The sequence below is a fragment of the Roseobacter sp. MH60115 genome, assembly GCF_015644665.1.
Classification (GTDB): domain Bacteria; phylum Pseudomonadota; class Alphaproteobacteria; order Rhodobacterales; family Rhodobacteraceae; genus Roseobacter.
This window is the reverse complement of the sequence record NZ_JADOBQ010000001.1, coordinates 1,139,483-1,197,153: the sequence shown is the minus strand read 5'-3', so window position 1 is coordinate 1,197,153 and position 57,671 is coordinate 1,139,483. Positions and strand designations below refer to the sequence as shown.

Genomic DNA, 57,671 nt, shown 5'->3' with positions numbered 1-57,671 from the left:
GTTACCGGTCTCGCCCCGAGCCTCGAGCGGACGGCACCCAGTTCTGCACCTCTTGAGTTAGCAGAACCGAACGCTTTCTTGTCCACCAGTTCATGCTGATAGAAGGCATCGACGATCGCCGTCGTGGCCGGAAGGCTGGATGCCGCGCAAGGACCACGACCCGGACACAGGTGTAATGGAGTTGCTGTTTGGTGGTGAGGCGGCAGCCCCACGGGCACATCTATATCCAGCAAGCGGCTTTTTTGGGCATTATCAGGCGGCCGATTTCAACCTCTATGCCCATTCGATGCTTTCTGGCGCCCGATCGCAGCCTGAACACAGGGAGGTGCTCACACTCGTGTACCCTGAAACGGTCGATATGTTTCTGTCGGCAAGCCAGTCGCAGCGCTGGTAGGACGGTATCTTGTTGACAGATCGAGAAACTCGTGTGTCGAGCTCGAAGCTCGGACCGCCAATCACGATGGATCTAGCTGGCGCCCGACGGGCGCTGCAAAAAGTCTCGTTGCCGGCTTGTTAATCCCAATCGCGACTGCAAGCCGCGACGCCCTGCCCCTCAGTTACAACTGAGAGACACTGCCACATCCGCACACACCACCGCGTACTGCGGCTTGTTCGCCGGGACGGTTCCGCCCGGGACGTTCGGCGCCTGCTTCGTCGCCGAACCACCGTTGGAGTTCACATAACTCTCCAGATTGGTCTGAAGGCTCTTCCAAAGCTTGTCCGCCCCTTCGAACGCCGTTTCTTCCGCTGCACTGACAAGACTCGGGTACACGCGGTCAAAGGCGCGCGTGTAGAACTCCATATGACCACCAACTTCACGAAGCCCAAACTCCCGGTTTCCGGCTACCGGGTGATCTCCAAAACCCAATACCAGCGCCTCATCAGTCACAGGGGAAAACACCCAAGAGAATTCACTGGTTCTCGACACAACGACAGCGGCCTCGTCGTTGCCCACGCCGCCGAGCGTGCTGATTTGAAACACCATAATCGTGCCGAGGAGCGCTGTGCTCTGCGAGCCCCAGTCACCGGTGTCATCGCCATTGTACCCATCAAAGCTGGCGACGGACTGGTCAAAGAAGCTGTTGAGGTTCTTGCGAACGTGCCAGAAGAACTGCTTCTTGTTCATCCCCGATGGAAGCGTATCGATCCGCACGACATATTCGTCGACGTTGACCGCACTGCCGGTCCCCTCGTCAATCCGCTGGACCTTGTAGTCCTTGGCAGAATGCCCCCGGTTGGCCCGCGCCTGCTGTAGAGGCGCCGCATCCGGCTTGAAATTCGCAAGATCGACCCACGGCGACCAAACTTCAGCTTGACTGGGGCTAGCAGCGAGCCACAGGGCCGCCACCGTGAAGAGCAGATTGGTTCTCATTGCATCATTCTCCGTTTCTTTCGGTAACCGAGGTGACTAGTCCAGTTTTGACAAGTCAAAGACAGCCCGCATTCTGGCGCCGCTGTGATGGTAACCCAGCTCGCGCGCATTCGGACCACCTGTACTGGCGGGCGCTCTGACTAACGTGGCGGTTGTCGTGCTTGCCTCACCGTCGCCCGCCGCGGCGTCGCCAGTTTGATTGCCCGGCATTTCCATGACAAAACTCGGCTCCTGAACCCGGGCCCGCTCTTCCACCGTCTGCGGATCGGCCGGTTCGAAGGCTTCGACTTCTTCAACCTGCACATGTAAATCGTCCAGGTCCTCCAAAACTTCCTTCGGGATCTGCAATAACCACGTTCCGTCACCCCTTGCTGTCTGCGCCGCCTTGACCGCGACGCTACCGGCCTTGATCGGGTGACGCTTGTTCAATCTGAGAAATGCGCGCCTGCTTTCCGGATCATTCCGTCTGATCGGGTTGAAGTCCTTGGGATCAATCACGCCAGTGTCGAAATCCAGCGGCAACAACAGATGGCTGCCTCGACCCGCGGCGCTCACGGGCAGCGGCACTGTCTCGCGATAGGTCCGTCCATGTGCATCCTTGCCTTCCCGAAAGACCGTTACCTTCATCCGAGGTGCTGCATCCGCACCTTGAACAATGTCTGCGAGGTCTTCGAGCCGACACCCCCGCTCAAGCGCCAACTCCGCCGGCGTTTTCATTTCTTCTTCCATTCCATCCGCGATAGATGCGCCTGCTCCGGGAGGGATGGTGGCAGCCGCACCATCTGCCGCCTTCGAAAGCGAACTCAAATGCCCCTGAAGCGCATGGCTGATCCGACGGCGATAGAATGTAGGTCCGCACATCCTGATCCGAATGCCATCTCCCTCGCTTTCGGGAATGCGCGTGACGTCGACGATGCGCTCGGGAAGCGGCTGGACGAACTGTCTAACGGGCCGCGAACACCTTAGAGCAGGGCGCGTGTGCGGCTGATAGCGCACCAGACCAAAACGCACGAAGGTTTCGGCGGCCTCGCTGTCTTCCAGCGTAACATCAACGTACCAAGTCTCCTTTTCCGGATCAAAGCGCGGCACATAGGTCAAAAGCGACACCATCATCGGCGGCACTTGGTCTTCTGCGGCAGCGTTTTCGGGGGCCTCGTCGTCCGACAGCGGCATCTCCACCATAGGCACGAGCTCTGCTCTCTGCGGGTGACCTTCTTCCAGATCGAGATCCGGGAAATCACCCGGCGAGAAGAGGATTTGGCGGTGGTAGTTGCCTTCACGCACCGGGTCGGCTCCGCGTCGCGAGACAAATCGCCCGCCTGGCCCGAGATGACCGTCTTCAAAGGGCATCGGATCGTCTACCGCATCCCCGCTCAGCGGTGCGCAGATGATATCGACAAGCTTGCGCTTCGTGAGACGAAATTCCTTGAGATCGTTCAGATCGATCTCGCGTGTGGTTTCGTCATCTTCCGACTTCCGCAACTTCACTTTGTTCTTGCCGATCATCCAGTTGTCCGCGGGCGAGATATGCGGCGGCCAAAGGACAATCCCGAGGCGCTCGTCCTCACCTGAAGAGAACCATTCGCGCCCTAGCGGAATGCGGATGATCGAGCGTCGGTGATGAGTGAGCATCCTGCTCTTCTTGGCGTCTTCATCTGGCGCGTCATGCCGAAAGGCTGGAAGCGGTGCACGGGCGTCTGGTTTCGCCGGACGCTTGGTAGCTGGGAGAACGACCTCGACCTCGTCGCTCAGCCTGCATTGCGCCTCCGCTCGCAGGTCTTCGCCAGCGACAAGTTCGCCCACATCATGATGCAACCCTTCGGACGCAACCCAGGGGTCTCCCTTTCGAAGCCGCCGGTCCGCGGTGCGCATGAACTGCGCGGTGCGCGGAAGTCCGTTGACCCAAATCCACATCCGCCGTGCCTTGCCATCGGGGAATAGATGCCTTTCCGTGATGCGGATGTTTCCGAGATCGCCCTCCTCAAAGAGCCGCCGCAAGCTGAGCTTGCGTTGGCAAGCCGCGCCGCTCGGACGTGGCAGGTTCTCCGCCCTGAGAAGCGTCACCTCAGCACGATCAAAGGCGGTTTGGCCACTCGGGTAAACATGGAAACCAAAGAGGCTTTGAGCATCGCGAAAGACCTTGTCGTTGCCGCCGGGTTCGGCGCCCGACGGATCATCCACCAGCGGCCACCAGCCAGCGCGGCGAAGCGCCAACGACCGACCGCGAAGCCGATCGTCAAAGGCCGTCGACCCAGGGAACGCCATCCGGGCGCGCACTTCGACCGCGTCGATCTGGTTCAGATCAAGCTGAACCTCGCCGTCCAAAATCAGGTTCGTCGATCCCTTTGCAGCGACGGTGATTGGCGTGGCGTCGTCAGTACAGACGTTTAAACTCTCATCTATCTCAAGGGGGCGCACCGCCTTGCCAAGACCCGGCTTCTTTCCCGCCTTCTTCCGAGCTGCAACTACCGCGTCGTACGTCTTGGGACCAGCAGCATTCTCTCCTGGTCGGAACGCGCGCAACGGCTTGGGCGCCTCGCCCCCAGTTGGCGCCCGAGCTGCGAACTCAGTTCCGTTGAAGTGCTCATTCGACCCGGCTTCAGCGATGACCGGCTGGATTGTGGCACGGTTCGATGCATGAACTGCACGCAGCCGCGACACGGCCGAGATTTCAGGCATCGGGTGTCGGATCATGCACTTCCGCACAGCGTTCGCCAATGCAAGAAGCGTCTGCATCGACGGCGCACTGACACCACCTGGCCCAAAGAACGCCTTGCCCTCCACACCGCTTTGCAGCTCGGAGATGAGACCTTCGAGCATCTCCTGCGGCAGGCAAAGGTTCGCGCCCTTGCACACTGCCTGAAGACTCGATGCAACAGACTGCTCACCCACCTGGGAAAGCTGCACGCCCAGAGCCTGAATGACCGAGAAATCCCTCGCGAGACGCTTGGCGCTCGGCAGGAGCCACAATTCGATGTCGACCCATTCGTGCGGGGCCAGTTTGAGGATCAACTCACGGGCCAGAAACTTCCCTGACGACCCGCCGCTTCCTTCATGCGCCGGGTTGAAAAACATGCGTGGGCGATACTCCATGATTTCGTCCAGCATGCTAGGGACTTTCTCGCGGGTCTTGCTGCGATTTAGCGTCAGAAGAACACGGCGGCGATCCGGATAAGTATGGCCCCCAACAAGGTCAATCGGTGCAATCCCACCCGATTCCGACGTGTTGTCCTGTACCATCGTCATCCATTCACCCGTGCCCCCTTGCATCCGCGCGCGCACGACCAAAGCCTCCGCAGCGGGATCGGGGTAGTAGGCGCTGTCGGGCGAAAATCCGGCAGCAAAGACCGAACCGTCAAAGTCTTCACCTTCCGAAAGCGACTGATCCGAAGGCGCGTCTTCAATACTGCGCGTTAAAAAATGCTGTCCGCCATTCAGGCCCTTGAGATATGTGGTTTTCACCGAAGGGAACCCGCAACCGCCCTTCTGTTGCCGCACGAAAGTCAGACCACCAGTGGAGGTCGGCGTCCTTTCCAGATCGTCAAAGACTCCCCGAGTTGGGTCTTCAGGCCGCGAGGAAGGCCCCGCCTTTTCATCCGGCGTACCCATATGCGTCGCCGCGCGCGCAAACGGGATCGACGGGATCAGGATGACGCGACGCGCAGAGGCAGGTTGCCCGCGTGATGTGAACCGCTTGTCTCTTGGGTTCTTCTCGTTCTCATCAGTACTCCGCACAAGCATCAGACCAGCCTGATCGGGGCCCATGGGGCCATTGGTCCTTGCGGCATGCCCCTCCGGCATCAACACTTGAGGCGCACCTATTTTCGCCTGTCGCAGAGCTCGGACATAAGGCCGGACATTTGGCCCTACACAGGTATTGTCCCCGTCTACACACTTCTGCGACGCCGCCTGCATACGCGTCGACGGGTAATAAAGGTCCGCACGTGTATCGGTCTTGCTGGTATCATCAGGGAAATCGGCACCGTCCAACGACCGTCCGCCAGAAAATACAGCAGCGAGCGCAAACCGATACGGGCGTCCGTAGCGCAATCGCGGGATCTGGTAGTCGTCGCCGTCAGGAATGCTCAACTCACGTCCGAAAATCAGCACGTCAGCCGTCGTCTTCTCTGCACCCGGCTGCGTGGAGCACTCGACGCCCATCGGGCCGCCGTCCCAGACCGATACCGCCTGCTCGAAAACAGCTTCGGTTTCGAGCTCGTCATCGGCATTGGGTGTGGCAGCCTTGGGCAGCATCCGTCCGGGCACGTTCATCGCCGCGCTTTCAAGGGCGACCCGCTCCGATGAGCCGGCCCGACCAATCAACCGCGTGAGCACGCGCTCGATCCGTCCGGAGTTTCGCCACTTCGGGCCGGTTGTGCCAAATTCAATCGCCCGCGACATCATCGGATGCCACTTGGTGCACACGCTTCCCGGTGTGCCAATGAAGAAACGGTAACCGGTCGTCAGATCTTCCCCGTCGAGCACGATGGAAGTGCGCCCATCGACAACACAGGTGGCAATCTGTCCCTTATCCGCCAGCTTCGCATCGCGGGCCGCCATCTTGCGAATAGCCTGAGCACAAAGGCCCCGGTCAAGCAGCGTGAGACCGACGTCCTGTCGGTCACCTTCGTCATCAAGCCCTGCCCCGTCACCTGGCTCATTGACACCGGGCGGAAGAGCATTGGATGCCGTGGCCGCCGCACCCGGCGTCTTCTCACGCGCGTTTGTCTCTTCTTGCGTTTTGACCTCTTCTTCGGCCTCGGAATTCGCCTGTTCGATGCTGCGCCGCTGGATTTCCAGCTCCATCGCGGTGCGGATATCGAGGCTCGTGATGTCAAAACGCGGTGTCTTGCTCGTCAGTTCGTTGCCCGAACCAAACCCCATGACCATCAGACCGCCATAGTGGCGCGTCCGGCCTTCCGCCGGTGCGCTTGATGCGTCCCCCCGACAGTCGGCTTCCTCGCGGGAAACGGGCCAGAAGTGATAACAAGTCGCGTTGCGCTCAGGCTCGGTGACCCGCAGAAGCGTCCAGGGACGCGGCAAATCGGCTTCTATCGACCGATCAGCAGTTTCGTTCAGATCAACACAAAGATGCGCGTAGTTGCCCGCTTCCTTCAGCGCCTCCGCATTACCGTTGACGGTCAGGTCCAGTTCGACATCCACCGCCAGCATGGCAGCGCGCGCGAGCGTCGGCGTCGATTGCAGCGTGAAGAAACTCCGCTGCGCCGCATCGAGGCTGTCGGACGTCTCGGACTTTACGTCCTTCTGCGCCTCTTCGTCCTCTTTGGTCCGATATTGCTGCCAATTGGCATACCGTGCTGCGGCGGTCAGATCGTCAAACCGGTCCTCGCCATTGGCCGCGTCGCCTGGGGTCACGCCGTTTTGCCATTCAGGAGCGGAAGGTTCGACGCAATCTTGCTGCGCCTCTTCCTCCAAGATGCCCTTCGCTTTTGTATAGAGCGAGACCGAAGTATTGCGCTCGTCCGTCAAATCACTGAACAACGCGGTCCGCTCCGCGATCCTGCGACGTCGACGCAGTTCAGCAATCAGGTCTTCATTGCTCAAAAGCGCCGCCTTGACCTCTTCAACCTCGTATTTCCGCTTTCCCATCGGATACTTCGTCGTGTCTTCGTGCGGCATCCTCGGAAACAACTCCGACAACCGTAGTGCGTAGTCGTCGAAGGATTCATTCGCTCCACGCGGCTTCTCTTCGATGACCTTATCGGCCAGATCGCGCAGCGGGCTTTGGCCGTCCACGTGCCGGAGCTTGTCGCCCTCAAGCACCTGATCGCTCACAGCGGACGTCCGACGACGCAATGGCTTCGGAAGCCGCGCGACCTCTTCCTTGCACGCCGCTTTCAGCGAATCTGAAAGCGCCAACGCCCGCTGGTTTTCCAGTGTGACCGCGAGGTCCGCGTGGCGGATGTCGAGCGCCGCCACGACCTTCATCTTGGCCCGCCCGGCCTCCTCCGTTGGAGCGACCTGACCGTCCGGGCCGTAAAGCGATGCGTCGGGAGGCGTGTTCGTGCCATCACCAGAGCCCATACCCGACGACGAAACCGCGCCTCCATCGAGCGACCGGCTGATCCGCGTTCCGAGTCCCTCCCAATCACTCTTTGCGATCTTTGCGCCCTTAATGATCCCGTCCTTGTCCGCCAGATCGTACTTCCAGATCGAACCGGCCCAAGTATCGCACAGTGTTTCAAGGTCCTCCAAGGTAAGGCGCGCCAGCCCGGGCGCGGTGAATTCCACCTCCTGCTGCAATCCGTCACAAACCCGGCCCGAACCTGTTTTGTGTGGCACAGTCGCGATCATTCCCTTGATCGGACCTGTCAAAAGCCTGTGGATTTCTTCCGGCCACCGGTCGAGCGCAACTCCGTCAGAGCTATTGGCCTTGTCGAAATAGGGCGTCAGAAGCAGTGTGGCGCGGAGCTTAGTATCGCCGCAATCGTCAACCGGGCAACTGTCGTCACTCGACGGCCTTTTCACCGCGCCGTTCGGAACGATCCGCGCATGAATGCGCACTCGCGGCATGTCCAGTTCTTCGAGTTCCTCGGGAGTCAGGTCGGTTCTCATTCAAACAGGTCCTCGGCAACGTCGTCGGTGAAATAATCTGCATACCTGCGCCAGTTCCGCGCCTGACATGCGGTGCGGGTATCAATGCGCGGCACATTGTCGTCGAGCTGCTCCAGCCCCTCGGCACTCAGACCGAGTTCGGCAAAGCGAATGCCGCTCTGACCGAATGGCATGTTACGAAGGCTGGCTTGCTGCTGACCGCTGAAACCTTTCGCCTCCTTCTTGAACAACACGACCGAGTACTCGAAATCCGCGAGTCCCATCGAGAACGAGAACGAGAAAATGGCCTCGCCACTCATGTCGCCGTTGACCATTCCAAGCCGAACGGAGAGAGACGCCGCAAACGAGAACACCCAAATCTGAGCCGTTCCCCCAACGAAGAACGTGGCACTGAGTTCGGTGAGCTTCTGTCCGTTGTCGGTAATCGATTGGCGAATATAGAACCCCGCCATCAACCGCCCTTGCCCCGTCAGTGGCCCAAACGCGAAGACGGCGGAGCCACCGAACTCGAAGCTCGCCTCGAAGCCCAAAATGCCGTTGGCATTGGCCTCTATGCCGAAGAATCCGCTGCCCCCATATGGCGTGTAAGTTATTGTAAATGGGCTTAATCTCGTCGAAAGTGACGCTTTGAACCGCGCATCCTTGTCTTCGAACGGCAGGATCGCGGCCGTCGCAAGTCCGACGTTCGAAATCGCCATCGCCCCGACCGAGAAATCGCCCAGGTTGAGAATATAGCCCGCCTCGACGCCGAGCGGTGAAAACTGCGGCTCCAGATAGAAACCCGAGTTGCCTTTCGGGGTGAGGAAGCTCTGGAACTGTTGGACAAACTCCAGCATCGGCCCGATCTCGTAATCCGAATACGAAATCTCGAACTGCATCTTCTTGCCGGTTTCGGCGGTGAAGGTCGCGCCGTTGAACTTAAGCGTCAGCGCGTCAAAGGCGTCGCCCACCAGCTTCACGTCAAAGGCGTCGAGCCGACCGACCGTCTTCGCATGAACCGCCGCCTTGTCGAACCCGAGATCAATCTTGATCCCCGCCTCGATGGTCAGTTTCGACCCGGACCCCGGCGCAAAAATGCCCGCCGTCGCCTGCCGCACCTTGTCGCCCAACTCGACACCGTAGCCGTAGCTCATGTCGATCTGCGTCGGCACAAGGCTCAGGATGTAATCCTCCACCTGATCCCGCAGATCGGTAAAATCAATCGCCGCAAACAGATCGCCCTTGAGGAACTCAGTGACGATGTCCTCGATGTTGCTGCCGATCTCGACCGGCGTCGGACGAAGAACACGCCACTCGTTGAGAAACGCCTGAAGGAAGGTGTAGACGTCGTCGGATTTGTTGGTGGTGAGTTTGATCCCGCCTTCTGTCGCCAACTGTTCCAGCCAGGCGACGTCGCCTGCCAGGCGGTCGTTGGTACCTTCCAGATTTCCGCCCCTGGCAGGCATGTATCTGCCAGGCACTTCTGGACGTCCATCGGGTTCGACAAATAGTACGTCGCTCACGCCAAAAGCCTGAACCGCTTCGAGACCGGCAATTCCGTTTCTGAAGTCGCAGAACTGTTGGTAGACCTCTAACAGGCTTTCTGGGCCGTTCTTCCCAGCGAACTTTGGCTGTACTTCCTCGCCGTTGGCCGGAGGCGGGAAGTCGAAATCGAGGGAAGGGAACTGGATTCCAAGCTTCGCATTCAGAACCTTGGCAATCGCATCGTTGGCAAAATCAACCACCTGACTGCTGACCTCGGTAAACAGAACTGCGCCCTGATCGGCAAGTCCCTCAAGCGCCTCGACCAGACGTCTTTCGATCTCGTTGACCACGTCGAACTTGGCGATGCCTGGATCGGGTGGGCTTTGCAGAAACCTCAGCAGGTTGATATTTGGTTTGTCCGGAGGCGCGAATTCCGCTTTTGCAAGCGCCTCTGCCCTAGCGTTAGGCGCCGCAGATTGCACCTTCTCCAGTTCGACACGCACCTTGGCAAGCCAGTCGGTATACTCGTCGAGCACCTCAAGGATGTCTTCGGTTACTTCCTTGATGCTTGTGCCAAGGAGAGCTTCCAGTTGCGTCACAAGAGCGGGCTTCGCCTGCCCCGCCGCGCGGCGAAGCATCGTCTTGGCGCTCTCGAGAAGTTTCCTTAGTTCCTCAGTGTGAGTCAGCAACAGCGCAACGGCCTGATCCACATAGGCATTGGCACGCTCCTGCAATGCCGCTTGCCGGTTGTTCAGGTTTGTCACCAGGGCCTGTGCTGAAGTTTCGAGTTCTTCAGTGAAGTCGCCAAGGCTCATGACCCTCGCGAGTTCACTCGCAGCCAATGCCGCTACGCCCCCACCCGCGGCCAACTGCACGGCCGGATTGTTCACCAGCTTCTCAACAGACGTGGCGATAGCAGCAGCCCGCTCAACGACCCGCTGCATGAGCGCGCGCCGCTCAACGATCATCTGGCGGAAATCACGGTGAATACCGTCGAGATCGCCAAGCTTGCCGAAGCTGTCCAGATTGCATTCGAAGTTTGCAAGCAGTTCAAACTTCTCGGCAAACCGCACCATCCGTGCCCTGTCAGCCGCAACATCGGCAACAGTGGCTTCTATCGCGCCGGCAACAGCGGCGAGTTCGCCTTGTGCGGCTGTAACATGCTGCAACTGCACATTAATCACTCTTCTCGCCTGTTGCAGCAGTTGCTGGGCTTCCGCACCCAGTGCTTCGACTTCCGGCGCTACCGCATCAAGCTGGCTTCGAGCCGAAGCAATCTCGGAGCGAGCGCCGTCGACCTGCGCTTTGAGCCCCGTGACAGCGCTGTTGAAGCCGCCAAGCTTCTCGGCGATCTGCGCGTGGATACCATTTCTCCCCGGGTAGATCGCAGTCGCGACCTCCTGGAACGGCTCAAGCGTCTGCTTGCAAAGCGTCTCGAACCCGGTCATCGGTCCGAAGTGCAACTCCGCCAGCCGGACGATTGCGTTGAACGCCAGTTCGAAGTCTCCGGCCTGAATCCCGGCAACCGCTTCGCGCACATGGCGCTCTGTGTCCCTGAAGAGGTTCCATTCGTCGCTGAAGCCGGTCTTGATCCACCTCTTGAGCGCCGCCTTTACGTCCGCTTGCGAGACATTTTCGAAGCTTTCCAGCAGCGTTCGATACTCGGCCAAAGCTGCTTGCGCGGCTTTCTTGGCATCCGAGTCCGCCAAAGCGGCGACTTCACCCTCAACCTCCTCAAGGCGCTCAAGCGCAATGGTCTTGATCTGCTCGGCGAGCGTGATGCTGTCAGTTCGCCAGTTGAGAATACCCTCAAGAATGCGTTGCGCACGACCTTCTAAACGGCTTGTAAACTCTGACCGCGTCTGTTCCAGCAGGTCCTCAAGCGACAAACCACCGCGCGTTGTGATCTGAAGAATGATCATCAGGCGCAGTAGGTCACGGACCTCATCTGCTGTGGGTTGAAGCCTGTTCCACGTCTGCGAAAGACTCGCATTCGGCACTGGTGGAACCGCAAAAATTGGAAGAAACGCCGGACCGCCATCTTCGGGAATGAGCGCTGTGACGATCTTGTCGGCGAACCCTTTGACTTCAAAGGGCAGCGTGTCGGATTGACCTGAAAAATAGAGCGCGATGTCGGCAAAGGTCTTGATCAGTTTCGCATCTTCTTCGAGGTACTGGCTTGCAAGCTCCAGGACCAATTCCGCGCGCCGCTCCTCCAGAACGTTGATAAGTTCCAGGATCCCTTCGATCCCGCCGCGCAAGCCCGCCTCTATTCGGCGACCCGGGTCCGAGGCCGCGCGGAACAGGGCGTCGAGAAAACGGCGGCCTGCCGCGAAGACTTCGCTGACGGCAAGCGTGAACGCGATGGCATCTGCCGCGCCGATAGCGCGGGCCAATGCCGCGTCGAAGGCCACGAGCGTGCAGTGCAGATCGGGGAAAATCTTGGCAAACGAAATGTTTCCGAGCAGCCTTGCCGGGACTTTTTTGGCAAACCGCTCGATATCACGGTCCAGTTCGTCCCAGCCCTCGCGGATGTCGTGAATAGCCTCCGCAAGTGGCACAATGACCGTCGTACGCACCAGATCGACGGTCTCATCGAGCGCCGACAACGCGTCACCGACCGCGTTGTCCACCTGACCAATGGCCGATTGAACTTCTTTCGCACCATACTTCGCCTGCTCCGCCAACTCGGGCATTCCCGTCGACGGCGGATCAAGCTTCTGAATGAACTCAAACAACTGCTTGATGCTGACAAGGCCAAGGATTTTGGCGTTGCCATCCACAATATCGCTATAGAGTTTCTTTGCCTTTTCAATGGTTTGCTGAATGTTCGGATCAATCACAACTGGCGGCGCTTCCGAACAGAGCGACGGCAGGTTCTCCACTTCGCTGCCCGCACCGTTGCTCGCAACGGCCTTTGGAGCCTCGCCAATCTCGAACGCTCCGGCGACCGACAACAGCCGGTCGCAAGCCAACGCTCCGTTCGCATTCAACCGGTCGCTCCACGTCAGCACACCGCGACTGCGCGACAACCCGACAACGCGGCCCGACGGCCGATAGACACCGCCGGCGTTGTCGCCTTTGTCGCCCATCGTCAACTGAAGCTGATCGATCATCGCGAGGTACGTCTCGGCTACGTTGCCCTCGATGGCATACTCCACCGAACCATCGCCACCCGTCGTCGCCGGAAGGCCGTACTCGACGTAATGTGCATCCGGCATCGCTCGCAGGAAACGCGCATCGATCACCTGCCCACCCCGCGCGCCCGACAGCGGTCGACCGATCAACCGTTCCGCTTGCCGAACCCGGATGCGGCAACACTCGACGGCCGGATAAAACGGCGGCTGATCCGCTCCCTGCAACACCGGGTCGCTCCGGAAAACCGTTTCCTGCCGCTTCCAGGTGAGCTTTCTCGCGGTATCTTCAGGTTGCGATCTCGTGCTCGACAACCCGGTCGCACACAGCGTCCAAAGCTGGGTTTCGGCGCTCGCGCTCCCCGCTTCCTTCTCAGCTGCATACCGCCGTTTGCCGCCGCCCATGTCGAGGGTTCGCACGTGCAATACCGGATCGAACTCTCTCTGCCCTTGCGTCACGGTCAAAGGATCCGGCGTCGGCAAAGCATTGTAATACGCCGCGAGGTCGCTCAACGTCCCCGGATCGTTCGCTGCAACGTTGTCGACAAACAGCAGCGGCATGTCCGAAACCGTGCCATCGAGGTCCAACTCGAAGCGCACGTTGGCGTCGGGCAACTTTGCCGTTCGCGGCCAGAAGACCAACCCCTTTGCGGCCTGCCCCAACTGAACGCGCCCGCCCGGAAGAGCCAAGGCCTCCTGAGTCTGCCTGAGTTCGTCATCAGACGGATCAACGATGTCCGGTGTTTGCGTCGTGAGGTTTTTCAGCCGTTCAACCGGGAACCGCCGCCCTTGCGCGGGCTGCTTCAGCGCCGGGAACAGCTTTTCCGCCTTGCCGACGCGAATGAACAATCGCTGACGCAGCGCCGCCCGGATAGCACCCGTCGCCGGGTCGATGAAGAACTCGCGCTCCGTGACCTGAACCAGCGACGCCCGCTGACCAATCGGCCAGAGGAACCCCTTGTAGACAATCTCGCAATGCACATCTCGCCCGAGGTTCGTCCATTGCTGCCAGCTTTCCACTGACACAGCGTCGAAAAGCGCATCGCCATGGCTGTCGAAAGCGGCCGCAAAGGGTTCGAAGCTGCTGGCATGGCGGAGCGTTCCGCCAATGGGAGTCAGAGACAGTTCAATCGTCTGAAGTGTCCGAGGCTCATAGAGTGCGCTACCCTCTTCGACGTCCGCCAGACGGTAGCGGAGTTCCGGCTCGGATTGACCGGAGTCGGCGACAAGCTGACCGTTAGGCTTGCGTCGCCCGAGAACTGGAAGACCCCAGCCCGAACTCAACAGAACCAACTCATGCCGCGCATAGGCATCGATGGCGGCACGAAACTTCATGTCGCGTGCATCAATTCCATCGCGGCGCTCCTTCTCTCCGGCAAGATAGGCAAAGAGCCGCGACAACGCGGGTTGTGTCGGAAGCGGATCTTTGACGTCCTGCACACCCATTGCACGGGTTTGGGTTTGGTGCTCGCCGATGTGCCAAGGCGCAATCGGCCCACGTGGCGGCGCGCTTGCGCCGGGGAACCGTTTTCGGGCGGCCTCTGCCGGATACGGCGGGTTCTTCGCCGTCGCATCGAATGCCGGAAACAGCTTCCTTTGGGCACGCGCCGTGAAAACGTCCGGACGCAGGTCGGGAGAATGAATGGCCCGAAGGTTGGGGTCGACGTCGCCCGTCAGAAACTCGGCTGACCAGAGCGGCACATAGGGCTTCTTTTCGAACAACGGTATCCCGTGACAACCGTTGTTCTTGTCGTCCTCGTCGTGCTTCTCCGGCTTGCAATAGATACCATCGGGAACTTCACCGGAGTTGACCACGACAACAGCGTTCTGATCGGGCGAAAGCGTGAGGCGTGCGGGGATCTCGATGGCCGTTTCCCGCAGATGTGGAGCATCGGTCAGCGATCTGGCGATCTCGCCAAGACGTGTGCCCGACGTCACGAAGGGACCCGAAGTGAAGTTGAGGAGATCGAGCCGAGCGCCCTGCGAGAGATCGAGGCGGCGGCGCGAGGCAACGTCGATCCGCCCTGTCTCGCTGGGGCGATAGACGGCCTGAGCCCGGCGAACAACCGAAAGGTCGAAGTCGGAAAACCGCGTCAGGCTCGACAGCGAAAATGGTAACCGGTCCCGCACTTCCTCGGCACGCGCATCCGACGGAATATCGAGCGTCGCAACCCTGTTGCGCGCCACCGAGATGCCGTCACGGCACCGTACGCGAAACGCCAACCGCGACGGATTTGCGATCCGCCCGCGCGCCGGCATGTCAAGAGGCTCCTTGCCCTTCAGAGCTTCGACGAATTCTGCCTTGGCCCGTTCGCGCACAGCCTGGATCATCGCGTCGGTGAGGCCAATCTGTCCCATCCACGCAGGTGTCCCATCAAAAACATCGGCATGGGTGGCTTCGATGAACTCCGGCGCGACGTCGGCAATTCCAGCAAACGTATCGAAGGGTGTCTTGTCCCTGGCAGCAGGCTGCTGAGCGTTGCTCAGCCCCTCCAATGCAACGTCCAAAACCAGGTCCCGATAAACGGACCGGAAAAGTTGGTAGGACGGGAATTGCGTTTCCAGCCGTTGTTCCAGCGCAAGCGCACCCTCAAAGGAAGCATCGGCCCGAGCAATACGCCTCATTTCCTCGGTCAGAGAAGCTGCTCCGAGATTTCCTGCATCGCGATGCAGGTCCTTTGCCGCCTGCGCGACTCTGGCGAGGAGGCGCTCGGCCGACTTGGTGAGCTTTGCCTCGAACGTCTGCCGCCAAACCTTCATCGCGACGCGCATCACGTCGGGGTCAAGCGCGTAAGGTCCGATGTAAACCCTCTGATCCGCCGGCACATCGTTCAATTTCGACAAGCCCGCGACAAAGCTTGTGGAGAGTTCCGCAAATGGGCGCGGAACTGGCTCCGGATCGGGCGCACCCGCTGCTTTTGCCGCTTTGGCCCTGCCATCAGTCGCCTGCGCTTCCGCTTCTTCGAACGCCACCTTCGCGGCATTCAACGCGGTGCGGAACGCCACCTTCGCGTCGTCGCTGTCCAGAAGTCGGAGAAGATCGACAACCTGTTGTCGATCGTTTGGATCAAGCCGCCAGCCGGCGCCCGCCGGAAGTGCAGTGAGAAACACGCGATCACCGACATAGGTCACGGGCTCCGACGCACCCTCCGGCGTCACGATCATCTGAGGATGCTTCGCTTCGACCGTCGATCCTTCAAAGATCACATCCGGCAGTTCCTGAAGACCCGGTCGGAAGAACGCCTCTTCAAACAGGTGCTGCCCAGGAAACTCCACCACAAGCACAGGGCGACCGTCGCGTATGTCGTGGCTTCCGTCCAGTTCCCGATCCGTCGTGATCCGGCACGACGCATTTCGCCGAACAAGCTCCGCCCGGTCCCGTTGCATCGACAACGCCATGTCACCAAACCGGAACGTCAATCCGAGAAGATTGTCCGTCCGTGACGCCACAAGTGCTGCGTCGGACAGATCCAACTGTCCGATCTCTTCAGCCCCCTTCGGAGCGGCCAGCCGGATGTAACTCGTCTGCGGCGCTGGCAAGTCGTTCGGCGTGTAGAGCAGCGTCAGCGATGTCGGCGCAAATGTCAGACGGTTGAAGTCCGCCTCCTCCAGTTCAACAGCGGCCTCGCGCAGCACACCGTTGACCTCGATCCAGTCCGTTCGCGGACGACGACGTGGGACAAACGGCCCTTTCTTCTGCCGTCCCCAAAAGAACACCGCCTGAACCTGATCGCCATGGCGTTGCCGAAACGGATCTTCCACCGTTCCGTCTTCGGCGTCATCTTCCGGCGCGGGCCCGCGAAATCCGAGCGGACCGATCGGGCTGTCAATGCGCCAGTGACGGTTGGCCGCCGCCTTGAAATCGCCACCAAAACTGACACTCCCCTCGCATTGCGCATAGTCGAAATCGTTCATGCGCGCAGGCGCATCGACGCGCTCAAGCAATCGCCCGCGCAGGGTTTCGAACGGTCCGGCGGCCGCCTTCGCATTCCCGGTGATATCGATCTGGGCCCAATCGGTCAGAAGCGACGCCTCAGAGCGCAACTGCCCCGGCGCAACCTTTCCCGGGCTGATCTCGGTCGGCTCCAAAATGCGGAAGAGCACCTGGCTGTCCCCTCTCGCGTCCGGGTCCATTTGCAATGTCAGCCCCGGTGCCAGCCCTCTGGCCTTGAAGACCAATGGCGCATCGCCCGGCGCAACACGCGACTGCGCCACCAACTCAAATGCCCCGGTTGCCACCGTCGGGCCGGAGCGCTCATCGATATCCGGAACAGGCTTCGGTTCGTCGTCATCGTCTTCTGGAGGATTGCCGTTCGCGGATTCCGGCGGCAGTTCCGGCGCCTCCTCCAGCGGCTCTCCACCAACCGGCTGCCACCGCATCATGAAATCCGAAAGCTCAAGCTCTGGCGCCAATGCGTTCAGAAAGACACCGTTCTGCGCAACGCGCCACGTACCGGACTGATCGAACGACAACAAGACATTGCGCCCCGCATCCCTGTCGGCGTAGCCAACCTGACCGTTGAAGACGAGCTGCAACGTCGAAGTGATCCGGCCCGCATCGACCAGAAGCGAGAACCCGAAGGGCGTCTGCGTGCCATTTCTGCGCTTGGGTGCCTGCGCAACCCAGGCGTCGAGCCTCAACGCGCCGTCGATCTGCGCCTCGGCATCATACTCCTCGGCTGGCTCCAGTTCGAACCAGCGTTTCGATGTCGGCGCATTCCTGAGCGACCAGACATCGGTTGCCGCACGGATCGTGTAGACCCGCCGCATTGGCACAGCATCAACCGTCAGCTTCTCCAGCCGCTCCTTGATCACCCTGCCCACGGCATCTGGGTTCCGTTTCATGTCTTCGAAGAGCTCTCGACCCTCGGTATCGACCTCAAGGTGCTCGTCGAAGATGAAACGTACTGTCCGCCCGGATACGCGTCCGTAAGACACGTCGTGCAGCGTCACCGTATAGCGTCGCCGCCCCTCCGGTGTCCGTTGATTGCGAAATCGAACCTTTGTTTCCGGCCCGAACCGAGCCGTCTCAATGCTCCAAACAGGGCCAGTCCGCTGCTCAACCTCAGCGCTTTCATTCGCATCGTCTTCTTCAGGAGCCGCACGTCGCACCGTGTTGACCCCAAGTCGCGACCAGAAAGCCTGCCGCTCGCGCGATTGACCTTCCTCTATCGCGACCTTTAACAGCCCGTCCGTGGTGGAAAAGCTAAGATCTACGTGCTCGGGTTCCAACACGCTATTCTCGAAGATGAATTCAGCATGCGCCGCAAAAGGAACCGCAGCGGTGGCGCCAATAAATCCGCGCCGGGTAAGTTTAATTGACGCTACTCGGGAGGTAATAGAACCCGAGCCGCCTTCCTCATCCGACGACAATTTCCCCCCCTGAAAATTTTTTATTCAATTTGGAAAGCGTACTTAGGCGAATCTCAATTTGTCAAATTGTGATATCGATTTCTTTTATCACTCGGCGAGGTACATCCTCTTTGGCCAGGGTATCTGGTTCCGTGCACAAGCGGTCAGTCTCAAGCTAGGCCAGCGTCCGCACCAACCCCGCATCCTGAAGCTGCTCGCGGTCCGGCAGGTCCTGGAGCGACTCCAGATCGAAGGCGACCAGGAACTGCTCGGTCGTCACGTATGTGTAGGGTGCCCCGCGCCGCGGAGATCGCGGACCGGTCACGATGAGCCCCTTGGCATGCAGCCGCCCGATCAGATCACGACTGATCTCCTTGCCGAATATACCCCATGGCTTGCGCCACGCGCCCCTCGCGGGCCTCTCAGCGGCTGATCTGACCGGGACCGGCGGAGGTCTCGACCGCCTTGGACGCAATGGCGCGTTCGGACTTTTTTTCCCTTGGCGGGTGCCCGCAATTCCTTGCGGAACAAGAAAGACCGGCCCAGTCGTCCTCCGCTGGTGCTCCGTGCCACAAGGGCTGCGTCGGCGGATCGTCCCGGTCCTGAAGACAACCATCGAGGCCGCGATGGGCGCGAGCTCGAACAAGCTAAAAGGAAACATAACATGGCCACCATCGGAACCTTCAAGAAGACCGGTAGCGAATATGTCGGAGAAATCGTCACCCTGAGCGTGCAGGCGAAAGCCGTACGCATTGTCGCCGAGGATAGCCTGCCAAACGAGAACGCCCCCTCCCACCGCGTCTTCGTCGGTCGCGCCGAGATTGGCGCCGCCTGGCCCAAGCGCTCCGCCGAAGGTCGCGACTACCTGAGCCTCAAGCCCGAAGACCGAAGCTTCACCCAACCGATCTATGCCAACCTTTTCGACGACACGTTCATCGAAGGCGGCGAAGAGACCTTCAGCCTCATCTGGTCGCACCTAACACTCGCCGCAACGGCGACTGCTCCGCACTACAGTAGTGGCAAGCTAAATCTGCTTGGCATAAACGAGGTAGCTGCGATCAGCCCTAGAGGATTGCCACAAATTCTCCGCCGCTGTCCGGTCAACCGAATTGCGCCGCGGTGTGTGTTCCAACGGCCCAAAAGACCAGTAGTGCCAAAGCGCCGATCAAGCGGGATGCGGCGAGGGTTTCAAAGGTTGGGGCAATGACAGTGAGGGCGCTGGAAACTGCGACCATGGTCAACAGAGATGCAAACAGCTTCTCGCGTTCGATTTTCGCGACCAGTGCTCTCAGGAACGGGGCAGCGATTGCCATGGTGAATGCGAAGAGTGTAGCGAGAGTGTGAATTGGGATTTTCATTTTGCATCCTATGGGCGTCAACTGGAAATCCCGCGCACGAAAGCGTGCCGCCTGACAGTGCTTCTAAGTGATTATTGAGTTGGGCTTGGGCATTCGCGTGACGCATTTTTCGATGGTTGTTTGAGAAGTGATCGAGCAGCCGCTTCAATGCTGGAACGATCAAGAGGGTCATCGCGGGGACCATCAAACCAGTCAGAAGGAGCGTTCGGAGGGCCAGGGGCCAATGCCCAACTGCTCCCTCAAGCACGAACAGCAGGGCCGTGATTGTTGGCCATGCTGCCGCCCAGGTGATCAGGACCCCCCGCATATCAGGCTGCCAACGCTGCGGCGTTGTCTTCCAGATGCGCGATTGTCGTTGTGCCGGGAATGGCAAGAATGTTTGGTGACCGCGCCAGAAGCGTGCGCAGCGCATCGCCCGGATCAACTATCGCCCCCTGTCTCATGGGGTTAGCGCCCAAAGGTCCATGCGGCACGAAGGCGATGCCCTGTTCATTCAGCCAGTCGATCATCTCTTCCAGCGCCTCATCACGTTCATCGGCGGGCGAATAGCGGTTTTGCACCGCCGCAATCGGCGCGACCTTCAGAGCTTCCTCAACTTGCACCCGGGATACGTTCGACAAGCCGATCATGTCGATTTTCCCGGCTTGCCGCATCTCTTCCAGCGCCGCCACACTCTCGGAAATCGGTGTGACGCCGTCTGGCGCATGCACATAGTAGAGGTCGATCTTGTCGGTGCGCAGGCTGGCAAGGCTGTCTTCCAGATGCCGTTTCATCGTTTCCCGAGACGTGTCTCGTGTCAGACTGGTTGCGCTCTTTTCGACACCGCCCTTGGAGGCAATGAACATCTCGCCATAGCTGCCGTCCTCATTCACCAGCGCATCTGCAATCAGTTTTTCGTTCTCATGTGGGCCGTAAGCGCGGGCCGTGTCGATGTGGTTGACCCCGAGATCGCGAGCGCGTTGCAGCAGCTCAATGCCGCCCCGCCAATCGGCGTAGGGTCCAAAGTTGCGAGGCTGACCGGTCAGGCGCATGGCACCGTAGCCGATGCGGTTCACCGTGCGCCCGTTGAGGAAGGTGAAGGTCGTCGTCAGATCGTTGGTCATGTCTTGGTTCCTTTCGTTTCCGTTGAAAGAAACATACTCACCAGCGAGAGTGACGGTAGTAGCATGACAAGAAAAACTGCTATACGTTGAACGTATGAGCACCCGCTTTGACCGCCTTGCCCTTCTTGAAACCTTCGTCCGGATCGCTGAGCGGCAATCACTCTCCGGGGCCGCGCGTGATCTGGGCACATCGCAGCCTTCGGTTTCCAGGCAGCTTGCCGCATTGGAGAGCCGCCTGGGGGTCGTGCTGGTCCGCCGCACCACGCATGACGTGACGCTCACACCAGATGGCTCAGCGCTGTTGGTAGATGCCCGACGCATGCTCGGGGAGTGGGAAGCAATTGAGGACCGTCATAGCAAGGATGACGCGCCGAAAGGCACGATCCGGGTGATCGCGCCGGTGGCCCTCGGCCAGGGCCTGTTTGTCAAGGCCGCCGCAAAGTTCATGAAGGATAACCCGAATATCACCATCGACTGGCGGCTGCGCGATGACGCGATCCGTTTTGCCGAGGAAGGCTGCGACTGCTGGCTCAAGATCGGTCCTGTCCTGGATGATACGCTCGTCGTCCGTGAGTTGGCGCGGGTGGAGCGCCTTGTCGTCGGGACGCCGGAATGCCTGGCGCGGCATGCTGGAATTGATCTGGAGGCAATGCCCTGGCTGACGCTTGGTCCGTTCGAGGGGAACCGGATCGAACTGTTTGATCGGAATGAAACGCCGCTGCTGTTTTCCGTGACGCCGAAAATGGCGAGCGATAATATTTTTGCTATCTATGAGGCCGCAATGCAGGGCGTCGGCATCGCCATCATGCCGCGCTGGTTCGTCGCGTCAGACCTCGAAGATGGAATGCTGATTGATGCGGCACCAGACCTGCGTGCAGCGCGTTTGCCGGTAAATCTCGCTCTCGCATCGGGAACGAAGCGCCCTGCCCGCGTCGAGCAGTTCTGCAATGCTGTGCACGACTGGTGTGATGTCCACCTCCGCGTCAGTGCTTAAGCGGTCGTTCGTGCACATCGCAGCATCGGTTGCAATTGCTCATTTAAGACATAGAATACAGCGCAGTATCTGGAGCTGAGGCGCAAGGTCCTGCATCAAGCACAGCTCAAAGCGGCCACTTAACATGCAGATGATGTGCTGCGGATGTGACCAACTCTGCCAACCTTCACCGCAGCCGCGAGACCGAAGATTTGGCGAGTGGATGGAGCCGGACAAGTTCGCTGTGAGATCCGCCGAGTTGAATGTCCACGCGGCTATGTGGTTCTGTCGTAAACGTGTGTCACAACATGTCACCAACGATGAAATCTGCGCCGTCCGGCCCGTCAAAAAATGCAGTGCAGACTTCTATGAAGCGTTGCGTCGAAAGTCGGTTTGGCCCCGGCGCGAAGCCGAGTGAAAGTTGCGCCCCATTGGATACGCCTGCAAGCGGCACGCATTGCACACGCTTGCCGGCATAGGCCGGGATCTCGCGTGGGCGCATGTTCAGGAGGGAAACGCCCAAGCCTTCGGCAACCAGCGACCGCACCATTTCGGTTGAGTTGGTGGTTGCGGCAATTCGAAATGGCGCGCCGCTTTGGGTCAGAAGCTCCATGTAATAACTGCGCGCCGCGGGACGATCGAGAAGAATGAGGGGTTCACGCGCAACATCCACGATGGATGCTGAGCTTTGCCGGGCCAGTCTATGGTGTGCAGGGCATAGGCAATAGGTGGGTGCAAAGATCAGTGGTAGAGTGGCGACCTGCGGGTTCGGCACTTCCTCGACAAACAGGATCACATCAAAAAGCCCGTCAATCAAACCCGCCCGCACGGACGTGTTGTCGCCTTCGAAAAAAGAGAGGGTCACGTCGGGATGCGCTTCGAGAAGCCGGCTGGTTATGGCCGGCAGGAAGGCCGGTGCAATCGGCGCATTGTACCCAATGGCCAAGGTGCCTGAAACACCCGCACGCAGGTCGGAAATGTCAGTCAGCAAGTTGTCATAACGTTCCAAAAGGTCTTCGATCCGGCGCTGGACCTCGCGGCCAGCGGTCGTCGGGAAGACACCCTTGGCCCTTGCACGCGTCACCAGGACCATACCAAAGGTCTCCTCCGCCTGTGTTAGGGCCGTTGCGATGGCCGATGGCGCGACATTCATCACCTCAGCCGCAGCCGAGATGCTGCCCTGCTGGAGAGCCGCCTGAATATAGCGCATTGCACGAAGGGACAGTCTCATCTGTAATACCTCTGATTTTCGGATGAAGTTTAACTTATATCTCTGTTTTTCAAAGCATGTAACTCCTGCCAATATGTCTGCAGTCGCGGCAAGGGAAAGAATGTCATGAAGTCCAGAACCAAGGCCGTTGTCATCGGTGGCGGCATCGCAGGCTGCTCGACGCTCTACCACCTCTGCGAGGAAGGCTGGACCGACGTTGTATTGATCGAGCGGGACGAGTTGACCAGCGGCACGACTTGGCATTCGGCGGCGCAGGTCACGAACTTCGGGATGACCCAGACCATGGTTGGTCTCAAATCCCACTCCATCGCGCTTTACAAGAAACTGCGCGACGACCCGGACTATCCCGTGGGCTACCACCACGGCGACGGTGGTATCCGGCTGGCCAATACAGAAGGGCAAATGCAGGGGTATCGGCATTTTGCGTCAATGGCGCGGGGGATGGGCGTTGACTATGAGGTGATAGACGCCGCCGAATGCGCCCGCCGCCATCCGCTTATCTCGACGGAGAACCTCCTTGGCGGGCTGTGGGACGGCGAAGACGGAGACATCGACCCTGCCCAGCTGTGCCAAGCATTGGCCTTTCATGCCCGCAAGGCCGGGGCGGACGTCTATCGTCATACTTCAGTGACAGGTCTGACCCAGCACGAGGATGACACCTGGACCGTTCATACCGACAAAGGTGATATCGACTGCGACGTGGTCGTGAATGCCTGTGGATACCGGGTGAATGAGGTGGGAGCGATGATGGGCGTGCAGCATCCCGTCGCCGCGTTGGAACACCAGTATTTCGTCACCGAGGACATCGCGGCCATCTCCGAGGCAGGTCACCGGATGCCCCTGCTGCGCTGTCCGATCAGCGATTACTACTCCCGGCAGGAAAAGAACGGCCTGCTGGTCGGCTTCTACGAACAGGACTGCAAGACATGGGGGCTGGACGGGATCAGCCCGGACTTCTCCAACGATCTTTGTCCGGACGACCTCGACCGGGTCATGGAGGTGCTCGAAGGCGCGTTCCAACGCATGCCAGTGCTGGCGGAGGTTGGTATCAAGCGCGTCGTCAACGGACCGATCACCTATACCATTGACGGCGCGCCTCTGGTCGGACCGATCCCGGGAAAGCGCAATGCCTATTGCATCATCGGGTTGCGTGCGGGGCTTGGCGAAGGCGGTGGGCACGGTTGGCTGCTGGCGCAGCAGATCGTCCATGGCGAGGCTTGCTACGATACCTGGGTGATCGATCCGCGCCGTTTTACCGCGCATGCGACTGTCGAATTGACGGCTCTCAAGGCGATCGAGGACTATCAGAACGAGTTCCGGTTTCACTTTCCCCACGAGCACAGACCTGCCGGACGCCCGGCAAAGACGACACCGCTGACCCCGGTGCTGGCCGCCGAGCGCGCGGATTTCACGGTGGTGAACGGCTGGGAACGGGTGGACTATCTCAAGCCAAATCCCGACTTTCATTTCACGCCCAGCTTTGGGTTCGACGAAACCTTCGATCTGGTCGCCGCAGAAGTGCGCAATCTGGCCGAACATGTGGGGCTGACCGAGGTCAACGGCTTCAACCGGATCGAAATCACGGGCCGGGACGCCCATTGGTTCCTCGACCGGATGATCTGCGGCACGGTGCAAAAACGAGAAGGCCGCGTGGGGCTCGGCTACCTCCTGAACCATCACGGCACCATCAAGTGCGAGGCGACCATCGCCAACCTTCCGGCGTCGCATCGAGGCCCGGGGCGCATCTGGTATGGTTCGGCCGCAGCCTCGGAATATCACGACATGGACTGGCTGACAGCCAACATCGGACCGGATGAGGATGTGCACCTGCGCAGTCTGACCAACGACCAGACCATCCTCGTCCTTGCGGGGCCAAAGGCGCGGGCCGTGTTGTCGGACTGCGCCCGCGGAGACTGGTCCCGCGAGGCGTTCCCATGGCTGTCGGTACGGGAATGCCACATCGGGTTTGCGCCAGCGACGGTCATGGGTGTCAGCTTCTCGGGTGAATTGGCCTACGAAATCCACGTCCCCAACGCCTCGCTCTATGCAGCCTACCTGGCTCTGCGCGCGGCGGGTGAGGCGCACGGGCTCAAGCTCTTTGGCGCCCGAGCGGTCGAGTCCATGCGCATGGAAAAAGGCTTCCTGCACTGGAAAGCGGATCTGCTGACCGAATTTGACCCGTTCGAGACCGCGCTGGATCGTTTCGTGAAACTCGACAAGGGTGAATTTGTGGGTCGCAGAGCGCTACTTGGGCGCCAAAAAGATGAACCGAACAAACGGCTCGTGACCCTCGCAATCGACACGCAACGCTTCCCGGCGCACCCCGGCGCATCCCTGATGCAAGGGAACCGAGTCATAGGCACGGTCACCTCTGGCCACTGGGGACACCGAGTTGGCATGAACCTCGCCTACGCGTTTGTGGAGCCTGAATATGCCGAAACCGGTCAGCAAATGGTCCTGGACTTATGTGGAGAGCACACAGCCGCCGAAGTCATTGAAAAATCGCCTTATGATCCCAATTTCAGTCGGATGCGAGCCTGAGCGGAAAACCTGCGTTTTCTGCCTGCCCAAACCGATAGCAATGGATCAGTGCTACGCAGAGGCGAGCAGCACTGCCGATACAGTTTGCCGACATCGGTCTGAACTGCATCATCTGAATCTGTCCCGAAGCGGCCTTAGGTGGTGGCACGGCGTCCCGTGATGTCTTGCCCATCACTTGATCTTATTCGTCTGGCTCGGAGCATCCGCAAGCGCATTCAATGTCACGCAGACCTCTCCGGCACCTGTTGCCGCCAAGGGCCCATTCTCGGACTTTAGCCAGGAGAAATGAGGTGATGCGGGACTGCTACAACCGTCAATCAGGCAACATGGGTACGCTCTCTGAAGCGGACACTTTGCCGAACCGCGCTCATGACACTGCGGTCAAAATGAAAATTATGATTATATATTCAACAAAAATGAAATTTGAGGTTGATTATTTCATTTCAAAAGTAATATTGATGCGCGTGCAATGTGGCGACGGTTCGATTCTTTCGTTGCCATAGGAAAATGCGAAGGATGTATGCCAGATGACGAGAGATGATTTTGACACGCTGTTTCGGGCGTTCAACCGCCATGACATCGACGACGTCATGTCCTATTTTCATGATGATGTGATCTTTGAGACAGTCTCCGGCGACAACGCGCACGGCACGCGGATTGAAGGCAAAGACGCAGTGCGTACGCAGTTTGAAGCCACCTGGGGCACAATGCCCGATGTGCAGTGGCGCAATGAAAGCTACTTCCTTTTCACGCCTGAACGGGTTGTGTCCGAATGCACGTTCATCGCCACGAACCCCGATGGCACGCGGCAACACGCGGACAGCGTCGATCTGTTCACACTCAAGGATGGAAAGATCGCAAGCAAGCGGGCCTTCCGCAAGAACAGACCGGCTCTAAAGGCCGCCTGACCGCCCCCTAAACCGACCCCCTATCCGCCCCCCAGCCCGGATTGCCGGTGGCGCAAGCCACCGCGCTCTCAAGTCATGGGGATGCGTCAGCGGGTGCCTTCCTTTCTTCAATCCATAGGCAAAGCCATGTCCAATCTTCAGCCTTACAATCCGAAATACGACCCTCTCAAATTCAAAACGCCCGGCATGGGTGTGGATTATGCGCCCAGCTACTGGGTCAAGACCGCCGGAAAGCCGCCCGAGGATGACGGGCGGGTCAGCGGCGACATTGATGCGGATGTTGTCCTGATCGGTGGCGGCTTTACCGGGACAGCCACGGCACTTTTTCTGGCACGCGAGCATGGCATCAAGGCCGTTGTTCTGGAGGCCAATCAGATCGGCTGGGGATGCACCAGCCGCAATGGGGGCCAGGGCCACCTGGCCTGGGGGCGCCTCAGCCGGAGCGAGTGGATCAAGAAATGGGGCGTCGACATGGCGCGCCGTCTGCATCGCAACAGTCTTGAAGGCTACGAGGTCTTTCGGGCCATGACCGAAGACCCCGAGATTGACTGCGACCCGCATGGGGAAGGCAACTTGCTGGTGGCCCATAGCCACGATGCCTACCGCTATCTGGAGGGAGAGGCGCAGATCTGCCGGGAAGTCTTCGGCTATGACGCGCAGATGATCAGCCGGGAACGTGTCCATGACGAATTCGTCGGCGATCAGGAAGCCTGGGGCGCTATGCTGGAACCGGTCGGCATCGCGGTGCAACCTTTGAAGCTTTGCTATGGCTATGCGCGTCTGGCCCGGAAACTCGGCGCAAAGATTTACACCAGCAGCCCCGTGACCGGCTGGACCACCAAAGACGGTGTCCACGCGTTGCAAACGCCCGGCGGCACCGTGCGCACCCGTGCCGTGGGGGTGTGCACCGCGGGCTACACCAGCCCGAACCTGCACAAGCTGACGCGCTACAAGAACATGCCCATCATGGCCAATTCGGTGGTCACACGGAAGCTCACCGAGGAAGAGATCGAGGTCTGCAAGTTCAACTCGCACATCATCTTCACGGATTCGCGCAAGCTGCGGTACTACTACCGCTACCTGCCCGAGGGCCGCCTGCAAATCGGCTCGCGCAGTGCGATAACCGGGACGGACGCGCAGAACCCCAAGCACCTGCAGATCGTGCAAGAGGCCATTGCCCGAAAATTCCCGATCCTCAAAGGGATCGAGACGCCGTATTTTTGGCACGGCTGGATGGACATCGCACACGACATGATGCCCCGGGTGCTGCAGCCTGACCCGAAGCAACAGATCTTCTATTCGCAAGGCTACAGCGGGAATGGGGTGTCCTTCTCGGCCTATGCCTCGCAGCAATTGGCCAATCTGATCTCGGGCAAAGGCGTCAGCGAGCCCGATATCCCGATCTTCAACTCTCCACTCCCCAGCCACCCGTTGCGACCGGTGCGCCGCTTGGGCCAGCATGCCCTCTACCGATATTTTGAAATCCTCGATCGGGTGGAGTGAGGCCAGGATGCACACTGCTGAAATCAGTGGTCTCCGAGGCGCTGGAAATTGAAATCTGATTGCGTTACTTCATTGTCTACTGGCAGCGCGGCAGTTGTCTGCAGTGGCTCGATGCGCCTTGCGCGTCAGGTGCCCCGTATAGGTCGCCGCGGAAATCGCCGATGGATCGGAGGCAGGATCAGACAGTTTATCGGTGCAGATGTGCGCGCCATGCGCAAAGCCAGGGACGTCACGCTCAAGCAATTGGCCAGCGCGATTGATCGCTCGACCGGATGGCTGAGCCAGCTGGAGCGCGGGCAAATCGACCCGTCTGTTCATGTGCTCTCGGACATCGCCGACTTCTTTGATCTCGATGTCCGGTTCTTCTTTCGGGCGTCCAAGCCGAGCGATGAAGAGCGTAAACTGGTGCGCCGCGTTGCTGATCGCGTGCAAGTCGGTTCGTCGGAAAATGGGCTCCGGGAAGAGATCTTGTCACCCGGCCTCGGCGGCAGTTTTGAGATCCTCACCTCGATCTTCGAACCAATGTCCACCGGGCAGCGGGAAGTGCCCGCACGCTCCACCGAGGAAGGGGGCGTTGTGATCCGCGGTCAATTGATCCTGACAGTCGACGGCACGGAACTGACCCTTGAGGCAGGCGATAGCTTTCAGTTCGCTGATACTGAGTATGCCTGGAGAAACGACGGCAATATACAGACAGAGGTGATCTGGGTCATCTCGCCCCCCATGCTGAGATAATTCCAGCCGTCCTTTTCCGATTGCAGAGAGACCCACATGACCCATGACATCATCGAATTTCCGCAGGATGCCCCGGTGACCGGCGCGCGTCGGCTTGCGGATTTGCCCAACCGTGTCGTCGCGGGCGACCCCCATCACGTCACCCGGATGCGCCATCAAAGCCCGGATGGCACGCTGATGGCCGGGACGTGGACCAGCACACCGGGCCGCTGGCACGCGTTCTCTGACCGCGACGAATTCTGCTTCATCGTATCCGGACATGTGGAACTGATCTCCGAAGACGGGCGCGTGCGGAGCTTCAGAGCGGGTGAGTCTTTCCTGATCCCCAACGGGTTTCGCGGCGATTGGCACGTGATCGAGGAAACGACAAAGCACTTCGTGATCCGCGACTATACGGCGGGCGCATGAGGCGCCTACCCCGCCCATAAAAAGTCAAATCCGGACCAGTCAGCCATGTTTCGTGATATCTCTCTTTCGGCCATCTACATGGGCTTGCTTGCCGCATTCGTTGGATATGCGGCGTCCTTTGCGATTGTCTTGTCCGGGTTGATTGCGATGGGTGCGGATGATCAACAGGCTGCGACAGGGTTGTTTTTCGCGACGATTTCGATGGGGATTTGCAGCATCTGGTTGCCCGCCGTCACCCGCATCCCCGCCGCGGTGGCGTGGTCGACACCGGGGGCCGCCTTTCTGGCCAGCACGGCGATGTTGCCCGGTGGGTTTGGCGAGGCCGTCGGCGCATTGATCTGCTGTGCGATCATGATCCTGCTGACCGGCCTGATACCCGCCCTGGGAAAGGTCGTGGCGTCGATCCCCAAACCCATTGCCAACGGCTTGCTGGCAGGGGTTTTGCTGAAGCTCTGCTTCGCCCCTGCCCTCGCGCTTGGAGACATCCCGTTGCTGGTCCTTCCTGTTCTGATCGCGTGGTTGGCCGGACTGGTCTGGCACAGGCTGGCCGCGATGCCGCTTGCGGTTGCAGCTTTTGCCGTGGTGCTGGCCTTCGTCGTGGATATTCCCGCTGGCAGCGCCCTGAGTGCGCCCGCGTTACTTCCCGAAATGACCCCGGTTGCACCGGTCTTCACGCTGCAAGCCATCTTCTCGGTGGCGCTTCCTCTCTATCTCGTGACCATGGCCGGGCAGAACATCCCCGGTTTTGCCGTTCTGGAACTGAATGGCTACAAGGTCGAGCGGTCGCCGCTTATCCGGCGCACCGGCGGGGTTAGCCTGCTGGCCGCGCCCTTTGGGGCGATCCCCGTCAACATGTCGGCGATCACGGCGGCGATGATGGCGGGGGAGGATGCGGGCCGCGACCCCGACACAAGGTACACATCCGCGATTGTGTCGGGACTGGCCTATATCGGGCTGGCCTGCGTCGCCGGGATCGTGACGTCAATCGCGGCCCTTGCCCCTGCGGCGCTGATCACCGCTGTCGCGGGTCTCGCGCTGATCCCCGCCCTTGTTGGCGCGCTCACCGCCGCTTTTGGAGAGCCAAAAAACCTGGAAGCGCCTGCACTGACCTTTCTCATCGCGGCAAGCGGTATGAGCCTCTTCGGCATCAGCGGGGCATTCTGGGCAGTCATTACCGGCGCCGTCATCTGGGCTGCTAAGCGGCCACGCTGAGATCGATGAAGGCCGACTTGGTCATGTTTATCCTTTGCCGCATCATCTCTTGGACGCCCCTGAAAGGGGGCCAATCAACCTCATGCCGCAAATTGGTGTGGACCCATGTCCCAACATGGGTCCGGTCGCTTAGGCGTTTGAGTATCTATTTTACCCTTCGGCTTAGGCAGTCTTTTTCACAAGCCCGACTGCTTCGCGCAGGGCGGCGGTTCTGTCGCCTTCGGGATCGGGCGTCAGGAGCGACGGCTGGAAGCGGACGTTGCTGATCTCCTTGATGCCGACGAAATCGAGCCACCAGGACAGATATTCCGAATGGAAATCACTGCCGTATTTCTTCGCAGCACCAGGCGCCCAGACACCTGCGGTATAGAACACAACGGCTTTCCTGCCCTCAAGCAACCCGGAGTAGCCATTCTCCGGATCGAACCCGAACAACAACCCCGGCTGGGTGATGATGTCGATGTAGTGCTTCAGCTTGTAGGGAATGCCGCAATTCCACATCGGAACGGAGATCACATAGACATCCGCGTCGGTGAACCGGGAGGTGATGCTGACGATCTGATCCCAGGCAGATTGCTGGGTCGCGCCCATTTCTCCGACCCCGAAGAAGGTCATCTTGGCTGCGGCTTTGTCGCCATCGAACTCTGGCAGGTCTTCTTTCCAAAGCTCCAGCGTATCGACGGTGACCGACGGATCAGCTTGCGTTGCGGCCTCTATATAGGCTTCGGCCAGCTTCGTGGATTGCGACGCGTCTCCCCGGGGGGAGGCGACGATATGAAGAATTTTGGTCATTGGCGTAGGTTCCTGTTTGGTCAAAAGGGAAAAAGGGGGCGAGCTAGCGGGCCATGAAGCGACGCACGGCATCGCCGATCTCGGCTGCGTGTGTCTCCAGCGCGAAGTGCCCGGCATCGAAGAGATGAACGTCGGCAGCAGGCAAAAGCGCCTGAAAGGCCTCGACGCCTTCGATCAGGAAGAACGGATCATTCTGCCCCCAGACGATCAGCATGTCCGGCTGATGTTCGGCCAGATAGGCCTGCCAGGCCGGGTATTGGGCGATGTTGTCCTGATAGTTCCACAAGTATTCCAGTTGGATCTCGTGGTTACCCGGACGATCCAACCCGAACTGATCGCTCACCCAGGCATCCGGGTTGATCCGATGCGCCAGGCTGGCACCTTGCGTGTATTGCCACTTGGTCGTCTCAGGCGCGAAGAACCCGCGGATCGGCGTTTCCGTCTCGGCGGTTCGGTTTTCCCAAAAAGGCGCAAACTGGCCAACGATATCCGGGTTCCACCCCTCAGCATGAATGGTGGCGTTCTGGATGATGATGCCCTCGACCTTCTCCGGGTTGGCCTGTGCGAGGCGAAAGCCAACCGGCCCGCCAAAGTCTTGCATGAACAAAGTGTAGCTGGGCACCTCAAGCGCCTCTGTGAAACCCGCGATTGTCGTGGCCAGGGTCGCGAAATCGTAGTCATAGGCATCAGCACTTGGCGACGAGGACTGACCAAAACCAGGGTAGTCGGGGGCAATGACACGGTAGGTTTCGGCCAATTCCGGGATCAGGTCTCGAAACATGTGCGAGGAGGAGGGAAATCCGTGCAGGAGCAAGAGCGTCGGAGCGGATTTCGGCCCTGCCGCGCGATAGAACACGGAAGCGTCTCCAACCTGGACCGTATTGTAAGAGACTTGGCTGTCCGGCTCACCTGCCCAGCCAGGCAGGCTAGACGACATGATCAGCAATGTGCTTGCGATCGGAAGGGTACTCTTCATGGGGTATATCCTTGTAACTGTCTTTAAAATATTTTGACAGTTACTTCCGACCACAAAGATATGGCCGTTTGCAAGTCACGTTTATTTGTCTAGACGATCAGCGATAGTAACTTGTGAAATATGTTTTAGAAGGTTATGAGTCTTGCCGCTGAACCGAGATGAACGGCAAGACAGGAGCTCCATCGAAATGACCGCCGTGCGGCCCGATCCATTCTTTGTTGGAGACAGCCCTGCCCTGGACTTCCTCAATTCCATTGCTGCCCCAAGATCCGTTGAGATTGAGTGGCTCGGGACCGGTGCGGATGTGCTTGATTGGCTTGTGCAATCCGGGCTGCTGACCGATGAAGAGATTTCTGTGCTCAGAGACCACAGGCACGGTGCCGCGCTTGATCGGGCGGCCAAGGATATCAGAGCGTTCCGAGAGGAGTTTCGATCATTCGTCGGCGGTATGAGCATGGCGAACCAAGTGCAGGACGATCACCCGATGATCGAGAAGCTCAATCGCTTAATGTCTCGCGGAGCGCTGACATTGCAGCTTGCGCAGAGTGAAACCGAAGGCTTCGATTGCCAACTAAAGCACAGGATACAAACCGCCGATGATCTTTTGCCGCGCATTGCTGCGGCTTGTGCTGAGTTAATCTCGGAGGCTGATTTCACCCATGTAAAACGATGCGAAGGGTCCGGCTGCACCCTGTTTTTCCGGGACCTGAGTAAAAACCACAGGCGACGGTGGTGCAGCATGGAGGTATGTGGCAACCGCGCCAAAGTTGCCGCGCACAGAAAACGGTCCTAGCTCAGAAATAGCGCCGTTCAGCCCATGTTGAGGCCCGAAATTTTTCAACTCGCACTGGTGCAGGCTATTGCATGGGAGTGTGACACTTAGCCTTCCCGAAGCGGCCATTCGACAAGACCGCAGCATCCGACATCTTGGGCTCTCTCAAGACCTGTGCTGCTCGTTGGATGACCGTCCACTTACTGACCGATACTCGACATTTGGTCCCATTATCTGAATGAAACGATGACGTGGAGAAAAGAAACAGGATTTCAATCACCGTGATGAGAAGTGTAAGCGCGAGCGAGTCCCGCTCGAGGCTCCGCAGCACAGCTATGCCATTGATGGAGTGGGTTTCGTGGCTCGATACAACGGCGGCCAGATCGCTAGAGGACCGCCCGCTCAATGGCAACCAGACCCGCGAGAGCCGCATCATCGGCTGGGTTTCATAATCAGGCGGGCCAATCGCGCATGGCGTTCGAAGCGTCAATCGCACGCTAAAGACGGCCTACGCTCTCCACATCCCCGTCAAGCCGGAGATGGTCGCAGTCAGAACCGTGACGTTTCCCCCTGAAGTCAGACCACCGTGGTGTTCGTGATCCGAGCGGGAATGCCGCATGCTCTCACCTGACGTGTCGCGATGCCCGGAAATCACTTGGCGATTGGCCAGTCTTAGCTTCAAACGCGCGGGTAAAGGCGCTGCGTGATGCAAAGCCAACGAGGTCCGCGACGCGTTTTATCGGTAAATCTGTCATTCCCAGCAGGTCGCCTGCCCGCCTCATCCGCAAATCGCGAAGAAGCTCCATTGGTCCCGATCCATACGCGTCAGCAAAGCGTTTGGCGAATGCAGCCCGGCTCATGCTTACGTTTCTGGCCAGGCTTTCGACGGTGTGAGGATCGCCCGGCTCGTCCAGCATCACCTTCAAGGCATTCCATATGGATGGATCAGCCAGCGCGGCCATCCATCTCATCGCGCCGCCCTCTCCGGTCAAACGCTTGCGCAACATCTCGATCACGCACTGCATCAAAAGAGCGCGGATCATCGCGCGACTGCCCAAAGACGGGTTCGACACCTCGGTGAGCAATGCCTGCAATGCCGGACGCATATGACTGGGAGACGATACGTCTTCGATCATAGGTTCTCGGATGACATCGATGATATCCCTGATGCCGCGCAGACCGACAGTAACATGGGCGCAAAGGGCGGTGAGTTGCCCGCTTTCAACGTGTTCTGACCCGGCCATAAGGCTGGCCAGTTTCAGCGCTGCGGGCTTGCACTCTGGTATCGGGTGATGGTTGCCACCAAAACTGTGCAATGCATGGCTTTGCAATGCGGGTATGAACACAAGAATGCCGCGCGACACTTTTATGGGCGCACGGCCGCGCAGACTGATCTCGCCTTCACCCGACAAAATGTAGTGCAACGTAGCCGATGCATCCCGTCCAAGCCCAAGATCACTGGCGCCGCGCAGCTCACACAAAGCGAACGGATCGGTGACAATGTCCAGCTCATCAAAGATGTGATCGTATTTCATGCTACAGAAGTAACCGAAAATTAGACGGAAAGGCACGCCAGACTTTGCCTGGGCACCAAATCAAGACGAAAAGACACCTCGCCATTCCTAGCTTTGGGTCATCGAAACACAACAGAAGGAACCACCCAATGTGCAACTGCGATGATCACGATCACCACCACAATCGCCAAACCCTCACGCGTCGCGCCGCGCTACGCGGCGGTGTCGCGGCCACAGCGGCGGCGGCCTCCGTCGCGGTCGGCACAACAGCCGCCACTGCGCAGCAGGCCAACCCTTACGCGGCACCGGCAGAGCCTGCGTTGCCACCGTCCGACATGGAGCTTGATCTGTCGCGCGCCGCTCTGGTTGTGACGGACCCGCAGGTGGATTTCCTGCACCCCGAGGGCGTGACCTGGGGTGTCATCGGGGCCAGCGTGATGGAGCACAATACTGTCGACAACATCGAAGCTCTGTTCAAAGCAGCCAAGGGTGCCGATATCACGACAGCCGTCTCCCCGCACTACTACTACCCAACCGATCACGGTTGGAAGTTCGAGGGCGCACTGGAAAAACTGATGCACAAGATCGGCATGTTCGACCGCAAGGGCCCGTTGAACCTCGACGGCTTTGACGGATCTGGCGCGGATTGGATGCCGCAATACAAGAAATACATCGAAGACGGCAAAACCATCGTGACATCGCCGCACAAGGTCTATGGCAACGACACCAACGACCTGTCCCTGCAGCTCCGTAAACAAGGTGTCGATCAGGTCATCCTGGCGGGTATGTCGGCCAACCTCTGCACTGAGAGCCATATGCGTGAACTGCTCGAAGACGGGTTCGAAGTTGCCGTCGTGCGGGACGCCACCGCTGCGGCCATGCTGCCCGAGGGCGACGGATATCTCGCCGCTCTGATCAACTTCCGCTATATGGCAAACGCCGTGTGGAGCACGGAAGAGGCCGTCGCAAAGATCAAGGCAGCGTCTTAAATTCTACCCAGCATGGGAAACCTATCCCGCATCGGCGGGGTAGGTATTTCAATCTTTCCAACGGGCGCCGCTGCGCCGATCACCCGATCAAAAAGCAACGCGACGCGAAAACGATTGCTGTGGACGCTGATCTGAACCCTCAACTGTCTTGATCAAGGCAAAATCACGTAAGTCATTGGGGTCTTTGTAAATATGTTTCTCTACACGGCCCATTCACAGGTTTGGTGTGAGCCACTGTCCGAAAAGCCGGTGCTGACATTCATGCCGTGCGCCGCATCAGCCTTCCATGCGGCGTTCGGCAAGCCGCTCACAGCCTCAAAGCCGAAGCTAACAGGATCGCAACTTGTTTGATGCATAGTCGCTGTTAATCATGATTTTTTGGAACGCGGATGACTTTTAGACTTTATATGGCTGTGTTGATGACGTCAGCGGTTGTCGCGCAAGCCGAGCCAACCCCGGGAAGCTTGTTTCTGGCGACGAACAGCACCGACAACGCCAGTATCTCCGGCCTCTTCGTAGGCAGAGAGCGAGGCTTATTTGCTGATAGACCTGCTGTAGCGCCAATTTTTTCAAACGAACCCGTATTGGGATTGCACGGGCGTGATGTGGAAATGATCCGTGATCTTATCCAAGAGGCAGAATCGCGTGCTGACGGCTATGATGCCATTCAAAATGGCGCGCTGATCAGGCCAAAAAACAAGCCATCGCACATGACGTTGGAAGAGATATTCGCCTGGATAGACCGGACACCGGGACAACCCCATGCGATTGGACGCTATCAGTTCATACCCGACACCCTGCGCCGTTTGGTGATCAAAGCAGGTCTGAAGCCCAGCCAACGCTTCAGCCCATCCGTGCAGGATAGGCTTGCCAATATTCTGCTTGCCGAAGCTGGACTCCACCATTTTCGCGCAGGCACCTTGGATCGCCAGTCCTTCATGAACAACCTTGCAAAGATCTGGGCAGGACTGCCCAACTCTTCAGGCAAATCCCATTATCATGACTATGCGGGAAACAGAGCCTCCATCAGCTTGGCCCGATTCGACAGTGTGATGGAGCGTATCTCGCCCGATCACGGCTGAAACTGGGCTGAGCTTCCGCCTCGGCGAAGATTGGCTCTTGGCGGACATTGGCCCTTTGATCTCGACGCTGCGGTGCGGTCCGCAACGGGAGACATTCGCCGCGAGGGCGAGAGCGGACAGTTTCAACCGACCCAATTCGGAACAAGCCGGACCTCCTACTCATCAAATCCTGGACCCGCTCATCCGACGCTCCACCGCGATCACGGTATCGATGACCACGGCCACCTGCCCATCTGGTCCGTTTGCAGTCCGCTCCAGGGGGCCGACAAAGACCCGATCCCATTCAGACGGATTCAAATCGAGATCGGTCAACTCGTCCTCGGCGGTTGGATAGATCGTATCCGGACCCGCCCATGACCAGGGGGCACGGGACCCATGCGCGCCAATCAGCAGCAAACCACCCGCCGCCACTGAATTTGCGGCGCGTTGCAGTACCGACACCCGGTCAAACCGGCCTGGTGAGTGCAGGAACATGGCCGTCACCAGATCGAATTTACCGTCCGGGATTGATACGCCGAGATCGCGCTGCTCAAATCGGGTTTTACCTGCGACGCCGGCGTTTTCTGCCGCGCGCCGCGCTGCGTCCAGCGCCGACCCCGCGACATCAACACCTGTGCTGGTCCAACCCTGTTTCGCAAGCCAGATCGCATCGTCACCCCGCGCGCAGCCAAGATCGAGCGCACGACCGGGTGTGCGGCCCTCCGTGAAGCGCACGAGGATGGCAGATGGACGCCCGCCGGAGGGATTGGTCATCCGCGCATAGTGGCCTTCCCAGAAGGCGGTGGGGTTTTCATGGGCTTCGGGGATTGTCACTTTGTATCCTTTCCTGCGCTCAATGCTGAAACGCCGACCAATACTGCGAGCGTTGCAAATACGGCGATCGAATAATGCGTTGCGGTCGCCGCGGCGTGCACGAAACGCGGTGCGATGTCCGCCTCTATCTCCATTCCGCCTTCACCGAGCGACCCGAAGAAGATGGTGCCGGCAATGGCAATACCAAGCGCCGCACCGATCTGTTGAAAGGCTTGCATGGCCCCGGAGCCTGCACCGGCATCCTGTGTCTCAACGCTCGACATGGTCACCTGGAAGAGAGACATGATTGCCGTGCCAATGCCAAAGCCACAGATCAGCAGCGGCGGTGTGAACGCATAAGGATTCAGCTCTGCGCCCGTGGATAGAATGACGCTCCGCAGCCAGATCATGCCGATCACAAGCAGCGCCGCCCCTGTTGCGATGCGCAGCGACAGATAGTGATTTCCAAACCGCTCTGTTGTCATCGAGGCCAGCATGACCCCCACCGGGAAGGGAGTGGTCACGAGGCCGCTTTGCAGCGCCGTCAGACCAAAGCCCGATTGCAGAAAGACCGCGAGGACGAGGAAGAGACCGGGGATGCCGCTGAAGAACAGCGCCACCAGCCCGAGCCGTCGCAGGTAAGGCCCGTTTGCCAGAAGACCGGGTGGCATCAGCGCCGGCTGGCCCGCCGCGCTGCGTCTCCGCTCATACACAATGAAGCCAAACGCCACCGGACCCGACGCGGCAATCGCGGCAAAGCACCACCACGGCCATCCAAGGGCGCGACCTTCGATCAGCGGCAGAACAAGCAAGACGGCGGCGATGCTGAACAATGCCGTCCCGATCCAGTCGGGGCGCGTACGGGTGTCCGTATCCAGTTCCGGGACAAACAAGCGCGTGCCGATCAGCGCGGCGAGACCAAGTGGGATGTTGACCAGGAAGGCCAGGCGCCAGCCTAGACCGCCAATATCCGCAGAGATCAGCGCACCGCCGATGATGGGACCAGCCACGACCGCCAGACTGGACACCGTTCCGAACATGCCAAAAACGCGGGATCTTTCCTCAGGCGGAAAGATCACATGCGCGATGGCGAGAACCTGAGGGACCATCATCGCCGCTGCGATGCCTTTCAGCGCGCGGGCCACGATCAGGCTGAAGACATCCGGCGCGAGACCGCAGATGGCGGAGGACAGGGTGAACCCCATCAACCCCCAGACGAACATCCGCCGCCGTCCGAAGACATCGCCGAAGCGCCCGCACGGCAGGAGGCCGACCGCGAGGGCCAACACATAGATTGCAGCGATCCATTCGAGTTGCGTCGGAGTTGCGCGCGTGTCCGCCTGTATCTGCGGCAAGGCCACGTTCACGATGCTGACGTCGATCAGGTTCATGAAGTTGGCGATGAACAGAACGGAGAGCGCTGCCCACCGGTTTGCGGCGGCACGGTCGGGGTTGTGATCAGATTTGGATGCAACATTCATGTAACTTCGTATGTATCATGAGAGAGTGAGAGTCAATCTCTTGTGCTTTCAAATGTTGCGAGAGGCTGATAGAAAACCTCATGCGACAGGACAATCGACTTTCCCGTGTGCTTCATGCCCTGCTCCATCTGGACGGGATGGACGCGCCTGCCACCTCCGCGCAGATCGCGCAGATGCTGCAGACAAACGCCGCGGTGGTACGGCGAACCATGTCGGGTTTGCGGGATGCGGGGATCGTTGCGTCGACCAAGGGCCATGGCGGGGGGTGGTCCCTGGCAAAGCCGCTGGACCAGATCACGCTTCTGGTGATCTACGAGGCTTTGGGCTCCCCGCAGCTTTTTGCCATTGGCAACGATGCGGACGACCCAACCTGTCTGCTCGCGAAATCAGCCTATGCCGCGACCAATGCGGCTTTGGCCGCCGCAAGACGGCAGTTCGAGATGTCGTTACACGGGATCACCGTCGCGCAGCTCGCGGAGGGGTGGAGAAATGACATGGCGAATTGCGACACGGCCTCACGTGGTGCGCCCCAAGGCGGCTCCTGACGGTATCGCGATCACTCTGCGCGAGACCCCTGGGCGTTTTACGCCATTTGGCGGTTGTAGGCGGCGGCGAAGCCATAACGCGGATGCCGATCATGGTTCCTCTGCCTCTATGATGGGAAGGGCGCAATCTCGCATAAGGCGCGCGAGGCCAGAGACCGAAAGTGCGTTCAATCGGTCCTTTCATCTACAGCACTTGCCGGATCGCGCGCGAGGAGCGCTGCAAAGGCTGCCATATCGAGGAACGCGGTCACCTCTGTGACGGCACCCTCCTGCATCGTGAATATCCAAAGATAGTGGTTTCTGTAGATGTCACCGGCTGCCGTTCTGCCTTGGCCATCGAAACGCACCAGAACATCGTCGCCATCCGCCCAGACCTCGTGCACCGTCGGACTGAGCCCTTCGCTCATGCGTGCGTTGAATGGCGCCACCGTCCGCGACAGGAGATCTTCCTTGCCGCGATACGTGCCAGAGACGACCGGATCAAAGCCCATGATGGTCCAGACGACATCCGCATCAAGTAAGTCGAAGATATTGAATGTCCCTGCTTCCCAGCCCTCGAAGGCGTCACGGACGATCTGGCGATTGGTCTCTTCGACCAACCGGTCTGCGGCGTTGGCCGGACGATTGCTCAGCGCTGGCAGGCAGACAGAAAGACCTAAGATCAGCGCGATAGATCGGAAATTCTTCAAAGACATGGTCGGCTCCTTAGGTGGCTTCAAGACATGTCTTGGCTGGGACGCCCCATCACTCCCGGCGGTAGAAGATGTAGCCACCGTGATAGAGGGCCCCGTCGCGGAATTGCCCATCCGCGTAGAACCCGGTGTCATCCCAGTATTGGATGATATCGCCGGTGACATGATACCGGCCCTGATAGGCACTTTCCCGGCTGCCGCGCGCTTCGTCGTAGCGTCCGTTCGGCAAAAGACTGTGGCAGATATGTCCGTCTTCCGTCACCCACATGCCGACAAACCCGTGGGTCTGCGGCTCCGTCGCGGCCTCCGGTCGGGGAGATTGCGGGAAATCGGTGGTGACGAATTGTCCCTGCGCGACGGATCCGGTCATGGCGACAGCCAGGGTTGCGAGAATGCGTGTTTGCAGCCCACGCTCCGACCTCCTCACTGCTCCGCTCCGCCGCCAGCCGCGCGTCGCTCTTCGAAGAGGTCCGCCATGGTTTGCGAGGCCAGAATTGCCTTCGGAAAGCCTGCGGGCACGGTGATCATGTAGACGATTTCCTTCAACTCATCTTCCGTGACGCCGACGTTGAGCGCATAGCCCGCATGGATCTTCATCAGGCCGCGTTCCCCCATGGCGGCAAAGGCGGCGACAGCTGCGAGCTGGCGCGTGCGATCATCGAGACCGGGCCGCGTCCAGACATCACCAAGCGCGTAGGCCTGGGTCGCGTCTGCGAGGAAAGGGAACTCCTGCCGCATGTTTTCCAGCGTTGTCTGGGGCACGCCGTTGTTCAGTTTCAGAATGACATCGGCCCCCTGCTGAAGACGTTCTTGCGTCGTGTCGGGCATTGTGCGTCCTTCGTCAGTCTGTGCAGTCGCGGGTGATATGGTCAGTCCAATCGTCAGGGCGACAGCCGAAAACGTGGTGTTCTGAATGGTCATGGTCCGTCCTTCTTGAGTGCGGTGAGAGGATTCTGCCCGGTCAGTGGGCATTTTGAATGTTGAGACTTCGGCGATCAGGCGGCGGACACGGCCGCGCCATCCGTCGACTTGGACAGCTTTTGCCAGTCTGACAGCTCGGCCATGCGTGCTTCATAGGCCCCGCTCAGATATTCGTGAGCATCTGACCCCGCAGCGTAGCGGAGCGGCGGCGTCTTTTCGCGGGAAAGCCGCACAAGCGCGGCGCCAAGCTTTGCCGGATCTCCCGCCTGGGCATGGTTCTGCGAGGTATAGAACCCCTGCGTCGCTTGGGCGTAGTCGGCATAATCGCTGATCGCCCTCTCCGAAAACCGGATTGATCTCTCATCAAGAAAATCAGTACGGAAGAAGCCCGGCTGCACGATGGTCACACCGATATTGAACGGCTTCACCTCAAGTGCGAGGCATTCCGAAAAGCCCTCCACCGCGAACTTGGTCGCGCAGTAGATCGACGCGATGTCGAACCCCAGTGCACCGCCAATGGACGAGAGGTTGAAGATATGACCCGATGTGTTGCGGCGCATCACTGGCAGCACGGCGCGGGTGACGTGCAAGGTGCCGTGCAGATTGGTGTCAAACTGCCGAAGAATGGCGTCGTGCCCGATCTCCTCGAACACACCGAGCTGGCCATATCCGGCATTGTTGACCAGGACATCGATCCGCCCAAACTGCTCCATAGCCTCTGCAACCGCTGTCGTGGCTTGCTTGGGATCGGTCACATCCAGTTGCAGCGCGATGGCATCATCCGTGTCCGGCAAGGCTGTTTTGACTGCGCCCGCGTCACGCCCTGTCGCCACAACCCGGTCACCGGCGCTCAGCGCGGCCTTTGCGATATCCAGTCCAATACCGCGCGACGCGCCGGTGATGAACCACACTTTTCTATCCTTCGCCATATCAACCTCCTGGCATCTGGCACCCCCTTAGCCGGGGGCGCCTTCTGCAGCAGATCTGTGCAGGCCGCTGCGCCCAGCGGTAGAACGATCTCACGGGATGATTGCCCAATTCTCCGCGTCGGTGGGAAAACCGTTGATCTGCCCCTAGATGATGTTGCACCGAAAGGCCCTGGCTCTGCGCAGGGATAAGGGGAAAACGGATGAACAGCTCAGTTGATCGCCTTGCGACGTTGGTTGCCCGATGTGCAGACAGGGACGGCATTCACGCAACAGCCGTTCCCCGGCTGGACCTGATCCGCAGCGCGCGACCCACACAGGATCTGCACGCCGTTCACGAGCCTGCGCTCTGCATCGTGGTGCAGGGGGCAAAGCGGGTCATGGTCGCGGATCACATCTATGAGTACGATGCCGCCAAATACCTCGTTGTCTCATTCGATCTGCCGATCATTGGTCAGATCACGACCGCCGATCGGGCGGCGCCCTATCTCTGCATCCGGTTCGGGATCGATGCCGCAGTTCTGTCCGATCTGGCCGCAACCATACCGTGGGAGCAGGCGCCCCCCGCCAGGGGTCCGGGCCTCTTTCTGGGAGAGACGACACCGGACATCGTGGATGCGGCGACGCGTCTTGTGCAATTGTTGGACACGCCCGACGACATACCGGCCTTGGCACAGCTTTATGAGCGTGAACTCCTCTACCGGATCATACGGGCACCTGGTGGGCAGGCCGTCCTGCGCAGCGTCTACGGTCCGGGACAGGGGCGGCAGATCGCGCGGGCCATCGCTCTGATCAAGAAAAACTACCGCGCGCCATTTGAGCTGGCCCGTCTTGCCGAAGAAGCGCACCTGCAGCCATCCGCGCTGCATCATCACTTCAAGTCTGCGACCTTGATGTCGCCCTTGCAGTATCACAAACGATTGCGCCTGCAGGAGGCGCGGCGACTGATGCTTTTTGAGGCCAGATCTGCCGCGCAGGCTGCGTTCTCTGTCGGCTACGAAAGCCCCTCACAGTTCAGCCGCGAGTACCGCAGGCAGTTCGGGCAGCCCCCGATGAAAGACATTGAGGCACTGACAGGTTCGCTTCTGGCAACCGAACCTCAGGAAGTGAAGTGGTAACCCCTCACGACCAATATCGGCCATCGTGAACCAAACGCAGAAATGTTTGACCTGCTGGCGTTTGGTCAGATGCGAACCCGATGAGGCTTCAGCTCGTCTCAGCTTTTGCATAGGTCAGATTGGCCGTTCAACGATCATCAGCTTCGCCGCAGAAATGCCCGCCAAGCAAACTCTTGCCGTATCCGCCGGTTGAAAGCCGATAACGCTCCGCTGAACCGATGCTGCAATGCAGCCGAACGAGGTGAGGAAGATTTTCCAGATCATTGCTGCATGAGGGTCCATGGTCGCCCGATTGCGCTTGTGGTTTGACCCACACCCACCGTCTTCGCGGCAGCGGATCAATGCGGCTTGGTCCGTTCCACAGCATCATCGCAAAGGATTTTCGATCATTTGCCGAAGCCGATAACACCCTGCGCCTGAAGGTCTTCGACCTCCGATGGCGCATACCCCAGATCACCGAGCACCGCGCCCGTATCCGCGCCGAGCGCTTGTGGATCTGTTGCATTGGTCGGATCCGGTGCCGCCGCCATCGCAAACGGCAGGCCGCAGAAGCCAGCGCTCCCCCGCGCGGCGAAACCACGTTGCAGGGACGCGGTCAGGTCAAGCGCCTCGGGCAGCGTCCGCAACCGCGCACACGGCACGCCCGCTGCCATCAGGACCTGCTCCCATACGTCGGCCGATTGCGTGCATAAGACGCCGGATATCGCCTGTCCAAGCGCCACTCCGTTGCGATCCCTGGCCTCTGGATTGCCAAAGCGGGGATCGTCCAGCCACTCTGCCCGGTCAAGCGCGCGAGCAAAGGCACGGAACTGGCCCTCTTCGTTCACGCCGAGGCTGATCTGCCCCTCGGCGCATTTAAACACCCCGGACGAGGGCGAGCGGCTGTTGGCCGCGTTGCCGCGTGCCCTGGGCGCGGTGCCGGTCAGGCGGTAGTCGGCGATCGTCGAACTCATCAGGCTGAACGCCGTCTCGAGCATCGAGACATCGACAAAGGCCCCCTTCCCCGTCCGCGTCCGGGTCATCAGCGCCGACATCACTCCCAGCGCACCGGCGAGCCCCGTGGCATAGTCTATGATCGGTGCGCCCGTGCGGGTCGGCCCCGTCTCGACCGTGCCTGTCAAGGTCATCAACCCGCTGATCGCCTGGATGTTGACGTCATAGGCCGGAGCGCCGGCCATGTCGTTGCCCCGCCCGTAGCCCGTCATGGCACAGTGGATCAGGCGCGGGTTGATCGCGCGGGTGGCGCCCTCGGTCAGGTCCAAACGCTCAAGTGTCGCGGGCCGGTGGTTTTCCACGAGCACATCCGCCGACCGGAGCAGCCGGTGAAACACTGCACGCCCCGCAGCGGTGCCCAGATCCAGGGCCAGCGACTGCTTGCCTGCGGCTTGCGTCATATAGGCCGTGCTCATGCCCGCCGCTGCCCGTGCCTTGTCGCTGCCGCCGCGATGGCGCATCGCGTCACCGCGGCCCGGGCGTTCGACCTTGATGACCTCCGCGCCCAGCAGACCGAGGTAGTAGGCGCAAGCTGGTCCGGCCAGCACATGAGTCCAATCGATGACCCGGATGCCCTCCAGCGGGGCGGTCATGGTGTCATCACCGCCGCCCGCGTCTGACGGCGCAGGCTTCGTACCCGAACCAGAAGGGCCGCCAGACCGATCAACAGAAACACAAGCGCCACGGGTCGCGTCACAAAGATCATCAACCCATTGTCCGACAGCAGCAGCGCCTGGCGAAACGTCTCCTCCGCCCCGCCCGCCAAGACAAAGGAAATGACAAAGGCCGCCGGGTTGAAATCAAGTTTGCGCATGGCCCACCCGGCAAAGCCCGCCGCCACCATGACGTAGACATCAAAGAGGTTGCCGCGCGAGGTATAGGCCGCCACGAAAGACGTCAGAAAGATTACCGGATACAGCACCCGCGTCGGCACCCGCGTGATGAACCGCCCGACAAAGGCGGCGCCGAAATAGCCGATGACCCCGTAGATCGCGATCCCGATCAGCCCACAGGCAAATAGCGCATAGACCAGATCCCGGCTGGTCAGGAACATTGTTGGCCCGATCTGGATGCCGTGGATCAGGAACACCCCGATCAGGATCGCGCCGATGGTCGAGCCGGGAATGCCCAGTGTCAGCAGAGGCGCCATGGACGGGCCACTGACCGCGTTGTTGGCCGCCTCGGGGGCTGCGACCCCTTCCAGCGCGCCGGTGCCCCAGGCCTCTGGGTCGCGCGCACGCCGCTTGCCCTCGCCATAGGCCACGAAGGCGGCAATGGCCGAGCCCAGCCCCGGCAGCATGCCGATGAACGCCCCGATCAGGGACGAACGGGCCACATGTGGCAGGCAGGGCCGGTACTCCGCCCAGCTGAGCCGGTTGCGCGCCGGATCATCCGTTGCCATCAGCGCGGGCGCCCTGCCACGGTCCTCGATCTGGGCAAAGACCTCGCCCAGCACAAAAATCCCGATCATCAGAGGCACCAGTCCGATGCCGTTGGTCAGATGGAAACTGCCGAAGGTGAACCGCTCGGTCGAGCTGATAGGATCGAGCCCGATCATCGCCACGAGGATGCCCAAGGCCGCCGACGCCAGCCCGCGCGTGACGGACTTGCCGATCACCGACCCGATCACGATGAAGGCCGCAAAATAGACCGCAAACAGCTCGGGCGGTCCCAGCTTCAGTGCAATGGCGGCAATCCAGGCCACGCCCGCGATCAACAGGATCTCCCCGGTGAAATCACCGATCACCGACGAAATGGTCGCCACCTTCATCGCCTTGCTGGCCTTGCCCTGCCGCGCCAGCGGATAGCCATCCAGCTGCGTCGCCGCAGAGGCCGCCGTGCCGGGCGTGTTGAACAGAATGGCCGCGATGGACCCGCCGTATCGCCCCGATTTTCCGATGACATAGAGGAAGGCAAGCGCCGGAAGCGGCTCCATGTAAAAGGTCAGGGGCAGAAGCATCGCAATGGCAGCCGAGGCCGTCAGGCCAGGGATCGCCCCCACGACCATACCGACGACAGCGGCCAGCAGCACCCAGCCCAGCAGCACAGGATCTGCGAGCACGCCAATCAGGGCAGGAAAGATGTCCATCAAACGCCTCCGACCACATCCAGAAGGTCGACGTATCGCCCCAGCGGAGGAAACACGCCCAGCAGCTCGAAAAACACCACGTGATAGGCCACCGGGCACGAAATCGCTGCGGTGAGCAGGCCCAGAGGACGCCGCACGCCAAAAATCCACAACGCCGCAGGGGCCGCGACCGCCGTGGCGATCAGGTACCCGACGGCAGAGATGGCCCAGACATACCCCACGGACAACACCAGCAGCGCGGCGATGGCCGGCAGGTGCCGCCGCTCGACCGCACTGGCCCCCGGGGCCTGACGCAGCTCTGCCGCGCCCAGCAGGATCAGCGCCACCGACCCCGCAAGCGGAAACAGCCGCGCACCCCACCGCCCGTATGGGTCCAGAGCGATGCCCATCGATGTGAGCGTGGCGCCCATCCCGATCAGGATCAGCGCCACACCGACCACCCGAGGGGTGGGAGACGTTCCTGGGGTCACGCGCCTCAGCCCTGCTCTTTCAGGGCGTCGATCACGGGCCGGGTTTGGTCCTGCATCTCGCGCAGGCGCGCTTCGGTCTCGGCCCCTGTCAAAAAGGCCGGGACATTGCCGCGCTCCCGCATGAGATCCGCAAATTGTTGGGTCTCGGTGATGGCCCTCAACGCCTGCTCCATGCCCGATACGATCTCGGGATCAGTGCCCTTGGGCGCAAAGAAGACGATGGGCGAGAATACGGCGACGTAGTCAAAGCCCAGCTCCGCCAGGGTCGGCACATCGTCACGAATAGGGTCACGCTCGGGCGCGACCAACGCCAGCACGCGCAGCTCGTTCTCGAACCCCGCGGCCTGCTGGATGCCGACAAAGGCGAAATCGACCTGTTCGCCGATCACTGCGGCGCGCGTTGGGCCGCCGCCTTTGAACGGGACATCCTGTGCCTCAAGCCCGTTGCGGTTGAGAAAGCTCTGCCCTGCCACCTGGTGGAACCCGCCGCGCCCATTATGTGCCCACCTCAGACCGCCGGGATTGGCACGTGCCGCATCGACAAGATCCTGCACCGATTGGAACGGGCTGTTTGCCGGCACAATCACCGCCGGGGTCAGGTTCCCGATCTGCGCGATGATGTCAAAGCTGTCAAACGGGGTCACATCGGTGTCCCGCAGCATCGAGGTCAGCAGGAACGACCCCGCCGAGGTCACCATCACCGTGGTGCCGTCCGGCCGGGCCATTGCCGCCTCGGTCGCGCCGGTGATACCGGAGGAGCCGGGCTTGTTCACGATGACCAGCGGCACTGGCAAAATGCCATCGGCCGAGGCCGCAGCCGCCCGGGCCAGCGCGTCGGTTCCGCCCCCTGCGGAATAGGGCAGAATGGCATTGATGGGCCGCCGCGGCGCCCATTCCGTCAGCGCCGGACCTGCCGTCAGCAGCGCGGACGCGGACAGACCCGTCCGGATAAAGTCACGTCGTTTCATCATATCCTCCCATCGGTCATCGGTGCCTGTTCGCGGCCCGTTCTGACAAAGATGGGGTTACGCTATCGCAATCGATGCCGTAGAAAAAACGCAATTATCAGAAGTACGGATCGAAAAATTCGAACAATGAACCTGCGCAGCCTCAAGATCTTTGCCCTCGTGATGGAAGAAGGCACGCTGGCGCGGGCCGCCCAGACCATGCATCTCAGCCAATCCGCCGCCAGCCGTCTGTTACAGCTGCTGGAGGAAGAGTTCGACATTCACCTTTTTCACCGCGACAGCCGTCGCCTGATCCCGACGGCAGAGGCCGAAGCTTTCTATCCCGAAGCGCTGCGCATCCTGTCGCAGATCGAAGCGCTACCGGGGTTCGTCCAGCGCATTCAAAGCGATCGCCCCGAGCCCTTTCGCATCATCGCACAAACCCGGATCGTGAACGGGCTCATCATTCCCGCGATCGCACTCATCCGCGCGGCGTTCGCCGATCAGCCCATGAAGCTCGAAATCCATCCGCGCCGCGATCTGGGGCGGCGCATGATGAACGACCGTTACGATATTGGCGTGACCGCCCTGCCCTTGCCGGTGGACCACCCTGCCCCAGTGCGACTGGGCACCGCCCCGCTCAAGATCGCCATCGCTCGGGATCATCCGCTTGCCACCCGCTATGTTCTACGCCCGCCGGACATGGCTGGCGTGCCCTACATCGCGCTGGACGAGACCACCGTCATCCGCCGCATCGCGGATCGCGAAATCGCGGCGACCGGTACGCATCTCGACGTGGCCCATGAGGTATCCCTGGGCTCCGCCGCCTATCGCCTCGTGGAACGTGGCCTCGGCTTCACCTTTGCCGATCCGGTGGCCCTGGACCCCGAGCTTGAAGGCAAAGTGCGCCTTATCGACTGGGAGCCGCAAATGGACGTCGAAATCGGCTATTTCATCCCCGATGGGAATAGCAAACCGGACCTGACACGGGCGTTCGAAGACGCGTTGCGTACCGTCTACGCGCGACGTTGTGGGGAAAGCCAGATTAAATATGGAGAGACGCAAGGCTAGTGAAATGCTTTTGGATGGGACTTGGAATACTTTCCACGTGTGCGGTCCGGTTCCACCAATGCTCCGACCGACATCGGCGATCTCAAAACGCTTGAGTCCTCTCGCGCCTGTCACTCTTTTACACCTGTCCATTTTCGGTAGGCGTGCTTCACTGTATTTTTGTTCAGCAATGGGTGACGCGTTCAAATGCCATAAGCGACGCCTGCACATCCGACTTCGGCAGGTGGAAGACCGGCAAACACATCTCTGGGCCGATCTTCAAACAGGTCAGCGCCAGCATGTCTTCGATCAACAGCGTTTTGCCATGGCGAATGGCGATCGGTCAGGGCGCAGGCACGTAAATTGCCTAAACTCAGCCCGATTGTGGATCGAGCCGACCGCAAGCAAAACGGCTGGATGCAGCACGCTTTTCTCTGCCGTGCGGATCAGGGCTGCAAATTCCGGCGTGGGATGAGTCGCCCTATCAGACACCTGTGGCAGGCTCTCCACCTTCAAGATAGCCAGTGCGTTGAGCCGGTCTGCAGGTGGTCAGGTTGCCGTGCACAGCAGCGCGGGCTTCTGTTTCCGCAAGACTTGGAAGAACGCATGAGATGGCGAGGGGCAAAAGTGGTCAGGTGTGTTGAGGGCGTATGTCGCAGATGAACGCGTCCGCTTCGAGGTCAGCAGGTCCGTGGGCGGTAGCGACGCGTCATAGATCGTCTCCCGGCTCGCGATGGCTGACCGGCGTCATGTCCTTGTTGTATTCACGAAGCACGACGAGGCTTTCAAAGCCGGTGAGAGGCGGCTCGAAAAGATGCGTTTCCGTGAAGGTCGCGTAATCCTCCATCGAAGCGCATCTGACGATAATGGCCAGGTCCGCATCACCGGTGACGTAGAAAACACGCTCTACCTCCGGCAAGCGACGGAGCTTTTGCTTGAGAATGTCGATCCGTTGCGGATTGTCACGGGCGATGGACAGAAGAACGATCACGCGGGTGGCGGCATTTTGGTACTTTGGCGCAACAATCGCAATCTCGCGCTCGATCACGCCGGACTTGCGCAGCCGAAGCACCCGCCGACTACAAGCCGCTGGCGACAACCCCAGCTTTTCGGAGAGTTCTGCGGCGGTTTGCCTGCTGTCGACCTGCAGCAAGTCCAGCAGGCGGTGATCGAAGTCGTCGAGCTTTTCCATGTGCCTCCGTCAAGCAAAGAGTAATCTCGGCAATCGAGAAATTATGTCGGAAAGTAGACTAATTTCGATAGAAAATCACGCTTGAAGACGAAAATTCACGAAATCCGATCCACTGCGCCTTGCTAGTTCTTAAGCGAGACAACGGTACGGAGATCGACATGTTCAATGGAAACGCTCACGCCCCTTCACTGCGGCATCGGTTTTTGGGAGGCCTGTTCCACCGGCGTTTTCGGAAAGATGCCCAGCATCTGCATTCGCTTCCGGACCATTTGCTGAAGGACGTCGGCATCTGTCGGGAGAAGATCGACCTGGAAATCCGTCGCCTGCGGCGCTTCTGACGTCCGCTTGGACCACGATGATGGAGACACACATGCTGAAAAACCTCATCCTTGCCACCCTGATCGGGACCGTGATGCCCGGCACGGCCATTGCCGACCAACCGCTTCGCATCGGGCTGCTCTTTGGCTTCACAGGACCCATCGAGTCGATGGCTCCGGAGGTCGCGGCGTCCGCCGAACTGGCGCTGAGCGAAGCCAGCGCGTCCGGGCTCTTTCTGGAGGGGCGGACAATCGAACCTGTCCGCGCCGACAGCACCTGTATCGACACGGCGCTCGCGGTTGCCGCTGCCGAGCGGCTGGTGACCAGCGAAGGTGTCGTCGCGCTGATCGGTGCGGATTGCTCTGGCGCTGCCTCGGCGGTCGTCGCGCAGGTTGCGGTTCCGCATGGCATCCTGTCGATTTCGCCAACGGCCACATCTCCCGGCCTGACCGAACTGGACGACCGGGGATTGTTCTTTCGGACTGCGCCCTCTGATGCCCGGCAGGGTGAAGTCCTGGCCGACGTTCTGAAAGCACGGGGCATTGAGACCGTCGCGGTCACCTATACCGCCAACGACTATGGCGCGGGTCTTGCATCGTCGTTCCGTGACGCTTTCACCCGCCTTGGCGGCAAGGTAGCCATCGAACTGCCACATACGGACGGCAAGGGCGACTATTCAGCCGAGGTCGGTGCCTTGGCCGCCAGTGGCGCAAAGGTGTTGGTGGTGGCCGGTTATGCAGACCAGGGCGGTCGCGCGATCCTTCAGACAGCTTTGGATCTTGGCGCATTCGACCGGTTCGTGCTGCCCGACGGGATGGTGGCGGATAGTATTCTGGACGCGTTTGGCGGCGCGATCGCGGGGGCCATTGGCACGTTGCCCGGGACTTCCGGTGCCGCCTCGGCGAGTTTCGAGGCGATGCTGCACGAAAACGGGATCGACGGTCAGGGCCCCTATCGGGCAGAGGCCTACGACGCCGCCGCCGTTCTTGTTCTTGCCATGCAAGCGGCGCGTTCGACCAACAGCGCGGATGTCGCGCGGGCAATTCACACTGTGGCAAACGCGCCCGGAACACCCATCGGTGCAGGCGAAATTGCCAAGGCGCTCCGCATTCTGCGCGCTGGTGGTCAGATCGACTATGTCGGCGCGAGTTCGGTGGAATTCACCCCGGACGGCGATGCGTCCGGCACCTATCGCGAAGTTGTCGTGACAGGTGACGGTTTCCAAACCGTCCGGAACTGGTAAGCGACAATGCCGACGCCCCGACTTTCCGTCCGGCTGGCCCGGAAAGACGATCTGGTGACAATTGAGGCGCTGGCCAAGCTGGCAACACGCGATCTGCTGGGGCCGTTCCTGGACCCGTCCCAGCAGATTGCCTCGATGGAATTCACCGCGCTCGACCCGTGGCTGATCGAGGATCAAACCTATTTCGTGATCGAGATTGGCGGCCTGATCCGCGCGTCCGGCGGATGGAGCTTTCGGGACGGGCTTGTGCACACGAAAGAGCCGGTAGCACCAACGGCACAAATTCGCTCGACGAACACCGCGTGTCTACGCGCGATGTACACCGATCCGGCCATGGCGCGAAAAGGCATCGGACGCATGGTGGTTGCCATTGCCGAGACCTCTGCGAGATTGGCCGGCTACACGTCCATGGAGCTTTTGGCCACACCGGTCGGAAAGCTGCTGTATCAGGGGTGCGGATACACAGTCCTGCAGGACATCGGCCTGACGGCCTGCAACGGTGCGACGTTCAACCTGGCCTATATGGCGAAAGACCTGCAGGCGCCGCCAACCGGACAAACCAATGATAGAGAGAGCCGAACGCCACTCCGGCATCCGACCGGCATCACAGATTGACGGCGCGGCACGCGTGGTGGTAATTTAAACGTCCTAACTCTGGAGGACCCTGCCGATGACATTGAAAGCCTGATCCGATCCGTCCGCAACAAGCGGACCTACCACTTGGCTTTCAACATCAGGAGCATTCAATGCAACCGATTGTCTATGACGTGGCGGTTTCCGCCGATGGCTTTATCGCGGGACCAAACAATGACGTTTCCGCATTTCCACATACAGAACAGGTCGTCGAAGACTATTTCGCACGGCTCTCCACCTACAAGACAGTCCTGATGGGCCGCGCCACTTATGAAGTCGGCTACGACTTCGGTCTGAAACCGGGCGAAAACCCTTACCCGAAGGCGGCCTCCTACGTTGTCTCGCAGAGTATCCGCTTGCCCGATGAGGCCGCGGTGATCGTACGGCGGGCGCTGGACGATGCCTGGCTGTCGGAATTGCGAAGTAACAGCCCCTCCCCGATCTACCTGTGCGGGGGTGGCATTCTGGCCACCGCGCTCTTGGAGCTCGGCCATTTGCAGGGCTTGCGATTAAAGCGTGCGCCCATCGTGTTGGGCAATGGTACTCCCTTGTTCGCGCCGTTTCGGCACTCGCTCACACTGAAACTCCGCCAGCAAACCGACTACGGTGATGGATATGTGTTTCAGGATTTCGACATTCTGACGTGAGCACATCGCCGTGTCCGCGCGACGCTCAGGCTTGGTCAGATCAGATCAGAGACGCGCTGCAACGCCGAACATCTGCATTCGAACCAGTCACGTCAGACAGATCGGGAGTGGCTGTCAAGCGACGGCCGCTCAACCAAGTCGAGCGTTAGTGATCGCCGCCGCATGTAGGTACTAGGGGTTCTCTGCCAGACTTGGCGGTAGCGCAGTAGCTGACCGACGAGCCAAATTCGATCCGTGAAGACGGCCCGTTCCAGCCATTTTGCGGTCATGAACGCCGCATGGCGGCTTTCCCGGAACGGACGCTGATCGGTAGATTGGCGTTTCCTCACTGATAAAATTCATAGTGCGCAGGAAAAGCCGTCTGTTTGACCATGCGTAAACCGACGCCATTGACTGACGATCAAATTTCCCCTTATGTGAATCTCATTTACATGTGGGGAGATCTCCGATGCGTATGTTACTCCTATGGGGGTTACCATTGCGGTCGGCCTCGCCGTTGGCACCTTAGGCGCCTTTGCTCAGCTGGCGCAGTATCCTTCGGGCCGGGTCGTCGAACTTGAGACGCCAGCACCATCCCTTGACGGAAATCTGCTGGGAACCCCAAGTATGCAGAACGCTGCTATCTACCTGCCGCCCGGCTACGATCAACAGCCGGATGCTCGTTTTCCGGTTGTGTATCTGTTACACGGCATCTTCGACGACTACGGGGTTTGGATCGAGAACTATGACGTCCCTGCCATTCTGGACCGGCTTATCGCGCGCGAGCGCCTTGAGCCCCTGATCGCGGTGATGCCAAACGGCGGGAACCGATATGGTGGAGGATACTACTGGAACTCTTCGGTGAGCGGGAACTGGGCGGACTACATCACCGATAATCTCGTCGGGTTTGTCGACACCAATTTCCGCACCCTTGCCTCTCCGGAAAGCCGCGCCGTGATCGGCCACTCCATGGGGGGATATGGGGCAATTCATCTTGCCATGGCCCATCCCGGTATCTATTCGGTGGTTTGGGCTATGAGCCCGTGCTGCTTGGCACCGACGGAGGATCTCGGCTTCGGCAATGATGCGTGGCGGCGCGCGTCAACCGTCAAAGACCAGAACGACATTCAGGCACTTATTGATCGTCAGGACTTCTACCCTATTGCCATTCTCGGAATTGTAACTGCATTCAGCCCCGCGCCAAACCATGAACCGGTCTACGGGCACTTTCCGTTCGAGATCGTGCGGGGGGAGGTCGTTCTCGATGACCAGACATTCGATGCCTATGCGGACGTCTTCCCGACGCGGCAGGTGCGCTCGGCTCGCGCAAACCTTCGGGACCTACGCGGGCTGGGACTGGGGGTAGGACTTGGCGACCAATTCCTGCACATTCCTGCGGGGACACTCGATCTGTCACAAAGGCTTGGCGAAGAGCGCGTTCCACATCAATTGGATGTCTACGCGGGCGATCATCGGCAACATATCGGCGACAGATTGGAAAAGACGGTCCTCCCTTGGGTCGGCGCGCGATTGGATTTCAAGGAATAGAGCGGATTGAAAAGCTCGCGCTCCAGCCGCTGACACCGTGGCCGTTCTCTCCACCCGCCTGAGTTATCGTCCTTGACATCAGATGGGGTGCCTCATCCCGCACTTCACTGTCGGCCCCGGCTCTCAGTACGTCCCCGATGTCCAGGTCGCGGCAATAATGGCAACAGGTTACAAAGCTCCTTAAGCCGCAAGATCCCGGTGAGGTATCGATCCCGTGGATGGGGATGGAGAGAGGGAGTGTTCAAACACAGACCAGGCACGATCACTTCGCACGCTAGGGTTTTCCGTCCCACACCGCCGATGCCAGCAAGGTTTCCCTGGCGTGATCGATATGCGCTTGAAAAGCCACCATGGCGCGATCCGCATCAGAGCTTTCGAGGGCCGAGATAATCTCCAGATGCTGAACAATCGCATAGTGGTTGCGTTCAAGTTCATCGCGCTTGTTCCAGCGGTAGTGATAGTGAAAGACGAGAGAAATCAGTTCGAAAAAATCCTGCACAAACCGGTTGCCGAAACTGTCGATCCAGACCCGGTGGAATTTCTCGTCCAAACGGGGGAAGAGCAGATAGTCATCGGCGATGTTCTCTGCGATGGCCTCGTGTTCCGCCCGCAACTTGATCGTCTCCAGATGCCGGTCTGCACCTCCGGCCAGAAACTCTTCAAAACACCTCTTTTCGAACATTTCGCGGACCGCAAAAAGCTCCTCGGCAAATGCTCGGGTAAAACCGTTCAGAACCCAGTGACGATTTGGCGTTTTTTCAATCAGGCCAAAGCGGGAGAAGCGGATCAGAAACTCCCGTATCACCGTGGAACTGACGCCAAACTCCTTGGCCAAATCCGTCTCGCGCAGCGTGGCGCCGGGGGTCAGCTCGCTTGCGAATATGTATTCCATGAACAGGGAGGACAGTTTCTCGGTAACAGATTCCGTTTCCGAAGCCGGGAAATACTCCGCCTTCCTTGGTCTGCGCAAAACCCGCTTCGACCGACCCGACCATTCGATAATGCCTGCGTTTTGCAATCCCGTCAGGATACCCCGCACGGTTGTGCGGCTGACATCCAGCTCTTGGGAAAGTGTTACTTCGGTCGGCAAATCGGCATTGGGTCCGACAGAGCCAATGATATCGAGCGCGCGATTATAGCCTTCCTTGAAGGTGCTGCTGCTGCGTGACATTCCATATTCTTCCGGTTCTCGGCGTCATGGTATGTCACATGACCCCGAATTTGCGAAACGCGTCGACCGTGCTCATACCACCCTTGATCGCAATAGCGACCTCGTTTTCAGTCGCCACTTTCTCTTCCGCCGCCGCGATCACCTCGGCCTCCACCTCTTGCGGCACGATCAGGACACCCTCATCATCGGCGACGATCAGATCGCCGTCCCGGATCGAGACAGCGCCGATCTGAAGCGGCATCCGGTAGTCCACGACTTTGCCCCGCACACCTTGGTCCTGCGCATAGGCACCGCGCGAAAAGACAGGGAACCCCAGCTTGCGGATTTCGGACGTATCACGCACATAACCGTTCAGGATCGCGCCAGCCGCGTTGAGGTGCAGGGCGCGCGTCGACATCAATCCTCCCCATAGAGCGCAGCTGAGCGACGTGCCGTCGGCGATGTATATCTCGCCGGGCTTCAGATCGTCCAGAGCTTCAAACATCAACCCGAACGGTTTGTCGGAGAGCGGGCCCCGCCCGGCACCGTCCGTATAGGGCGCTTCCAGGACTGTCATTGCCCGGCCGACAAGCCGGGTGCCGGGGACCAGTGGCACGATGCCGGCGGCTAGAAATTGATGGGTGTACCCCCGTTGATCCAGCACATCGCCAATCACGGCGGTGAAGAGATCGGTTCTTATCTTCTCAAAATCAATTGCCATATCAAGCCATCCATCAAAATCCGGTTGCGCCGCCGCCATCGACCAGGATGACCTGACCATTGATGTATCTTGCCGCTGGCGAGGCCAGAAATGCGCAGCACCAGCCGATGTCTTCCGTTTGGCCCAGATGCCCCATCGGGATGCGGCTCATGATTTTTTCCTTGCGTGCGGGATCACCCCTGGTGGCGTTGCGAAAGATGTCGGTGTCGATCCACCCCGGCGCCACGCCGTTGACGCGTATCCCCCGCGATGCGAATTCCGCAGACAGACCACGCACCACGCCGTTTATGGCCGTTTTCGAGATCGTGTAGCCGGAGACCATGGGTTGCCCAATAAACGCTGTCATCGAAGATAAGAACTGTACATTGCCCGCGCGATCCTCGGCCAGCATGCGCCGCATCACAAGACGGCTGAGCTCCAAGGCGCCGCGCACATGCACGTCAAAAACCTGGTCGAACTCCGCGAGCGTCTGGTCTTCAAAAGCCTTCTTCAGCGTGTTGCCCGCATTGTTGACCAGGATGTCCAGTGGGCCTATCTCCGCTTCTGCATCTGCCAGACCGGCGGTGTCTGTGATATCCAACACAACCGTTTTGCAGCCATGGCCAATCTCTTGCGCCGCCGCGCTCAGCACCTCCGCGCGCCGACCGGCGAGTGTCACCTCTGCGCCGCTTTGCGCAAGGCAGTTGGCAATGGCCTTGCCGATGCCAGTACCGCCGCCGGTGACCAGCGCACGTTGCCCTTCAAGCCCATAGACTGGATCCAGGTTCATTGCGCGTCCTTCATATCGATCATGATCTTGAACACGGCGTCGCGGTGGCTCACCCAATGCGCCAGAGCCTGATCCGCCTCGGTCCAGGGGATCACTTTGGTGATGAGCCGGTCGGCAATCGATGGATGGGTTTCAAGATAGGCAATCACCTCCTTGAAATCGGAGAGCGTTGCGTTCCGGGATCCAAAAATGTCCAGTTCTTTGAGGTTGAAAAACTTGGTGTCGTAGCTGACCTCTGATTTGGCATATCCGACGTAGACGACACGCCCGGAAAACGGCGCAAGATCAACGGCGGCGCGAAAAGTTTCACCAAGCCCCACCGCCTCGATCACTACATCCGGCCCGGCCCCTTGCGTCAACGCCGACACCGCCTCGGAAAGACTGTCGGTCATCGGGTTCACGACACCGTCAACCTTCAACGCGCGCAGGGTGTCGATCTTGCTGTCGGCCACTTCGCTGACGATGACCTTTGCACCACGGGCTTTCGCCCCCAGGATTGCCCCCACACCGATCATACCGCCGCCCAGAACCAAGACGGTATCGGCGGCGGACACGGACCCGCGGGAGACGGCATGGAACCCGACCGACAGCGGCTCCACCAGCGCCATGTGTTTGAGTGACAGGCTGTCATTGGGGATGAGGCGATCAGTCTTCAGAACGATCTGGGTACGCAACCCACCATCTTGCTGCACCCCCAGCGTTTTGTTGAATTGGCAGGCATTCACCCGCCCCTTGCGACAGGACAGGCAGGTGCCGCAGGTTGTGTAGGGAATGACGATTGCCCCCTGCCCCACGGCAAACTCCGGGTCCACGTCGGGACCACGGGCCGCAACCGTGCCGCCGATCTCATGCCCGGGGATGCGCGGCAGCTCGACCAGCGGATTCAGGCCCAGAAATGTGTTCAGATCACTGCCACATAACCCGACAAAGGCGACGTCGAGCAGAACCTCTCCCGGGCCCGGCGCGACGGCGTCCGTGTCGCGAAACGCTGTGTGCCCGATGTCGTCGATGACAAGAGATTGCATGCCAGGTCTTTCAATCAAGGAACGGGACGGCGACCCGACAGAGCCGCCGTCCGGGAAGTCTTTACTGGAAGTCGGCGACGTTATCGCCGGTGATCAGAATGCCATCGATTGGCACAACGGCAGGAGCATCCTTGCCCTTGATGATGCTGACGAGGTTCTGAACAGATTCGATCCCCATGCGGGTGTTGTCCTGCTTGATGGTCGCCGATTGCTCCCCCTCGCTGATGGCAACGAGGTTGGCCGGGTTGCCGTCAAATCCAACGATGACCAGATTGTCCAGCTTGCCCAATGCCTGCGAGGCAGAGACCGCCGCCAGGGCGCCCGGATCCCACGCGGAGAAGATGGCCTTGATATCGGGGTTTGACTGCAGGAAGTTCGTCGTTGTTTCGAACGCACAGGCATCCTGCCAATCGCAAATCTGGAAGAT

The 57,671-nt window shown here is 59.8% G+C and carries 44 protein-coding genes and 1 pseudogene (1 of these 45 cut by a window edge); 20 read left to right on the top strand and 25 right to left on the bottom strand.

Translation table 11 applies throughout. The annotated features are described in order from the left end of the window. Positions 1–139 precede the first annotated feature (139 nt). Positions 140–394: a hypothetical protein gene (locus tag ISX84_RS05570; RefSeq protein WP_195819305.1), complete on the top strand. Its 255-nt coding sequence runs from the start codon at positions 140–142 to the stop codon at positions 392–394. A 159-nt stretch (positions 395–553) separates the two neighbouring features. Here ISX84_RS05570 and ISX84_RS05565 read toward each other — a convergent pair whose 3' ends face one another. From ISX84_RS05565 to ISX84_RS05550, 4 genes and pseudogenes are all read right to left on the bottom strand, one after another. After that, complete coding sequence (locus ISX84_RS05565) at positions 554–1,372, bottom strand: hypothetical protein (RefSeq protein WP_195819304.1); 819 nt, start codon at positions 1,370–1,372, stop codon at positions 554–556. Positions 1,373–1,408: 36 nt separating this feature from the next. After that, a complete protein-coding gene (locus ISX84_RS05560; protein WP_195819303.1) occupies positions 1,409–7,948 on the bottom strand; it encodes a hypothetical protein in 6,540 nt (2,179 codons plus the stop codon). Next, positions 7,945–17,919, bottom strand: coding sequence for a hypothetical protein (locus tag ISX84_RS05555; RefSeq protein WP_195819302.1), 9,975 nt, complete (start codon positions 17,917–17,919; stop codon positions 7,945–7,947). Before ISX84_RS05555 ends, ISX84_RS05560 begins: the two co-directional genes overlap by 4 nt. 154 nt (positions 17,920–18,073) lie before the next feature. Next, positions 18,074–18,283, bottom strand: a pseudogene (locus tag ISX84_RS05550) (SMC-Scp complex subunit ScpB); the annotation flags it as partial. Between the two features lie 279 nt (positions 18,284–18,562). Here ISX84_RS05550 and ISX84_RS05545 point away from each other — a divergent pair. Then, positions 18,563–19,105 carry a DUF736 domain-containing protein gene (locus ISX84_RS05545; RefSeq protein ID WP_442800611.1) on the top strand — a complete coding sequence of 181 codons (543 nt, stop codon included), beginning with the start codon at positions 18,563–18,565 and terminating at the stop codon, positions 19,103–19,105. A gap of 459 nt (positions 19,106–19,564) precedes the next feature. Here ISX84_RS05545 and ISX84_RS05535 read toward each other — a convergent pair whose 3' ends face one another. Further along, the gene (locus ISX84_RS05535; RefSeq protein WP_195819300.1) at positions 19,565–20,359 is read right to left on the bottom strand and encodes an aldo/keto reductase; all 795 of its coding nucleotides are present in this window, start codon (positions 20,357–20,359) and stop codon (positions 19,565–19,567) included. Between the two features lie 94 nt (positions 20,360–20,453). On the opposite strand from ISX84_RS05535, the gene ISX84_RS05530 reads away from it, so the two are divergent. Next, a complete protein-coding gene (locus ISX84_RS05530; protein WP_195819299.1) occupies positions 20,454–21,353 on the top strand; it encodes a LysR family transcriptional regulator in 900 nt (299 codons plus the stop codon). 280 nt (positions 21,354–21,633) lie between these two features. Here ISX84_RS05530 and ISX84_RS05525 read toward each other — a convergent pair whose 3' ends face one another. Further along, the gene (locus ISX84_RS05525; RefSeq protein ID WP_326838705.1) at positions 21,634–22,734 is read right to left on the bottom strand and encodes a LysR family transcriptional regulator; all 1,101 of its coding nucleotides are present in this window, start codon (positions 22,732–22,734) and stop codon (positions 21,634–21,636) included. On the opposite strand from ISX84_RS05525, the gene ISX84_RS05520 reads away from it, so the two are divergent. From ISX84_RS05520 to ISX84_RS05495, 6 genes are all read left to right on the top strand, one after another. Next, positions 22,669–25,104, top strand: coding sequence for a GcvT family protein (locus tag ISX84_RS05520; RefSeq protein WP_195819298.1), 2,436 nt, complete (start codon positions 22,669–22,671; stop codon positions 25,102–25,104). The two genes, ISX84_RS05525 and ISX84_RS05520, sit on opposite strands and share 66 nt — an antisense overlap. 527 nt (positions 25,105–25,631) lie before the next feature. Beyond that, positions 25,632–26,012, top strand: a complete 381-nt coding sequence (locus tag ISX84_RS05515) for a nuclear transport factor 2 family protein (RefSeq protein WP_195819297.1) — start codon at positions 25,632–25,634, stop codon at positions 26,010–26,012. Between the two features lie 126 nt (positions 26,013–26,138). Beyond that, positions 26,139–27,515, top strand: a complete 1,377-nt coding sequence (locus tag ISX84_RS05510) for an NAD(P)/FAD-dependent oxidoreductase (RefSeq protein ID WP_229884078.1) — start codon at positions 26,139–26,141, stop codon at positions 27,513–27,515. A gap of 129 nt (positions 27,516–27,644) precedes the next feature. Further along, positions 27,645–28,250, top strand: a complete 606-nt coding sequence (locus ISX84_RS05505) for a helix-turn-helix domain-containing protein (RefSeq protein ID WP_326838709.1) — start codon at positions 27,645–27,647, stop codon at positions 28,248–28,250. Between the two features lie 36 nt (positions 28,251–28,286). Continuing rightward, on the top strand, positions 28,287–28,658 hold the full coding sequence (locus ISX84_RS05500; RefSeq protein WP_195819295.1) for a cupin domain-containing protein: 372 nt from the start codon (positions 28,287–28,289) through the stop codon (positions 28,656–28,658). A 45-nt stretch (positions 28,659–28,703) separates the two neighbouring features. Beyond that, positions 28,704–29,870: a benzoate/H(+) symporter BenE family transporter gene (locus ISX84_RS05495; protein WP_195819294.1), complete on the top strand. Its 1,167-nt coding sequence runs from the start codon at positions 28,704–28,706 to the stop codon at positions 29,868–29,870. A gap of 162 nt (positions 29,871–30,032) precedes the next feature. Here ISX84_RS05495 and ISX84_RS05490 read toward each other — a convergent pair whose 3' ends face one another. Together ISX84_RS05490 and ISX84_RS05485 are read right to left on the bottom strand one after the other, a co-directional pair. Beyond that, positions 30,033–30,662, bottom strand: a complete 630-nt coding sequence (locus ISX84_RS05490) for an FMN-dependent NADH-azoreductase (protein ID WP_195819293.1) — start codon at positions 30,660–30,662, stop codon at positions 30,033–30,035. Between the two features lie 43 nt (positions 30,663–30,705). Continuing rightward, positions 30,706–31,638 carry an alpha/beta fold hydrolase gene (locus ISX84_RS05485; protein WP_229884076.1) on the bottom strand — a complete coding sequence of 311 codons (933 nt, stop codon included), beginning with the start codon at positions 31,636–31,638 and terminating at the stop codon, positions 30,706–30,708. A gap of 187 nt (positions 31,639–31,825) precedes the next feature. Here ISX84_RS05485 and ISX84_RS05480 point away from each other — a divergent pair, with 187 nt between their 5' ends. After that, positions 31,826–32,431, top strand: coding sequence for a CGNR zinc finger domain-containing protein (locus tag ISX84_RS05480; protein WP_195819292.1), 606 nt, complete (start codon positions 31,826–31,828; stop codon positions 32,429–32,431). 602 nt (positions 32,432–33,033) lie between these two features. Here ISX84_RS05480 and ISX84_RS05475 read toward each other — a convergent pair. Further along, the gene (locus ISX84_RS05475; RefSeq protein WP_195819291.1) at positions 33,034–33,945 is read right to left on the bottom strand and encodes a helix-turn-helix transcriptional regulator; all 912 of its coding nucleotides are present in this window, start codon (positions 33,943–33,945) and stop codon (positions 33,034–33,036) included. Between the two features lie 128 nt (positions 33,946–34,073). Here ISX84_RS05475 and ISX84_RS05470 point away from each other — a divergent pair, with 128 nt between their 5' ends. After that, positions 34,074–34,913, top strand: a complete 840-nt coding sequence (locus ISX84_RS05470) for a cysteine hydrolase (RefSeq protein WP_195819290.1) — start codon at positions 34,074–34,076, stop codon at positions 34,911–34,913. A gap of 389 nt (positions 34,914–35,302) precedes the next feature. After that, a complete protein-coding gene (locus ISX84_RS05465; RefSeq protein ID WP_195819289.1) occupies positions 35,303–35,995 on the top strand; it encodes a hypothetical protein in 693 nt (230 codons plus the stop codon). A 162-nt stretch (positions 35,996–36,157) separates the two neighbouring features. Here ISX84_RS05465 and ISX84_RS05460 read toward each other — a convergent pair whose 3' ends face one another. After that, on the bottom strand, positions 36,158–36,808 hold the full coding sequence (locus tag ISX84_RS05460) for a class I SAM-dependent methyltransferase (RefSeq protein ID WP_326838704.1): 651 nt from the start codon (positions 36,806–36,808) through the stop codon (positions 36,158–36,160). Further along, the gene (locus ISX84_RS05455) at positions 36,805–38,268 is read right to left on the bottom strand and encodes an MFS transporter (RefSeq protein WP_195819288.1); all 1,464 of its coding nucleotides are present in this window, start codon (positions 38,266–38,268) and stop codon (positions 36,805–36,807) included. The genes ISX84_RS05460 and ISX84_RS05455 overlap by 4 nt, the downstream gene beginning before the upstream one ends. 80 nt (positions 38,269–38,348) lie before the next feature. Between ISX84_RS05455 and ISX84_RS05450 the strand changes: the two genes are divergently transcribed. Continuing rightward, positions 38,349–38,813 (top strand): RrF2 family transcriptional regulator, encoded by a 465-nt coding sequence (locus tag ISX84_RS05450; RefSeq protein ID WP_195819287.1) that lies wholly within the window; start codon positions 38,349–38,351, stop codon positions 38,811–38,813. A gap of 167 nt (positions 38,814–38,980) precedes the next feature. Here ISX84_RS05450 and ISX84_RS05445 read toward each other — a convergent pair whose 3' ends face one another. From ISX84_RS05445 to ISX84_RS05430, 4 genes are all read right to left on the bottom strand, one after another. Continuing rightward, a complete protein-coding gene (locus ISX84_RS05445) occupies positions 38,981–39,508 on the bottom strand; it encodes a nuclear transport factor 2 family protein (RefSeq protein ID WP_195819286.1) in 528 nt (175 codons plus the stop codon). A gap of 49 nt (positions 39,509–39,557) precedes the next feature. Continuing rightward, positions 39,558–39,875, bottom strand: a complete 318-nt coding sequence (locus ISX84_RS05440) for an Atu4866 domain-containing protein (RefSeq protein WP_195819285.1) — start codon at positions 39,873–39,875, stop codon at positions 39,558–39,560. Between the two features lie 53 nt (positions 39,876–39,928). Then, positions 39,929–40,426: a carboxymuconolactone decarboxylase family protein gene (locus tag ISX84_RS05435; RefSeq protein ID WP_229884075.1), complete on the bottom strand. Its 498-nt coding sequence runs from the start codon at positions 40,424–40,426 to the stop codon at positions 39,929–39,931. Positions 40,427–40,500: 74 nt separating this feature from the next. Continuing rightward, on the bottom strand, positions 40,501–41,355 hold the full coding sequence (locus ISX84_RS05430) for an SDR family NAD(P)-dependent oxidoreductase (protein ID WP_195819284.1): 855 nt from the start codon (positions 41,353–41,355) through the stop codon (positions 40,501–40,503). Between the two features lie 200 nt (positions 41,356–41,555). On the opposite strand from ISX84_RS05430, the gene ISX84_RS05425 reads away from it, so the two are divergent. Further along, positions 41,556–42,470: an AraC family transcriptional regulator gene (locus tag ISX84_RS05425; RefSeq protein ID WP_195819283.1), complete on the top strand. Its 915-nt coding sequence runs from the start codon at positions 41,556–41,558 to the stop codon at positions 42,468–42,470. A 386-nt stretch (positions 42,471–42,856) separates the two neighbouring features. On the opposite strand, the gene ISX84_RS05420 is transcribed toward ISX84_RS05425, so the two are convergent. Genes ISX84_RS05420 through ISX84_RS05405 form a run of 4 tightly spaced genes read right to left on the bottom strand, consistent with a single transcriptional unit; the run spans position 42,857 to position 46,990 of the window. Beyond that, positions 42,857–44,056, bottom strand: coding sequence for a CaiB/BaiF CoA transferase family protein (locus ISX84_RS05420; RefSeq protein ID WP_195819282.1), 1,200 nt, complete (start codon positions 44,054–44,056; stop codon positions 42,857–42,859). Next, positions 44,053–45,552: a tripartite tricarboxylate transporter permease gene (locus ISX84_RS05415; protein ID WP_195819281.1), complete on the bottom strand. Its 1,500-nt coding sequence runs from the start codon at positions 45,550–45,552 to the stop codon at positions 44,053–44,055. The genes ISX84_RS05420 and ISX84_RS05415 overlap by 4 nt, the downstream gene beginning before the upstream one ends. Then, entirely contained in the window at positions 45,552–46,022 is a 471-nt protein-coding gene (locus ISX84_RS05410; protein WP_195819280.1) for a tripartite tricarboxylate transporter TctB family protein, read from the bottom strand. The genes ISX84_RS05415 and ISX84_RS05410 overlap by 1 nt, the downstream gene beginning before the upstream one ends. Positions 46,023–46,027: 5 nt before the next feature. Beyond that, positions 46,028–46,990: a tripartite tricarboxylate transporter substrate binding protein gene (locus ISX84_RS05405; RefSeq protein ID WP_195819279.1), complete on the bottom strand. Its 963-nt coding sequence runs from the start codon at positions 46,988–46,990 to the stop codon at positions 46,028–46,030. 126 nt (positions 46,991–47,116) lie between these two features. On the opposite strand from ISX84_RS05405, the gene ISX84_RS05400 reads away from it, so the two are divergent. Further along, positions 47,117–48,040: a LysR family transcriptional regulator gene (locus ISX84_RS05400; protein WP_195819278.1), complete on the top strand. Its 924-nt coding sequence runs from the start codon at positions 47,117–47,119 to the stop codon at positions 48,038–48,040. A gap of 688 nt (positions 48,041–48,728) precedes the next feature. On the opposite strand, the gene ISX84_RS05395 is transcribed toward ISX84_RS05400, so the two are convergent. Beyond that, positions 48,729–49,211, bottom strand: coding sequence for an Lrp/AsnC family transcriptional regulator (locus ISX84_RS05395; protein WP_195819277.1), 483 nt, complete (start codon positions 49,209–49,211; stop codon positions 48,729–48,731). Between the two features lie 158 nt (positions 49,212–49,369). On the opposite strand from ISX84_RS05395, the gene ISX84_RS05390 reads away from it, so the two are divergent. The 5 genes from ISX84_RS05390 to ISX84_RS05370 all read left to right on the top strand — a co-directional run bounded on the left by ISX84_RS05390 (position 49,370) and on the right by ISX84_RS05370 (position 53,579). Beyond that, positions 49,370–49,549, top strand: coding sequence for a DUF1127 domain-containing protein (locus ISX84_RS05390; protein ID WP_195819276.1), 180 nt, complete (start codon positions 49,370–49,372; stop codon positions 49,547–49,549). Between the two features lie 32 nt (positions 49,550–49,581). Beyond that, positions 49,582–50,772, top strand: a complete 1,191-nt coding sequence (locus tag ISX84_RS05385; protein WP_229884074.1) for an ABC transporter substrate-binding protein — start codon at positions 49,582–49,584, stop codon at positions 50,770–50,772. 6 nt (positions 50,773–50,778) lie between these two features. Next, the gene (locus tag ISX84_RS05380) at positions 50,779–51,387 is read left to right on the top strand and encodes a GNAT family N-acetyltransferase (RefSeq protein WP_195819274.1); all 609 of its coding nucleotides are present in this window, start codon (positions 50,779–50,781) and stop codon (positions 51,385–51,387) included. Between the two features lie 131 nt (positions 51,388–51,518). Then, positions 51,519–52,052 carry a dihydrofolate reductase family protein gene (locus tag ISX84_RS05375; RefSeq protein ID WP_195819273.1) on the top strand — a complete coding sequence of 178 codons (534 nt, stop codon included), beginning with the start codon at positions 51,519–51,521 and terminating at the stop codon, positions 52,050–52,052. A 465-nt stretch (positions 52,053–52,517) separates the two neighbouring features. Then, complete coding sequence (locus tag ISX84_RS05370) at positions 52,518–53,579, top strand: alpha/beta hydrolase-fold protein (RefSeq protein ID WP_195819272.1); 1,062 nt, start codon at positions 52,518–52,520, stop codon at positions 53,577–53,579. Positions 53,580–53,853: 274 nt separating this feature from the next. Here ISX84_RS05370 and ISX84_RS05365 read toward each other — a convergent pair whose 3' ends face one another. From ISX84_RS05365 to ISX84_RS05345, 5 genes are all read right to left on the bottom strand, one after another. Continuing rightward, positions 53,854–54,750, bottom strand: a complete 897-nt coding sequence (locus ISX84_RS05365) for a GntR family transcriptional regulator (RefSeq protein WP_195819271.1) — start codon at positions 54,748–54,750, stop codon at positions 53,854–53,856. Positions 54,751–54,784: 34 nt separating this feature from the next. Then, on the bottom strand, positions 54,785–55,450 hold the full coding sequence (locus tag ISX84_RS05360; protein WP_195819270.1) for an RraA family protein: 666 nt from the start codon (positions 55,448–55,450) through the stop codon (positions 54,785–54,787). Positions 55,451–55,463: 13 nt separating this feature from the next. Next, on the bottom strand, positions 55,464–56,219 hold the full coding sequence (locus ISX84_RS05355) for an SDR family NAD(P)-dependent oxidoreductase (RefSeq protein ID WP_195819269.1): 756 nt from the start codon (positions 56,217–56,219) through the stop codon (positions 55,464–55,466). Beyond that, positions 56,216–57,244, bottom strand: a complete 1,029-nt coding sequence (locus tag ISX84_RS05350; RefSeq protein WP_195819268.1) for a zinc-binding alcohol dehydrogenase family protein — start codon at positions 57,242–57,244, stop codon at positions 56,216–56,218. The genes ISX84_RS05355 and ISX84_RS05350 overlap by 4 nt, the downstream gene beginning before the upstream one ends. 61 nt (positions 57,245–57,305) lie before the next feature. Next, positions 57,306–57,671: the 3' portion of a sugar ABC transporter substrate-binding protein gene (locus tag ISX84_RS05345; RefSeq protein WP_195819267.1), read on the bottom strand. It continues 546 nt past the right edge of the window; only the last 366 of its 912 coding nucleotides appear in the window; its start codon lies off the right edge, out of view; it ends in the stop codon at positions 57,306–57,308.

What these genes read in the sequence shown, in the direction of transcription:
- ISX84_RS05520 (WP_195819298.1), top strand. Translation starts at nt 22,669, where the DNA reads ATGAAGTCCAGAACCAAGGCCGTTGTCATCGGTGGCGGCATCGCAGGC.
- ISX84_RS05415 (WP_195819281.1), bottom strand. Translation starts at nt 45,552, where the DNA reads ATGGACATCTTTCCTGCCCTGATTGGCGTGCTCGCAGATCCTGTGCTG.
- ISX84_RS05355 (WP_195819269.1), bottom strand. Translation starts at nt 56,219, where the DNA reads ATGAACCTGGATCCAGTCTATGGGCTTGAAGGGCAACGTGCGCTGGTC.
- ISX84_RS05390 (WP_195819276.1), top strand. Translation starts at nt 49,370, where the DNA reads ATGTTCAATGGAAACGCTCACGCCCCTTCACTGCGGCATCGGTTTTTG.
- ISX84_RS05445 (WP_195819286.1), bottom strand. Translation starts at nt 39,508, where the DNA reads ATGTCTTTGAAGAATTTCCGATCTATCGCGCTGATCTTAGGTCTTTCT.
- ISX84_RS05425 (WP_195819283.1), top strand. Translation starts at nt 41,556, where the DNA reads ATGAACAGCTCAGTTGATCGCCTTGCGACGTTGGTTGCCCGATGTGCA.
- ISX84_RS05360 (WP_195819270.1), bottom strand. Translation starts at nt 55,450, where the DNA reads ATGGCAATTGATTTTGAGAAGATAAGAACCGATCTCTTCACCGCCGTG.
- ISX84_RS05450 (WP_195819287.1), top strand. Translation starts at nt 38,349, where the DNA reads ATGCGACAGGACAATCGACTTTCCCGTGTGCTTCATGCCCTGCTCCAT.
- ISX84_RS05485 (WP_229884076.1), bottom strand. Translation starts at nt 31,638, where the DNA reads ATGAAGAGTACCCTTCCGATCGCAAGCACATTGCTGATCATGTCGTCT.
- ISX84_RS05400 (WP_195819278.1), top strand. Translation starts at nt 47,117, where the DNA reads ATGAACCTGCGCAGCCTCAAGATCTTTGCCCTCGTGATGGAAGAAGGC.
- ISX84_RS05385 (WP_229884074.1), top strand. Translation starts at nt 49,582, where the DNA reads ATGCTGAAAAACCTCATCCTTGCCACCCTGATCGGGACCGTGATGCCC.
- ISX84_RS05435 (WP_229884075.1), bottom strand. Translation starts at nt 40,426, where the DNA reads ATGACCATTCAGAACACCACGTTTTCGGCTGTCGCCCTGACGATTGGA.
- ISX84_RS05565 (WP_195819304.1), bottom strand. Translation starts at nt 1,372, where the DNA reads ATGAGAACCAATCTGCTCTTCACGGTGGCGGCCCTGTGGCTCGCTGCT.
- ISX84_RS05530 (WP_195819299.1), top strand. Translation starts at nt 20,454, where the DNA reads ATGAGCACCCGCTTTGACCGCCTTGCCCTTCTTGAAACCTTCGTCCGG.
- ISX84_RS05490 (WP_195819293.1), bottom strand. Translation starts at nt 30,662, where the DNA reads ATGACCAAAATTCTTCATATCGTCGCCTCCCCCCGGGGAGACGCGTCG.
- ISX84_RS05430 (WP_195819284.1), bottom strand. Translation starts at nt 41,355, where the DNA reads ATGGCGAAGGATAGAAAAGTGTGGTTCATCACCGGCGCGTCGCGCGGT.
- ISX84_RS05560 (WP_195819303.1), bottom strand. Translation starts at nt 7,948, where the DNA reads ATGAGAACCGACCTGACTCCCGAGGAACTCGAAGAACTGGACATGCCG.
- ISX84_RS05395 (WP_195819277.1), bottom strand. Translation starts at nt 49,211, where the DNA reads ATGGAAAAGCTCGACGACTTCGATCACCGCCTGCTGGACTTGCTGCAG.
- ISX84_RS05380 (WP_195819274.1), top strand. Translation starts at nt 50,779, where the DNA reads ATGCCGACGCCCCGACTTTCCGTCCGGCTGGCCCGGAAAGACGATCTG.
- ISX84_RS05365 (WP_195819271.1), bottom strand. Translation starts at nt 54,750, where the DNA reads ATGTCACGCAGCAGCAGCACCTTCAAGGAAGGCTATAATCGCGCGCTC.
- ISX84_RS05475 (WP_195819291.1), bottom strand. Translation starts at nt 33,945, where the DNA reads ATGAAATACGATCACATCTTTGATGAGCTGGACATTGTCACCGATCCG.
- ISX84_RS05370 (WP_195819272.1), top strand. Translation starts at nt 52,518, where the DNA reads ATGGGGGTTACCATTGCGGTCGGCCTCGCCGTTGGCACCTTAGGCGCC.
- ISX84_RS05455 (WP_195819288.1), bottom strand. Translation starts at nt 38,268, where the DNA reads ATGAATGTTGCATCCAAATCTGATCACAACCCCGACCGTGCCGCCGCA.
- ISX84_RS05420 (WP_195819282.1), bottom strand. Translation starts at nt 44,056, where the DNA reads ATGACCGCCCCGCTGGAGGGCATCCGGGTCATCGATTGGACTCATGTG.
- ISX84_RS05545 (WP_442800611.1), top strand. Translation starts at nt 18,563, where the DNA reads ATGGCCACCATCGGAACCTTCAAGAAGACCGGTAGCGAATATGTCGGA.
- ISX84_RS05495 (WP_195819294.1), top strand. Translation starts at nt 28,704, where the DNA reads ATGTTTCGTGATATCTCTCTTTCGGCCATCTACATGGGCTTGCTTGCC.
- ISX84_RS05500 (WP_195819295.1), top strand. Translation starts at nt 28,287, where the DNA reads ATGACCCATGACATCATCGAATTTCCGCAGGATGCCCCGGTGACCGGC.
- ISX84_RS05470 (WP_195819290.1), top strand. Translation starts at nt 34,074, where the DNA reads ATGTGCAACTGCGATGATCACGATCACCACCACAATCGCCAAACCCTC.
- ISX84_RS05465 (WP_195819289.1), top strand. Translation starts at nt 35,303, where the DNA reads ATGACTTTTAGACTTTATATGGCTGTGTTGATGACGTCAGCGGTTGTC.
- ISX84_RS05405 (WP_195819279.1), bottom strand. Translation starts at nt 46,990, where the DNA reads ATGAAACGACGTGACTTTATCCGGACGGGTCTGTCCGCGTCCGCGCTG.
- ISX84_RS05515 (WP_195819297.1), top strand. Translation starts at nt 25,632, where the DNA reads ATGACGAGAGATGATTTTGACACGCTGTTTCGGGCGTTCAACCGCCAT.
- ISX84_RS05510 (WP_229884078.1), top strand. Translation starts at nt 26,139, where the DNA reads ATGTCCAATCTTCAGCCTTACAATCCGAAATACGACCCTCTCAAATTC.
- ISX84_RS05350 (WP_195819268.1), bottom strand. Translation starts at nt 57,244, where the DNA reads ATGCAATCTCTTGTCATCGACGACATCGGGCACACAGCGTTTCGCGAC.
- ISX84_RS05375 (WP_195819273.1), top strand. Translation starts at nt 51,519, where the DNA reads ATGCAACCGATTGTCTATGACGTGGCGGTTTCCGCCGATGGCTTTATC.
- ISX84_RS05535 (WP_195819300.1), bottom strand. Translation starts at nt 20,359, where the DNA reads ATGACCAACGATCTGACGACGACCTTCACCTTCCTCAACGGGCGCACG.
- ISX84_RS05480 (WP_195819292.1), top strand. Translation starts at nt 31,826, where the DNA reads ATGACCGCCGTGCGGCCCGATCCATTCTTTGTTGGAGACAGCCCTGCC.
- ISX84_RS05570 (WP_195819305.1), top strand. Translation starts at nt 140, where the DNA reads ATGCCGCGCAAGGACCACGACCCGGACACAGGTGTAATGGAGTTGCTG.
- ISX84_RS05440 (WP_195819285.1), bottom strand. Translation starts at nt 39,875, where the DNA reads ATGACCGGATCCGTCGCGCAGGGACAATTCGTCACCACCGATTTCCCG.